This window comes from Mesorhizobium sp. WSM4830, assembly GCF_055811495.1.
Genome location: NZ_JBVVQI010000003.1, coordinates 1 through 56470 on the forward strand (window position 1 = coordinate 1; position 56470 = coordinate 56470).

Here is a 56470-nt window from a genome sequence, read left to right on the forward strand (position 1 = left end):
CGCCTTGGGGTGCAACTGTACGGCACGGGAGTGGTAATTCGGCCTTGATCAGCGCGCCCGGTCAATTCGCCCCGCGGTTAATCTCTCGAGCGTTTCGTTTGCAAGCGCCTCGCCCTCATTCACCGGCAACGGTCCATTAGAGCAAGTTGACCACCCGTCATCTCCATGCATGTCATTCGGCCGGCAATCTTTAGGGGCCGATCCTGCGACAACCGTCCCCATCATTCCGCCATCGCTCGGTCCTGTGGCGTTCGTTATGTCGGCCCATTGGCCGGATCGCCGGAACTCAGCTTTCACCTCTCTGCCCCTTACGCGAGTCGGAGCGAGTGAATTACCGCCGCTCAATCGAAGCATGGCATACGAGATTGCATCTCCGTCAGAGATGCAGTTCATGCCTGGTGTCTCGACGATTGCCCCAACAGTAAAACCGGTGCTGGGATCTCGTAGATTTTGAGTGTGCTCCATCGCACCCTTACCTTGTGGCCGGTGACAGCGGCGATGCATCGGTATTCGGTGCTCGAGTAGATAAATGTGCCCGCATTTTGCCGCTCTCGGGCATGGGTGCTTCTTTCCGTGGTCCCTTTAGGAATGATAATCATTCGCTGCGTCGTCGCGTATAGGCGCTGGCCAAGCTGCTGAGTATCACAAGCGAGTCTGACTCGCCTCGTTCTCGCATCCCGATGGCAATGGTCGCGTGGACGGAGGGCTACATTACTGCAGCGAACACGGGACTGAAGCACTTAGGTCAGCCTCGATACGATCTCGGTAGCATGACCATCAATGAGATTTGGGCGTCTCTCTACGGCTTTTGTAAGGGAAATCCCGACAAACGGGTTATGGAAGGGATGGTAGAGATCATGGACAGGATGAAGCGAGAAGCGCCGTGAGGGAGCGGTTCCTTACCGGATTCCCAAATCGATCGGCACATCCGTTGAATTGGATGCTCAGAACAGCGTCGCAACAGCACGATACTCGTCAGAGTGGGTGAGCGCCTCCGCCCCCCATCCTTCATTAGCAATCGGGCAAGGTGGTGAGCGACGGTGCATGCCGGCACCTGAGGGCGTCACGAAGGGACCGGCGACGCAGTGCCGGCCTGCTTCGTGAAGTCATGGCGGCGCGCGCGAACATGTGCCAGCAAATTCACTTCATTGACGACCCCGGATTGAAAGAGAGACAGCGTGGTCGAGGCCAGAATCTGGCTGTTTATCGAGGTGCTGTACGATTTGGCGTCGGCGGCTACCTGGTCGACAACCCGCTGGCAGATTGCTCGATCCTTAGGTCTAAGGAACTGAGGTTTCGGTGCTCGTGGCATCTCGACGCCTTTAAAGGGGAAGTTGCTGTGTCCCTACGCGCGGATGCGTGGGTCTCCGCGGATGGACCGTAGACGCATTCAAACAGATAATTGCCATTCGTTTGAGTGATGTCGCCAATGGCCGACTTTCATTACGGATTTCTGGTTAACCGCTGCAACTGAAAACAGTCGGGGAACAGTTAGCATTCTCGCTGAAAACAGCGGCGGAACAGCGTCGGCCGACCGCTCTCACTGAGAACAGTCGAGGAACAGTGAGCCGCGCCAACAGGGGCTCACGCCTGGAGACAGAAAGGAAACCAGAGAGGCGGAAAACATTCCTCGAAAGCAGGCAACCCGCCAAAGCAGTTCACGGGCCGTACTGGCCGTTCCCATCGGTACGCAATGACAACAAGTGGGGACAAAAGTGGGGATCGATGGCGGGTGCTGAAAAAATACCATGATGTTTCGGCCGCTTACGACATACCGCTGGTGGAGCTGCGGCAGAAGCGCTCACGGCGAGTGCCGGCGTCATCTTCTCTAGTCGTTCTGCGCGATTGCCAGTGACGTTCCTGGCTCGCCTCCCGCAGGATAAGGGTTGCGGCGCCGACCAGGCCGGCTTGGTCACCGAGCTGCGACTGTACGATCGGCACGTCGCGGTAGGGGCATCACCCGCACTCGCCAGGAGATCGAATCCGTTGGCGAGGCCGCCGCCCATCACGATCAGATCAGGCGAGTAGAGGTGCAACAGGTTGGTGAAGCCGATGCTCACCAGGATTTGGAAGTCTTCGATGCGCCACCTGCCGACCTCAGCACCTCTAAGCGCGAACGTCTGGTGTAATGCCCGATGCGCCCGGTCGTAGGGCATCTCGCTGTTACATCGGGGTGACAAAAGCACCGCCACGGTGGCGTCAACCGGTTACAGAGGGCGAGAAATATCTGCGGCCTTCTGGGAGTGAAGTGTCAGTGTCCCCAGGGGCTGCGTAGGCGTGTCGTCGGTTGGCTGTTAGCCCGGTCACCGGAACGCTCTACGCCTCGCAAGCGGTATAGCGAAATCTCGTGAACGCAGGGTCGAGCTGCATTCTCGTTCTTTATCGGCGACGAGCGGCGACCGGGAGAGATGGATATCATGCACATGGGGCGTCTGGAAGTTGGCAGGACATGGGCACGGGGCGGCCCGCGTGCAGGCTCATGGCTGAGCGGTGCGATGACCACGCAGCGCCACCTCGCAGCGATCCTGGCTTGCGACGTGGTCGGCTATTCGCGCCTGACGCAGCGCAACGAGCGCGGGACCCTCGAGCGGCTGAAGATCTACCGGAAGGACCTCCTCGAACCGCTGGTCTCCGAGCACGGGGGTCGGATCGTCAAGCTCACCGGCGACGGCATGCTGTGTGAGTTCGCGAGCGTCGTTAACGCGGTGACCTCGGCAATGGCGATCCAGCAGGCCGTGGCAAAACACGAAGCGGAGACGCCGAAGGAAGAGCGGATTCGCTTCCGCATCGGCGTCAATCTCGGCGACGTGGTCTGCGAGGAAGACGGCGACCTCTACGGCGACGCGGTCAACATCGCCGCCCGCCTCGAAAGCATCGCCGACCCCGGCACGGTGGTCGTCTCGGGCACCGCCTACGACCACCTTCAGGGCAAGCTCGGCTGCGGCTTCACGCCGCTCGGCAACCTGCGCCTCAAGAACATCGAGCGGCCTGTGCGCGCCTACCGCGTCGAGACCGACGCCAGCGCCTCGGTGGCTGCACCGCCTCCGCTGCCCGAGAAACCCTCGATCGCGGTTCTGCCTTTCACCAACATGAGCGGCGACCCCGACCAGGAATACTTCGCCGACGGACTGGTGGAGGACATCATCACGGGATTGAGCCGGGTGGACTCCTTCTTCGTGATCGCCCGCAACTCGTCCTTCACCTACAAGGGCCGGGCGGTGGACCTGCGCCAGGTCGGGCGCGAGCTGGGCGTCCGCTACGTGCTCGAAGGCAGCATCCGCAGAGCAGGATCGCGGGTGCGCATCAGTGGGCAGTTGGTGGACGCGATCAGCGGACATCATGTCTGGGCCGATCGCTTCGAGGGCGACGTGAGCGACATCTTCGACCTGCAGGACAAGGTGACCGAGAGCGTCGTCGGCGCTGTCGAACCGAGCATCCGGCTGCAGGAGATCAAGCAGGCGCGCATGAAGCCGACCGACTACATCAGCGCCTACGACCTCTACCTTCGCGCGCTGCCGCGCTTCTACAGCATGACGCGCGAAGGCTTTGCCGACGTGCGCCGGCTCACCAACGAGGCGCTCAGCATCGACCCTGGCTTCACCTTGGCGAAGGCACTTGGCTCCTATATCCGCAGCCTTTCCGTGAGCCAGTGCTGGCACGAGCCGGACGATATCCGAGTCGCCGCGCGCATGGCGCGCGAGGTACTGGCGGAAGCGCGCGACGACCCCACAAGCCTACGTTTCGCCGCGCAGGTGATCGCCTACAGCGCGAAGGACTACGAGATGGCGCTGCGCACGATCGAACGATCCCTGCTGCTTAACCCCAATTCGGCGCAGGGCCATACAGGCAGCGGCTGGGTGAACGCACATTCCAGCCGCCCGCTCGTCGCCATCGAACACTTTCACCGGGCAATGCGGCTGAGCCCGGTCGACCCCGAAAACGGCATCGCGCTCTCCGGCATCGGGATGAGCTACCTGATGCTTGAGCGCTACGAGGAAGCGCTTGCATGGGGAGAACGCGCGCTGCACGAGATGCCGAACTACGGCTCCTCGCACCGGGTTGTGATCATGGCACTGGTCAAACTCAATCGCCTGGACGAGGCGCAGGCGGCGGCGCGGCGGCTGATGGAGGCGTTCCCGACCTACACGCTCACCCTGCAGAGACAGATCAACCCGTGGCTGGACGAGGTGTTCGCCGAGCGCTATGTCGAGGCGCTGGGCATCTCCGGTGTGCCGGAGTGATCGTCGCGGTAGCAAAGATGCCCGGCGAAGCGATGTCCCTTGCCACCGCGTCGCTTCTGGAAGGACAGTTCTCTGGCCGGCCCGTCTGAGGATTGACGAGGCTACCGACGGTCGAGACAAATGTGGCCGTTGGGTCAGGTGAGGGACAGACCCTGCGCCAACCTCACACTGGAAGCCGCCAGCCAGCTTTCGGCCCGAAACGTCATTCTTGACGCAATTTGCGAGGATCAGTCCGCGCGGGGCGGGGTTGCGCAAGAAGCATGGTTCAATCGAAAAAGCCCGCATCCTCTTCGCTCAGATACTTCCTGGCTGCTTCGGCGTCGATATCGAGGCCCAGCCCCGGCGCTTCCAGCAGGTCCACCATGCTGTCCTTCACGATCTGCGGCGGCAGGCCGATTACAAGATCCTCCCACCAGGGATCGGAGGCGCTCGGGTATTCGAACGCGATGTAGTTGGCGGGCAGAGTGGCGCAGACATTGATCAGCGCGCCGAGGCCGAGAAGGCCGTTCGCGGTGCCGTGCGGTGCCATCAGGATCGAGTGCATGTAGGCGTGCTCGGCGACCCATTTGAGCTCGGCAATGCCGCCAATATCGGCCGGATCGGGGCCGATGACGCGCACCGCCTGCGTTTCGATCAGCTCCTTGAAATTGTGCCGCAGGTAGATCTGCTCGCCGGTATGAATTGGCGTCGAGGTCGAGGTGGTCAGCTCCCGATAGGCCTGCGGATTGACCCACGGCACATAGTCGCCGGTCAGCATGTCCTCGAGCCACATCAAATTGTACTTCTCGACCGCGCGAGCGAACTTGATCGCATCGGGCAGCATCCAGCCCGGGCCGCAGTCGAGCGCCAGGCTGACCTTGTCGCCCAGCACTTCCTTCATCGCGATCACGCAGTCGAGCATGTGGTTGAAACCGCGCTCGCTGATGGCGCCCTGATCCATGGCACCGTGATAGCCAGCCTTCTTCTGCGTCACGCCGTAATGGAAGTCCTCGATGGTGTCCTTCATGTTGGAGTGGAACGAGATCCCTTGCTTGATCATGAAGAAGTTCTGCGGCTGCTCCATCATCCATTTCACGTCAGCGGCGTAGTCCTCCGGCCGGTCCCCCGTTCGCTTCTGGCGGATCGAGCCGTTATAGACCCGCACCTTGTCGCGCACCTTGCCGCCGAGCAGTTTGTAGGCCGGCACGCCTGCGGCCTTGCCGGCAATGTCCCACAGCGCATGCTCGATAGCGCTTACCGCCGCGCCATAGGGCTTGAAAGAGCCGCGTTGGCGGATCTTCAGCATCACCCGCTCGACGTCGGTCGGGTCCTCGCCGATCAGCGCCTCGCGGAAATGCAGCACCCAAGGCTTGAGATAGGTCTTGGTGAACTCGACTTCGCCAAGTCCATAGAGGCCCTCGTCGGTAACGATGCGGACGATTGGATGTTTGCCGATGACGGCGCAGCGGAGGTCGGTGATCTTCATCTTCGGTTCTTTTCGCCTCAGCTCCAGGTACGGTCCCAGGAATACTCGTTGTCCCAGTGATCCGTGGGCTGCCAGATGCCGGTGACGCCCGGCTGCAGATGCTGCGAGATCACCTCGTCGACGACGTCGTCGATCCCCAGGCCCGGTTTGTCCGGAACAGTGATAAAGCCGTCCTTCACGAGCGGCTTGGGAACGCCGGTGACGATATCGTCCCACCAGTCGACGTCGGCAGAGTGGTATTCGAGCGCCATGAAGTTTTCCGTCGCGGTCGCGACATGTGCCGCGGCCATTGCGGCGATTGGACTTTCGGCCATGTGGATGGCCATTGCGACGCCGTGGTCCTGCGCCATGTCGCCGATCTTCTTGGTCTCGAGTATGCCCCCGCTGGTGAGCAGGTCAGGATGGATAATGGAGAGGCCGCCGCTCTTGAGCAGGGGCTCGAAGCCCTCCTTAAGGTAGATGTCCTCGCCGGTGCAGATCGGCACCGTGGTCGCGGCCTGTAGTTGCCGGTACTGCTCGGTGTACTGCCATGGGATCACATCCTCGAGCCAGGCCGGCACGTATTTTTCAATCCGCCTGGCGAGCCGAATACCGTTCTGCAGCGAGATGTGGCCGACATGGTCAATGGCGAGCGGAATATCCATGCCGATAATTTCGCGAACCTCGGCAATATACTGTTCAAGCAGGTCGAGACCCTTGTCGGAAAAGTGGAGGCCGGTAAACGGGTGGGCAATGTTGTGCAAATCGTACGCGGCGTTGCGGGCGCGTCGCTCTTCAAGGGTCTTGACCGGGCCGCGGCCGGGATGGACGCGGTACCCTTCAAGTGAGCCGGCAGGAGACACGACCGCACCGGGGACATCCGCGATCTGCATCAGCCCCAGATCCATCTTGAGGAAGGTGAAGCCGAGCTCCATGCGCTGCTTGAGACGCTTGCCGGTCTCGGTGCCGCTCGGCACGGTCGCGTCGGTGTCGCAATAGACGCGCACCTTCTCCCGAAACCGGCCGCCGAGCATCTGGTAGATGGGCACACCATAGGCCTTGCCGGCGAGATCCCACAACGCAATCTCGACCGCCGAGACGCCGCCGCCTTGCCGGCCGTGCCCACCGAACTGCTTGATCCGGCGAAACAGGCGGTCGATGTCGCAAGGGTTTTCGCCAAGCAGCCGGCTCTTCAGCATCAGCGCGTAGCTGGCACTGGCGCCGTCGCGCACCTCGCCAAGCCCGACGATACCCTGGTTGGTGTAAATCTTGAGCAGGGTCGAGGTGAACGGCGCGCCGACGATTTCGGCTACCCGCATGTCGGTGATGCGAAGCTGGGATGGCTTGGAGTTCGCGTTCACCCGATTGAGCGCTTCGTCGGCGCCACCTGTCTTTGCCATGACCTATCCTCGTTTCGGCTTGTCGTCCCGCACCCCGCATAGAGTGTTGTTAGCCCAGCTCAATCTCGTGGGCCTGCAGGTAGTCGCGGTCCATCTCAATACCGAGACCAGGCTTCGACGTCAGCTTGAGGCTGCCGTTCGAAATGTCGAGTGGTCTGTCGATCAAGTGATCGTATTTGCCCAGGTTCCACTCCGATGTTTCGAGTTTGTAGAAGTTGGGAACGGTCATCATCACCTGCGCTCCCGCAACCACGTTGATCGGTCCCGCGGCGTCGTGTGGCGAGACCGGGACGTAGTAGGCTTCGCACAGCGAAGAAATCTTCTTGAGTTCGGTAATGCCGCCGGTCCAGGTAACGTCGGGCATGATGTAGTCGGCGAGCCTGTTCTCGAGTACCGGCACGAAATCCCACTTCGTGTGGCCGCGCTCGCCCCACGAGATGGCGGTATTGACCTTCTCACGCACCTGCTTGAGGGCGTTAAGGCTCTCGGGCGGGCAGGGCTCCTCAAACCAGTCGATCTGGCCGGCCTCCTCGAGGCCCCGACAGAGGCGAATGGCGGTGGGGACGTCGAAGCGGCCATGCGCATCGATGAGAATGTCGACATCGGGTCCTGCCGTTTCGCGGATCAGAGCCGTGAGTTCGGCGGCTTCGCGCTCGTCCTTGCGGGTCATGCTGCCATCGAGGTAGCCGTCCCGCTGTTCGCGAGGCAGGCCATCGGCGCTGCGGCCCTGGTGGGGATAAGGATCGAACTTGAGCGCAGTGTGTCCGGACTCGACAATGTCCAGAATTTCGCGAACCACAGCCTCCTTGCTGGTGAATTTGGCCTGGTTGGGGTGGGTGTAGAGCGCGATTTCGTGGCGTACCGGTCCGCCAAGCAGCTCGTAAATCGGCTTGCCGAGGACTTTGCCCCTGATATCCCAGAGTGCTATGTCGATGGCGCTCACGCATTCGACGGCGGCGCCGCGGCTTCCCATGTAGGTGAAGCTGCGGAAGATCTTGTGCCAGAGATGCTCGATACGCGCCGGATCCTCGCCTGTCACGGCGACGCCGATCTGCCGCAGGATCGTGCAGAGAGCGCGGTTGGCGAGCCTTGTCGTGGTGGTGATCTCTCCCCAGCCACTCACTCCCTCGTCGGTCGTCACTTCGACGAACAGGAACTCTCCCCAGTAAGAAGCATCGGACTTGATCAGCCACGGCCGAATGCTCGTGATTTTCATCTCAACTACCTTTGCCTGAAAATGCTCAGTTAGCGATGTTCTGGACTGGACATTCTATCCGGCCCGAGCGGCGTTGCGCGCTCGCATCTGTTCCAGAATATGCCGGCCCGAACCCTCGACATGGCGGGAAACGAGTTCGGCCGCCTTGTCAGCCTCTCCCGCTTTCACCAGCGCGATGAGTTCGCGGTGCTCGCGCATGATCGCGGCACGTCGCGCCAGCGTGAAATTGAAACGACGGCTCACGGCTCGCAGCACTTCGCGATGTTTCCACCAAAGCTCGGCGGCGTGGCGGTTGTAGTGCCGCTGGTACATCACGGTGTGGAAAGCGGTATCCAGCTCACTATGCCTGAATGTGTCGGCGAAGTTGTTCTCTTCGATCAGGCCTTGGAGACGTTCGAGTTCGGCGATGTCCTCGCCGGTGGCCATATTCACAAACCATCGTGTCAGGGCTGGCTCGATCAGAACACCGATCTCGTAGATATCCCGGACAAAATCCTGATCAATGGGTCGGACGCGCGCCCCGCGATTGGCAACAAAGGTGACAAAGCCTTCGCCGCGCAACAGCTGCAGGGCCTCGCGGACGGGATTGGTTGAAGTGCCGTGACGCCGGGCGAGATCGGTGACCACAAGCCGTTCGTTGGCGGCGAGCCGTCCCTCGATGATATCTTCCCTGATCAATTCATAAAGCGAGGCGCCCTCGCTGGAGGCCCCGATGGGATCTGTCCCCACCGGTGGCATCGCTTTGAAATCACTTATTTCGGCCAAGGCCGGCTCCCCAATTTAATACATACCTTGCCCGATATCACACACGGCTTTCTCAAACAATGTACGATTCTGCGCGTTGACAGGCAATCCATGATCTGAAAACGTACCAAGCGATCGAGAGGATACACTGATCTGAAAGAAGCATCATCGCGATCGAAACGAGCAAGGACCGCTTTGCTTCGGCGCAGGGCGGCATGGGAGAACCAGGGAGGATACCTATGACGAGAATTGCGCTCGGCAGTGCCGTCCTGCGCGGCACTGTCGCCACTGCTTTGATGGCATCCCTGACGTCTACATCGGCGCTGGGTGCACCGCCGGTTGACCTGAGCAAGTGGTCGCCGGAATATGTGCGCTCGATTGCGGGCACACAGGATTTTGACACGGCGGCCGATTGCGCCAAGGTCACCCCGCTCGACTACAAGGGGCGACTGACTTTCTGGTATCAGGGCGTGTTCGAGGGCGACCCCGACCTCCTGCGCCAGTACTACAAGGAATTCTTCGAGACCTTCCGCAAGACATATCCGAACATCCAGCTCGAGGAACAAGCCCTCACCTATAACGACCTTCTAGACAAGTTCCGCACCGCGCTCCTGGGCAATGCCGCGCCGATGGCGGTCCGCCTGCAAATCCTGGGTGGTACCGAGTTCGCCTCAAAGGGCTATCTCCAGCCGCTCAAGCCCGAGGATGTGGGGTATTCGACCGAGGATTTCTGGCCCGGCGCCATGAAGGCAGTGACCTGGGAGGGCGTGACCTACGGCATTCCGACCAACAACGAGACGATGGCGTTCATCTGGAACGCCGACATCTTCAAGCGTGCGGGCCTCGATCCGGACAAGCCTCCGGCAACCTGGGAAGACGTCGTCAAATATTCCAAGCAGATCCACGACAAGCTCGGCATTGCCGGCTACGGCCTCGTGGCTCGCAAGAATGCCGGCAATACGCCGTACCGTTTCATGCCACAGCTATGGGCCTATGGCGGCGGCGTCTTCGACGAAGCGACGGCAAACCCGACCTATGAGCAGGTCCAGCTCGATAGTCCGCAGAGCAAGGCGGCGCTGCAAGCCTCCTACGACATGTATGTTCGCGACAAGTCGGTTCCAGTTTCGGCACTCACCAACCAGCAGGCCGATAACCAGCCCCTGTTCGTCGCCGGCCAGCTCGGCATGATGATCTCGCACCCGTCCGATTACAACGTCATGCTCGACCTGCAGAAAAAGGCGACGGGCACCGACAAGGACAAGGCGCAGACGGTCATCGACAACATGCGCTACGGCCTGATCCCGACTGGTCCCGACGGCAAGCGCGCCGTCGTGTTCGGCGGCTCGAACATTCACATCCTGAAGCCCGAATATGTCGAGGGCGGCAAGGTAGACGAACCGGCTGCGAAAGCTATCATCTGCATGTGGACGAGCCCTGAATGGTCGCTGAAGATGGCCTACGCCGGATCAAACCCGGGCAACCTCAACGGCTTCAAGACCAAGTGGATGAAGGAACGTCTGGACAACATCAAGTTCCTCGACGTCACCACCTCGATGCTGCCATACGGCATCCCGTTCCCAGCGCTGCCGCAGGCCCCCGAGATCATGAACATCATCATCCCGGACATGCTGCAGAATGCCCTGACCGGAGCGATGACCGTCGACGAGGCAGCGGACGACGCGGCCAAGAAGGTAAAAGACCTGATGGGCGGACTGTAGCCCAGGCCTGACCTACGGCCTGACCGGCTGCGCCGCTGGCGCAGCCGCCTCGTTCCGAAGAAAAAGGGCACGCCACAAGTGACGATCGTGACCGGCAAGGCCGAGGCTCGCCGAAGATTGCAACCCGGTACATCCGGCACGCTGCGGAAGATCTGGGCGCATCGCGCGGACTACGCGTACGTGCTCCCAGCGATCGCCGTCATGCTCATCGTCATTGCCTATCCGATCTACTACACGGTCGAGCTGTCGTTCTTTAAGACACCGCCCGGTCTACAGCTCCGCGACAAGAGCTTCATCGGCTTCGACAACTACACGACCATCCTCACCAGTCAGGTGTTCTGGAAAGTCACCTGGAACACACTGATCTGGACACTGGGGTCAACTCTCATCTCCTTTGTCCTGGGGTTTGCCACAGCGCTGGCGCTCCACCGCGACTTCATCGGCCGTGGTGTCCTACGCGCTGTCCTGATCATCCCTTGGGTCATCAGCGCAGTCGCCGCCTCCTATATCTGGAAGTGGATCTACCATTCGGACTTCGGGATCATCGGTGCGGTGCTGGTGGGCCTCGGATTGGCCGACCAGCCGCCGAATTTCATCGACAATGTCAACACGGTGCTGCCCTCCCTGATCGTCGTCAATATCTGGCGCGAGTTTCCGTTTGCCATGATCATGATGATGGCCGGCCTGCAGACAGTCCCCGATCAGTTGCTGCGCGCCGCAAAAGTCGACGGTGCCAATGCATGGCAGCGCTTCTGGCACGTCACCTTCCCGCACTTGCGCAACGTCTCGGTTGTGACGATGCTGCTGCTCGCGGTGGCCAACTTCAATTCCTTCATCATCCCCTGGATCATGACCGGCGGTGGGCCGTCGAATGCATCGCATATCTGGATAACCCACATTTATGAGCTCGCCTTCGGACGGCAGCGCTGGGGCGTGGCATCGGCCTATTCGGTGCTCCTGTTCCTCACACTGATGACGCTGGGCTACTTCTACGTCCGTGCGTTAAGCGGCAACGAGCGGAAAGAGGGGAGCGCATGAGCACGATTGCCGAGACGGCACCTCGAGCCCAGACCCGTCGCCGCATGCGCGTCGACGGATGGCGGTGGGCGGGGCGCATCTTCCTCGTATTCATGCTGCTTTATACCGCGTTGCCGATGATCTGGATGCTGATCACCTCGATCAAGTCCGGATTCGCAGCGACGCAATTCCCGCCGCAATGGTGGCCGGACGAACCTACCCTCGCCAGCTACCAGAAACTGCTCGATCCGCAGAACAGCGTCGGCCAGGACTTCCTCCGCTTCTTCTGGAACAGTCTTTTCGTGTCGACCGTCACGACAATCCTTTCCGTGATCGTGGCTGTCCCTGCGGCCTACGCGTTTTCGCGCTTCAGTTTCCCCGGCCGCAATTTCCTGTTCTTTGCCGTGCTGCTGCGCAACATGTTCCCGGCGGTGATCTTCCTCGTGCCACTCTTCATCCTGATGCGCGCGATCGGTCTGATAAACACGCATGGCTCGCTGATACTCACCTATCTCACCTTCGGCCTGCCGCTGGCGATCTGGCTGCTCAAGGGCTTTTACGATAACATCCCGGTGCAGCTCGAGCAGGCTGCGCGCATCGATGGCGCAACACGGTTCCAGGCCTTCATCATGATCGTGATGCCGCTCTCGACGCCGGGGATCATCGCCACCGCAATCTATTCCTTCATCGGCGCGTGGAACGAGTACATCTACGCCTACACCTTCCTCTCCAAGAACGAGCAGTTGACGCTGCCGGTCGGCATCCAGCGCTTCTTCTCGGAAAATACGACGGACTTTCCGGGCCTGATGGCAGCCAGCTTCATGATGAGTGTGCCCGTCGTGGTGCTGTTCCTGGTCCTGCAACGATACTTCGTACGCGCCCTTACAGAAGGCGCGGTCAAGCACTAGGGAGTTGCCGATGGCCCACGTGGTCCTCCAAGATCTCGTCAAGAGCTATGGCAGCTTCAAAGCTGTCAACCACGTCTCGCTGACGGTCAATGACGGCGAGTTCGTTGCGCTCGTCGGCCCTTCAGGCTGCGGCAAGACAACCACGCTCAATCTCGTCGCCGGGCTGACCCCGATCACATCGGGCGACATCATCATCGGCGAGCGCGTGGTCAACGACCTCGACCCCAAGGACCGGGACATCGCAATGGTGTTCCAGAACTATGCGCTCTACCCGCAGAAATCGGTCTACAAGAACCTGGCATTCCCGCTTCAGATGCGCAAACTCCCCAGGGACGAGATCGACAAGAAGGTCAAGGAAGCGGCACGAGTGCTCGACATGACGCACCTGCTCGAGCGCAAGCCGCGCGAACTTTCAGGCGGGCAGCAGCAGCGTGTGGCCCTTGGCCGTGCCCTCGTTCGCGACCCCGCCGTGTTCCTCATGGACGAGCCACTGTCTAACCTCGATGCCAAACTGCGCGTGCAGATGCGGTCGGAAATCAAGCGTTTCCACCAGGACCTAAAGGCGACGATCATCTATGTGACGCACGACCAGCTCGAAGCCGTGACCATGGCTGACAAAATGGCGGTGATGAATGGCGGCTACCTGCAGCAATACGATTCACCGGCGCAGGTCTTTGCCCATCCGGTAAACATGTTCGTCGCCAGCTTCATCGGCAGCCCGGCGATGAGCCTTATTCCGCTGCAGGCCTCGATGGCAAACGGCAACACGGTGTTGACCGGCGCCGAGGGCTGGCGCCTTGAGCTCTCGCCGCTCAATGCCCAGAAGGTCGCGAGAGCAACGACAAAGAAGGTCGTGCTCGGCGCACGTCACTCGACGATCAAGCTCCACAAGAGTGCGGTACCAGGCAGCGTCCCGGCCAAAGCCTATACGGTGGAGCCGACAGGAGACATCACCTTCGTGCAGGCGTTCCTGTCCGGGGCCATCGTCAACGTCAGCGTGCCGCCAAACGTTGCCGTCTCGCCCGACGAGCAGATCTGGCTCGAGTTCGACCAGGAGCGGATGCATCTGTTCGATGGCGAAACTGAAATGGCCCTCAAGGCCAACTGAGATAGGGCGGATGCGCGTGAAACGTGGGCGTGGATGACTGAGAAGCTTAAGATCACCGCGATCAAGCCCTATCCAGTGTGGGTAGGAACGCGCAATCAGATGCTCGTCAAGGTCGAGACCGACCAAGGCATCTTCGGTTGGGGCGAGAGCGGCTTGAGCGGTCGCGAGAGGGCCGTGGCCGGCGCGGTCGAGCACTATCGCGAGTTTCTCATCGGCCGCGACCCGATGCAGATCGGGCGGATCTGGCAGGAGGTTTACCGCAGCCAGTACTTCGAAGGCGGGCGAGTGCTTCAGGCGGCGATTTCCGCCATCGACATCGCTCTTCACGACATCAAGGGCAAGGCGCTGGGCGTGCCGGTCTACGAGCTGCTGGGCGGCAAGCAGCGCGACCGTATTCCCACCTTTGCCTCGACCGGCGACGAGGCCGAGGGCGATGTTGCTATCGAACGGGCCCGCGAACTTCGCGCACATGGGTGGCAGGCGATCCGCTTCTTCCCGTTCGGGCAAAACAGCGAGGACATCTTCGAGCCGCGCGAGTCCATCGGCGCTACCGCAAGTATGCTGAACAAGGCGCGCGAGGTGCTGGGCGACGACGTGGTCCTCGGCCTCGACTATCACCATCGGCTCTCGGTGGCAGAGGCGGCGAGCTTCTGCAACAAGCTCGGCCGCGGTGTGCTTGATTTCCTCGAGGAGCCGATACGGGCCGAGACGCCGGAGGCCTATGAATCGCTGCGCACGATGACCGACATCCCCTTTGCCATCGGCGAGGAATTTGCCAGCAAGTGGCAGTTCCTGCCCTACATCGAGCGCGGCATCCATCAGTTCAACCGGATCGATGTTTGCAATGTCGGCGGGCTCACCGAGGCGATGAAAATCGCTGGCTGGAGCGAGGCGCATTATGTGGACCTGATGCCGCACAATCCGCTTGGTCCAGTGTGCACCGCCGCGACCGTGCATCTCGCCGCCGCGGTACCCAACTTCGCGTGGCTAGAGACCAGGGCGCCCGAAACGAAGCTGGGCTTCGACAATTCCGATTTCATCCCCGTGCAACCACGGCTCGACGGGACCGATTACCCGGTCGGCGATCTGCCGGGGCTCGGCGTCGAGGTCAACGAAGTTGCGGTCCAGGCGCAGAGTTTGCGTTTCTGGGAAGCGCCTCACCTTAAGCGCCGCGACGGTTCTGTTACGAACTGGTAGTTCCATTCAATCGGAGTCCACAATGACGCATACTTCCGACATCGCGCGGCCGCCTAAAGACCTGATCGACGCACTCAGGGAGATCGGCGCCGCAACGGTTGCCGGCACGCTTGGCCACATGGGCTTCCGCAATCCGCACATGGTCGGTCCGGTGGCGCAAAACCACGGGAAGTCGATCGTCGGGCCGGCGCTGACGCTGCAGTTCCTGCCGCAGCGGCCGGACCTGTTCACCGAAGGAGAATATGCCGATCCGGAGACGCAGCTGCACCGGCACGTGCTCTATCACGCGCAGGAGGGCGATGTGGTCGTGGTCGACGCGCGCGGCGACATGAGCTCGGGCGTCTTCGGCGATATGATGTCGACATATTTCAAGGGCAGGGGCGGGGCGGGTATCGTAATCGACGGTTGCATGCGCGATCGGCCCAATGTCGAAAAGCTCGATCTGCCCCTATGGCTGCGCGGCTGGACGCCAAACTATCATGTGCAGACCAGTATCTATCCCAATGCCGTCAACGTTCCGATTGCCTGCGGTGGTGTCACGGTGATCCCCGGCGACATCATCGTCGCTGACGACGACGGCGTGGTGGTGCTTCCCGTCGTGATGGCCCCGAAGGTGATCGAAGAATCACAGAAGCATCACGATTGGGAGGAGTTTTCGCGAGCCAAGCTCATGGAGGGCGGCCCGTTGCAACGCTACTATCCGCTGCATGACGATGCCCGCGGGGAGTACGAGGAGTGGCGCAACGCAAATCGCTTGGAGAACCCGAGTTAGCACATCCATCATCTCGTGGCGGGGCCGGGGAGTCGAGTTTCGTAGTCGGGCGCCCACTGCACTGCACTGAACGATCGAGAGGGTCCGGCTCCCGCCATCTCGTGCGGGCACCAAGCGTTACACTATGCGGACCTCCAATGGCGAACCGGAAGCATCATAAGCGCCTAGAAGCTGACGTAGCACCGGGTGTTCGGCGTCAGAGGAGGCCGAAGAGGTCCACGCAAATCATCGCAGAAAATCGTTGTTGAGGGCTCCACGTCAGGCGGTCGACGCGTTCTCGCGAATACGCGCCGACACTCTCATAGGCATGGCATTCTCCAATGTCATCGCGCTGGCGATCATCTTCGCGACCGCGGCGAGCTTGAACAAAGCCGGCATCACCGACGTTGAGACATCCGCTCAGGCGGCTGAGGCGCTGCGGCCGATCGTCGGCGATTTTGCCTTTGCTATCTTCGCTTTCGGCATCGCCGGGACAGGGTTGCTGGCGGTACCGATCCTGGCCGGCGCGGCGGCTTACGCCATTGGCGAGGCGAGACGATGGCCCGTGGGGTTGTCGCGCAGACCTAAGGAGGCTGTGGCGTTTTACAGCACTCTTGCCGCGGCCACGGGGCTCGGAGCAGCGATCACGTTCAGTCCAGTCGATCCAATCAAGGCCCTGTATTGGACAGCCGTCGTCAACGGTGCCGTCGCCGTTCCGGTCATGACGGTCATGATGATAATGACAGCCCAGCCAAAGGTCATGGGCGACTTCACCGTCAAGGGCTGGCTGCGCTGGCTGGGATGGGCCTCCACGATCGCTATGGCGATGTGCATGGTCGGAATGCTCATGAGCTGGTTCATGTGACAGCCAATCGATCACCTGCCGCAGTTCGTATGGTGGTGCAAACCAGGCCGGAAGCTATCTTCGACACTCAATCAAGGTCTCGACGCCCTAGACTATCGCGCTGCCGAAACCGCAGGCTCGAGGCCGAGCCGTCCCACAACGGCTTCAAGCGGCATCGGTTGCGGGTTGTCGCCGATTGCTGCACGTTACCTCGACACGCGCGTGCTCTTCAGATCGGGGCGGTCGAGGCGCCGAAGGCTCTGATGACCGATGCCGACGTCGGGATTGCGGCAGACCACACGGACCGAGAAACTGGGCTCGAACTCGGTCAACCAGCCGCGACCGCGGCGAGGAGCGTCCGGCGGGCTTGGCGAGGACGCCGAAACGCGGCGGAAGACCAGCGGGTCGGCGCAGTATTGAGGTCGCACACGTTCAGTTCCTCCTTGAAAACATATTCCAGCACCGAGGAACCCGATCCCGGACCCGCGCGGCAGGACGATGCCCAGAATTAATTGGCAGCCTGTTCGATCGAAATCATGGAATGTTCCTGAGAAGACAGCCATGCGAACTCGTTCACGCCGGGTTCTCGAATTGCTTCGAGCGCTCGTCGTAGCCGAACAACTCCGCGTAGCACCCCCAGGAGATGATCGCGCGCATCGCGTCCTCGGCACGTTCTTCGGACATGTGGTCTTCGAGGTGGCGTGAATTGCGCCATGCATCGCCAACTCCCAAAGCCTGGCTCGATCATTCACTCACTTGCCAGGGAGGCGTGCATTTTCTGGCGCGGTACCCAGTTCCGACCGCATCAGGCGCCTTGGTCTCATCCATTCACTACGCGCTTTTTCGGACAGTACCAATCCATGGCCAGGTCGATCGGGTGCATAGGCGTAGCCGTCCCGGATTTCGATGGGCTGCTCCACCAGATGATCGAAGTTCTGAAACGAATATTCCAGCCATTCGACTTCCGGAAGCGCGACCGCCATGTGCACGCCGATCTCCAGAAAGGTGTTGCCGATGCTGACCGGGATGCCGAGCTCGGCGGCCAGCCAACCGATGCGCATAACATCGGTGACTTGACCGTGGACATTCAGGATGTCGGCTGCGTGGGCTTCCAGAAGAAGCCGTTTGCCTTGAAGATCCAGATACTCGCCGCTGTTGATCTGAGTCCATGTTATTGCCTGCCTGAGCATTCTCAATCCTTCGTGGTCGTGACGCAGGATTGGATCCTCGACCCAGAGAAGATCGTGACCGGCATCGCGGATCGCCACCAATTTCACCAGCGCTTCCTTCGAGGTCCACGCCTCATTCGGGTCGATCATGATTTTCGAGCCTGCCGGCACACAGGATTTCAACAGTTCCAGGCGCCGCAGATCGCGATCGAAATCCGGGTGGCCGACCTTGATCTTGAAAGCGGAATAGCCAAGCGACGCCGCGTGGGAAAACAAGGAAACGAAAGCATCATCGTCGAGGTGGAAATCGAGGCCACTGGCGTAGGCTTTCACACGGTTGCGACGACTGCCAAGCAGCACGTGAAGGGGTAGGCCAGCTTCCTTTGCCGCAAGGTCCCAAAGCGCCACCTGGACCGCTTCATGAAAGGGCAGGGAGTACGCCCGCTGATTGCCGCCACGCGGGCGGTTCACACGATGAACCAGCGCGATCGCCTTGTGTCCTTTCAGGGCCGGCCAGACCTCGTGTTCGAAAACGGTCTCAATCTCGATCTGGTCGGGCAGGGGATTGAAGAGCGTCTGGATGAAGCCCAGCCCTACCTCGCCACTTTTCGAAACGAGTTCCAGCGCGGCGACGTTTACATCGTCGGCGCGAACCTGACTGTCCCCGATTACCCGGTCGCGGGCGAACTGAAATCGGGTTATACGAAAATGCGAAAGGCTCATCACCGGGGCTTTCTGATCGTTTAGTGCAAGTTTCTGATCTATCAGTCAGGATGTCTCAGTACCGAATCAACGGAGGAGCCGCAAGTGGCGGGCAAAGCAAAAGCCATCTCTCATACCCCGGTGGCGGCCACCCGTATGAGCGATGTTGCCTACGAACGAATTCTGGAGCGCTTGTTCGACAGGCGCGTTCCGGTCGGGGCATTCGTTTCGCAGAGCGAACTGTCCGCGATCGTTGACGTGCCCGTCGCTCCGCTTCGTGACGCTCTGCGCAAGCTCGAGGCGGAAGGAATTCTCACCATCCATCCACGCTCCGGAATCCAGTTCATAAAGCCTGGCATGGAACTCACGCGCGCCACCTATCAATTCCGCGCCATCATAGAGCGTTCGGCAATTCGCGTCTTTGCCGAACAGGGTGATGAAGCCATCATGAATGCCTTGGAAATGCGGCACTCCCGGCTGGTTCGGCGCATCGAGCGGGAGGGTGTGGGAAAGGAGCAACTGGAGGAGATGGATGCGCTGGAGGGAGAGCTGCATGGCGCAATCATCGGCGCGCTGCGCAATCCCTTGATCGATAGCACATATCGGCGCATGCACAATTATCTACGTCTGTTGCGGCTGGACAGCAAACTCACCTCGCCGATCATGATCCGGACGCTCAAGGAGCACCTCGACATCCTCGAGGCTTGCAGCAGCAGGAATGCCGACGCTGCCGAGGCAAAGCTGCAGTCCCATTTCCAGGCGGCCATGCAGCGGAACCTGGGTCTGGTCTGACACGTCGTCGTTTGCCATTTGCCTCTCCGGCGAGGTTGCACGGCTTGGGAAATGATGTTACCCAACATTCCAACTGATCGATCAGTCCGCTGATCTGATATCTGGGAGGAGGTCGCATGCAGTTGAACAAGAGGCAGTTTCTCGTGGGTTCGGCGGCCCTCGCGATGGCAGGGCGCATTGGTGGTGCCCGTGCCGCAAGTGCCATCAGTTACTGGCACCACTTCACCAGTCAGTCGGAAATGGCCAGCTTGCTCAAGATCATCGGATTGTTTCAGGCGGCGAATGCAGACGTGGCGGTAACCCAGGAGAACATCCCGAACTCGGAATATATGGCCAAGGTATCTTCGGCCGTGCTGGCCGGCGGGCGTCCCGATACCGCCATGGTGATCGCCGAGCGCTTCGCCGATCTTACCGCGATGGAGGGATTGATCGATCTTACCGAGCGCGTGAATGGGTGGGAGGGCAAGGCGAACTTTCCCGACAACCGCTGGACCGGGCTTTCCAGCCAATGGCGCCATTTATGCGGTTCCCGCCTTCGCCTTCGTTGATTGGATGTACTACCGCGCGGACTATTTCGAGGAAGCTGGACTGGCGGGGCCACCCCGAAATTTCGACGAATTCCTGCAAGCATCCCGCAAGCTGACGAATCCTTCGAAGGGCAGGTATGCATTCGGCATGCGCGCCGGCGCCGGCGGTTTCAAATATGTCATCGATGTCATGGAGGCGTTCGGCTCGCCGATCGTCAAGGACGGGCAGCCGGCCATGGACAGGGCCGCGGCGATCGAAGCGATAACGTTCTATTCCGATCTCTTCCTGAAGGAAAAGGTCGTGCCGCCGAGCGCGCCCCACGACAGCTACCGTCAGATCATGGAGGCGTTCCGCACCGGGCAGACTGCCATGGTGTGGCATCATACCGGTTCGCTGAACGAAATCTCGAGCGCGATGAAGCAGGGCGAACAATTCTCGACCGCGCCGATGCCGGCCGGTCCGAAGGCGCATGTCGCTCGCGTCGCATACGCCGGCAACGGCGTCATGAAGGGAGACAATATCGAGGCTGCCTGGCGGTGGGTGAGTTTCTGGGGCCAAACCGACGCTGCCTTGGCCCTGCTCGAGGGGACCGGCTATTTTCCGGCTTCCGCCGCTGCGCTGCAGGATCAGCGGATCACCGGCAATCCGATCTATAGTGCGGCGACGGAGACGCTCAAGTTCGGACGCCTGCCGAACAATTTCTTCGGCGCCGCGGGCTGGTCCGAAAATGTCGTCAATCCCGCTTTCCAGTCGGTGCTGACGGCTCAGTCGACGCCGGAACAGGCAGTGGACCGCATGATCCAGGGCCTGGAGGGGGCGCTCCGCTGATCCCCGGACCTGCAGCCGTGCTCAGAACGCAACGGGACGGTGCTTTCGCATCGCAGATTCATGACAATAGGCTCGAGCAGATATCTGTCTTTGCGGGCTCTCGGCGAACTGTCCGAGACCCGATACTGGATGTATTTGCTGCTCCTTCCCAGCCTCGCCCTTATCCTTCTCGTGATCGCCTATCCAACGCTTTACGGCATGGCCATCAGCTTTCGCGAGATGCGTCTGACGCGTCCCGGGTTGGAAGGCTGGGTGGGCTTCAAACATTATGTAGCGATGTGGTCAGACCCGGTCTTCTGGATCGCATTGAAGAACACAGTCGTGTGGGTCGCGGCCGCGGTCGCGCTGGAACTGTCGCTTGGTCTTCTCGCCGCGACAGCTCTCAACAGGGATTTGCCGGGCACGAAAATCTTCGCCGTGCTCATCCTGCTTCCCTACTTCCTGCCCAACGTCGTGGCGGGCCATATGTGGGCCTTGCTGCTCGATCCGCGGCTCGGAGTGATCAACGATCTTCTTGTCCGGATAGGCGTCCTGCAGTCCTACAGGGCATGGTTTGCTGATCCCAATACTGCACTTGCGGCGACCATTCTCGTCGAGGCCTGGCACGGGTTTCCATTCTTCGCGCTGCTGCTGCTCGCGGGCCTGAAAGGTATTCCCGAGGACCTCTACAGGGCAGCCGCGGTCGACGGCGCAGGCGTAGCGGCGCAGCTCCGGCTGATCACCTTGCCGATGCTCAAGACCGTCATCGCGGCGGCAGTGATCCTGCGCGTCATCGGTCTGGTCAATTCGCCCGATCTGCTCCTCATTCTCACCGGCGGCGGACCCGGAGATGCCACCCAGGTGCTGTCGTTGTATGCCTTTCAGACCGCCTACAAGGAATTTAATTTCGGCTACGCATCCGCCCTGTCGGTGGTGATGTTCGCGACCCTGATGATCTTCGCGGCCGGGTACATCCGTATCTCCAGGATTACCAAAGGACAGGGCGATGATTGAAAGCAAGCGTCACCGGCGGATGATCGCGAACATCGCCACCTACGTCGTGCTCGCAAGCCTGACGGTGTTCTGCATCGGTCCGATGATCTGGATGTTCCTGACATCCCTCAAATATGAGGCCGACATTGTCACTCAGACGATGCAGTACCTCCCGAGCCGCGTCACCTTCGACAATTATGTCGCCATCTGGACGCAGTCAGGTTTCCCACGGCTTATAGGCAACAGCCTCGTCGTCACCTTCCTGACGGTGACGATCTGCGTCGTCACGGGCACGCTTGCCGCCTATGCATTTTCTCGCTTCGCGTTTCGAGGCCGGGATCAGCTCATGCTCGGCTATCTTGTCGTTCGCATGTTCCCGGCAGTCATGATGATCATTCCCCTTTATGTCGTTATGCGCGGTGTGGGGCTCGTGGACAGCCGTTTCGGCCTGGCGCTTGCCTATACGAGTTTCCTGCTGCCGCTGTTCGTGTGGATGCTCAAGGGGTTCTTCGATTCCGCACCTAAGGAACTCGAGAGCGCGGCACGCATCGACGGCTCGACAAGGCTTGGCGCCATGGTCCGCATCGTCATGCCCCTTGCGCGGAACGGCCTGGTCGCAAGTTCGGTGTTCATTGCCATCGCGGCCTGGAACGAGTTCCTGTTCGCCCTGATGCTGACGACCGGACAGGGGTCTCGCACCTGGCCCGTGGGCCTGCAACTGATGGTCGGAGAGTTCCAGCTTCCTTGGGGAGTTCTGGCGGCAGGCGGCATTCTCAGCATCATCCCGGTCATCGTTCTCTTCGCGATCGTCCAGCGAACCATGGTCCAGGGGCTGACCGCAGGCGCCATCAAAGGTTAGGAGTACTCGCATGGCGACGCTTTCCATCAGGGACGTGCGCAAGTCCTATGGCTCCGCACAGGTTCTTCACGGGGTCGACATCGAGCTCGAGGACGGAGGCTTTCTGGTTCTGCTCGGGCCGTCCGGATGCGGCAAGTCGACCTTGCTCAACATGATTGCCGGCCTCGACGACACGTCCGGCGGTGACATCCTGATCGGGGGACGCTCGGTCCTCGACCTTGCACCCAAGGACCGCAATATCGCGATGGTGTTCCAATCCTACGCGCTTTATCCCACCATGTCGGTGGCGAGGAATATCGGCTTCGGATTGGAAATGCGTGGCGTGGGCGCCGACCAACGCAAGCGCGCCGTGGAAGATGCCGCGCGAATGTTGCAAATCTCCCATCTGCTCGACCGACGCCCCGCCAATCTTTCGGGCGGACAGCGGCAGCGCGTTGCGATGGGCCGCGCGATCGTGCGCGACCCGGAGCTGTTCCTCTTCGATGAGCCGCTGTCCAATCTCGATGCCAAGCTCCGCGTGGAAATGCGTACGGAGATCAAGCGCCTGCACGAGCGTCTCGGCACGAGCATCGTCTATGTCACGCATGATCAGATCGAGGCGATGACGCTGGGCACCAAGGTGGCCGTCATGAAAGGCGGCTACATCCAGCAATTGGGCGACCCGCGCACCATCTATGAACGGCCCGCCAATATGTTCGTGGCAAGTTTCATCGGATCTCCGGCAATGAACTTCTTTGCCGGACGACTGGTCCCGGATTCGGAAGGTGTCCGGTTTCAAGCGAGCGGAGTATCGATCGTGTTGCCGACGCGGAACCGGCAGGTGGACTCTGAGCGACCTGTGGTGCTGGGCATACGGCCTGAAGAGCTGAGAACCGTTCCGCAAAATCGAGCTTCGATCATGGGCGAGATCGATGTGGTAGAGCCTACCGGCCCTGAAACCATGGTGACGGTGCAGGTCGGCGAGCACGCGATCATCGCGCGCCTGCCGCCGAGGTTTGCCGGCCGGCGCAAAGAGCCAATATGTCTTGCCGTGGATCCAGCGAGCGTCAACCTGTTCGATCCGGATAGCGGACAGCGCATCGACATTTAGGGCGTGGATACCAGCGGCTGGAGGCAGTTGCGCACGGTCCCGCGATGTCGCCTCGAACTTATCCCGAGCGAATGCGGACCGCTAGCGGTCAAGCGGCGTTGACCGGCATCTCGGCATGGTAGTCAGCAGCCCTTGGCGATCAGTTTTTCCAGGCAACCGGCAGCCTCGGTCCCCGGCACGCCGAGATCTCTGACACTGTCCATGTGGTTACGGTTCGCGAGCACATGCGACGTTACCAGCGATCCCTGCCGCAGCAAGCTTGCTTTGAATCGATCGGCTTGCTGATGGAAGGGTGGTGTCTCGTTGGCTCCGACCAGAACCGTCGCCCTGGTTTGAGGATCATGCCGATAGGCAAGAGGTGTAAACATGGCGACTTCTTCGTCGGTTATTCCAATTTCCTTGGCGAGAAAGGAATCCTGGAGCGGTTTCAAATCGTAAAGCCCGCTCAGCAGAAGGGCTGCCCTCACATTCGAGGGGGTATGCTCGCCCCCGAACAGGAACGTTGCAAGATGGGCTCCGGCCGAATGACCACTGACGGTCAGGGCCGCCGGGTTTCCGCCATGATCGGCGATGTTGGCCAGGACCCACTGCTTGGCGCGGCCCACCTGGTCGACGATCGTCGCCATTCGGACCTTGGGCATCAGCGCATAATCAAGGATGACAGCAATAGCCCCGGCCTGGGTAATCGTCGTCGCCACGTATGAATAGTCGCGCTTGGAGAACATTCTCCAGTAGCCGCCATGGACAAAGATGTGCACCGGAAGCGCCGTTCTTTTGCCCGCGGGAAAGAACAGGTCCATGGTCTCGGTCGGATCCGGTCCGTAGGCCACGTCAGCGGTCATCGCAATGGTGGCGCGGACGGCCTCGCTACGATCAACGAAGTCCTGCACGATTTCGTCAAAATCCGCGACGTGGTCGCGGATGCGAAAGGGATCGCCTTGCATTCTTCTGCTCACATGCTGATGGCGAGGTATTTCGCCTCCATGAATTCCGCAATGCCGTGATGCTGCCCTCCCTCGCGGCCAAGCCCGCTCTGCTTGACGCCGCCGAAGGGGGCTGCCGGATCGGACATCATCCCGCGGTTGAGAGCGATCATCCCGGCCTCGATCCGGGAGGCCACCCGCATGCCGCGCGCCAGATCGCGCGTGTAGATGTAGGCAGCAAGCCCATATTCAGTGTCGTTGGCGCGTGCGATGACCTCGGCCTCGGTTTCGAAGCTAGAGATTGGCGCCACCGGTCCGAATATCTCCTCATGCGCCATGTTTGCATCGCCCGGCACGTCGCGAAGCACTGTCGGAGGGTAGAAGAAACCACGTCCGGACACGACTGAGCCACCGCACAAGACCCGCGCGCCGCGTGCGACCGCGTCGATGACAAGCCGGTCTATCTTCTCGACCGCCTTTTTCGTGATCATGGGCCCGCATTCCGTGTCCGGGTCGGTGCCGACGCCGACCTTGAGCGACGACATCCGCTTCTCGAGGCCCTCGCAGAAGGCTTCGTAGATGCCAGATTGCACGTAGAGGCGGTTTGCGGCCGTGCAGGCCTCGCCGGCGTTGCGCATCTTGGCCACCATTGCGCCATCGAGCGCCGCTTCGAGATCGGCGTCGTCGAACACAATGAACGGTGCGTTGCCGCCGAGTTCCATGGAACACGAGACCACATGCCTGGCAGCCTCTGCCAGCAGAGCGCGACCCACACCCGTTGAACCGGTGAAGGAGAGTTTGCGCACCCGCGGATCGGCCAGCATGGCGGCCGTCAAAGGCCCGGGACTGGAGGTTGTCAGGACGTTGACCACGCCCGGTGGAACGCCTGCGTCCTGATAGAGCGCGGCCAGCGCGTAGGCGGTAAGCGGGGTCTCACTGGCCGGCTTCAGGATCACCGTGCATCCAGCGGCAAGTGCCGGCGCGATCTTGCGCGTCGCCATCGCGGCAGGAAAATTCCACGGCGTGATCAGGACGCAGATGCCGATCGGTTCGTAGTCGACCACAATGCGGTTGCTGCCGGAAGGCGCAGTACCGAACTCACCGGTAATGCGAACGGCCTCCTCGGCATTCCAACGGAAAAATTCCGCGGCGTAAGCGATCTCGCCTCGGGCATCCCGCAGGGCCTTGCCGTTTTCCAGTGCGATGAGAGTAGCCAGTGCCTCCGATCGTTCTGTCATCAACTCAAAGCAGCGTCTGAGGATCTCGGAACGCTTTCGCGGCGACGTTGTCCGCCAGCCATGGGCCGCCTTGGCAGCGGCGGCAACGGCGGCGGCCGCGTCCTCCAAGGTCGCATCGGGTACGGCAGCGATGATGGCTTCCGTCGAAGGATCGATGACCGGAATTGCCCTGCCATCCGCGGATTGCCGCCATTGGCCGTCAATATACAGCCCATGCGAAATTGTGTGGAAGTCGCTGACGCCCTGATCATCCGACAGAACCTGTGAAAACGTGTTCATCTCGATATTCCCGATTGTTTACATGACGCAGCTGGCGAGGTCGCCATCAAAGGCGGCCTGGACCAGGCTTCGCATGGACCTCAAATCGAATGGCCGCGGATTGTTCTTGATGAGGCGCTCGATACCGATCGCTTGTTCCGCCGTCCAATCGAGCTTGTCGGCAGGCAGCCCCAGCTCGGCCAACGAGGGAGTGATCCCGATTGCCCCAAACAGCCGACTGACCTCGCCAATGCTCGCGTCGGCCAACTCTTCGGGCGTCAGGCCTTTTCGATCGAGGGAGAGCGCGTTGGCGATCTCGGCCATCTCGGTTGCTGCGGCTGTTCTGTTGTACTTCATGACGTATGGCAGCATGGTGGCGACACCCAGTCCGTGAGGGGTGTGGGTTATCGCGCCAACCGGGTATTGCACGGCGTGCGCTGCCGCCGTGCCGGCCGTTCCGAACGCGCAGCCGGCGGCAAGTGCACCCATCATGACATCGGCCCGGGCGTCCTCGTCGGAGGGCCGGCGGTATGCCGTTTCAAGGCTTCGGCCAAGCAGCTTGATCGCCAGCAGGGCAAAATGATCGGTCAAGGCGGTTTTGCCGATAAAGACATGTTGTTGCGGAAGGCCGGGATCGGTCCCGCGCCTGACGGCGGTGAAGGCCTCGATTGCATGCGTCAGCGCATCGGCGCCTGCGATCGCCGTCAATCCCGGCGGGCATGTCATCGTCAGTTCAGGATCGCAGACAGCCGCGGCCGCGATCAGATAAGGGCTGGAGATGCCGACTTTCAGCGTGCGATCCGGATCGGAGACCACGGCAACCGGGGTGACTTCAGAGCCGGTGCCGGCGGTTGTCGGCACCGCGATCAATGGCAGCGTCGGGCCGGGCACCTTGAACTCGCCGTAGTAATCCTGGAGCTGACCGCCGTGACTGAAGAGCAACGCGGCGCATTTGGCCATGTCGAGACAACTGCCGCCGCCAATGCCGATCACCATGTCGGGCGCGAACTTCCGCGCTTCCTCGACGCAGACGGCAACGGTATCCCGGGGGACGTCGGGTAGCACACGGTCATGCACCAGTACGTCTATCGAGGCGGCTCGCAGCGCCGCGACGATCTCTCCGAACGGGCCCGTTGCGGCAAAACGTTCATCGGTGCAGACGAGTGCGCGACGTCCGAGTTTGGCCGCGACAACCGGAACTACGTGGCGTTGGCCCTTCCCGAAGAGGATTTCGCGCGGCAGCCTTAGGGCAGCGAAAAGGCTCATGACCTGCATCCTGTGATGATATCTGGATTGGAATGCGAGATGGCGTTCAAGTCGGCCCAAAGGCTGGGTTCGATGTAAAACCCGTCTTGTAGCGCGGTTGCATATCGACGCGCCCAACCATCGCCCGCAACGCTGGCGGTCCGTTCAGCGGGTGAGGAAGCACGGGCTGCCAGGGCGGCACGCTGTTCCAGCAGGGCCACTGCAAGTGCCATTACTTTGTCTCGAAACAGCCTCAATTTATATCCTCTATAAAATCGTATAGGATATAGGATTGCATTGGATGGAGCATCGTGTTAGCAACTCAATGTGTCAAGAGGCAAAACATGCAGGCCATGAACTTAACCAGTCAAGACGAAGCGAACCTCGCCGGCGGGCGTATCCAGCGCTCCAGCAGCCTGGTTGAGGACGTCTACGAAGCGATTTTCGCGCAACTCATGTCGCTGAAGATTGCGCCGGGCTCGCGCATTACGGTCGACAGCCTGGTCAAGGAATTCAACGTATCCCACACGCCGATCCGCGAGGCGCTCGGCCGGCTCGAAGGCGAAGGCCTGGTGCTGAAGACGCATTTGATCGGTTACCGCGCTGCGCCGCAGATTACGAAACGACGGTTCGACGAACTCTACGAACTTCGCCTGCTGCTCGAGCCTCACGGTGCTGCCAAGGCAGCGGTGCTCATGGACGATGTAAAGCTCGCACAGCTTCAGAAATCGGCCGGCGTCATGGCGCGCCGTGAGGGCAAGGACGAGCGCCTGCGGTATTCCAACTTCGCCCGCCAGGATGCCATTTTCCATGACAAGGTCATGGAATTCGCCAACAACGAACTCGTGCGCGAGACACTGGCGCACCAGCATACCCACTTCCACATATTTCGACTGATGTTCCATTCGCGCGTCACCGAGGAGGCGCTTGACGAGCATGAGGCCATTCTGGCCGCGCTCGCAGCGGCCGATCCTGCCGCTGCCGAGCAGGCCATGCGTCGCCATATCGAGCATTCCCGCGACCGTTTGTTGTTGGCGTTCGACTGAGACTGTCCCGATGTCCCCGTATCCGCCGTTGACGGTCATTACGCAGGCCAGTGCCAACGAATACTACTTCCCCGATTCACCCTTCTAGAAACTCAAACCTCCCGGGCGAGTACAGGTCTCGCCCGGCCGTTGTCACAGGAAAGGGAGTACCATGCCAGGCAAAAAGATCCTGATGCTGACCGGTGAATTCACCGAGGAATATGAAATCTTCGTCTACCAGCAGGCGATGGAAGCGGTGGGCCACACTGTTCATGTCGTGTGCCCAGACAAAAGCGCCGGAGACCTGATCAAAACATCGCTGCACGATTTCGAGGGCGATCAGACCTACACCGAAAAGCTCGGCCACTATGCGCTGATCAACAAGACCTTTTCCGACGCTGAGAAGCAACTGGAGCAATACCACGCTGTTTACTGCGCTGGCGGTCGCGGGCCCGAATACATCCGCACCGACAAGCGCGTGCAGGCGATGGTGCGCCACTTCCACGAAACCAAGAAGCCGATTTTCACGATCTGCCACGGCGTGCAGATCCTGATTGCGGTAGACGGCGTCGTGCGTGGCAAGAAGGTCGGCGCGCTGGCGGCGTGCGAGCCGGAGGTGACGCTTGCGGGCGGAACCTATATCGACCTGTCTCCAACGGAGGCATATGTGGATGGGACGATGGTTTCGGCAAAAGGCTGGACGGCGCTTGCAGCGTTCATCCGCGAATGCCTGAAGGTGTTGGGAACGGAAATCCGCCACGCTTAGACCTTCTTCCGACGCATCTCAAAGGGGTGCGTCGGCTCCCTTCTGGAAGGGGAACTTGTCACCGCCAGTTCGGCCCGGATCATAAAACGCCTGCATCACGCTGAGTTTGCCTCCCAGGGACAGAGGTCTTTCGTTATGCATTGATGCTCGTTTCATCAAACCCCGTAAGCGAACGCATCAGTGTTTCCCTCGCTGAGGCCAGATGCGCCCGGCAGGCCACCTCAATCCGAGTGGAGTTGCGGCTCTCAAGCGCATCGATATAGGCAATGTGTTCGTGGATTGCGGCAAGGTTGCGCTGCTTTTCGTCCTGCTTGTTCCACTGATAATGGTAGTGAAAAATGAACGTGATGATGTCGTAGAAACCATTGATGAAGCGGTTCGGTGACGCCTCGTTTATGAGCCGGTGAAACTGGTTGTCCAGGCCGGAGAAGTCGTGAAAACGGCCTTCAATTCGCTCCAGCAGGTCGGCATGCGCCATCCTGAGCGCGGCGAGTTTCGACCATAGCGGAGAACTGTCCGGCTGCAGTGAAAACAGCTGTGCCGAACGCAATTCGAACATCACCCGGATCTCGAAGAGCTCAAGTGCAAAGTCTTCGGTAAAGCCCTTGAAAAGCCAGCCTGTATTCGGCCTTTTCTCGATCAGTCCGAACCGGCTGAAGCGGATCAGGAATTCGCGAATTCCATTGGTCGCAACGCCGAATTGACGCGCAAGCTCGAGCTCATTGATGCTGGTTCCAGGCCTGGTGTCACCCCGCAGCATCCACTCCATGAACTGTTGCTCGACATGCTTGGCGCGAGGCGTGGTTTCGGCGTCCGGATAGTAGTCGTTGTCGCTGACCGGGCGGCCCGTCGACCTGAGGCCGTTACGCTCGGTGACAAGTTCGCGGTGAACCAGTTCCCGCAAAACCTTTCTGACGGTTGTGCGGCTGACGCACATTCGTCGTCTAAGCTCATTTTCGGAAGGAAGTTCACCGGCCAGTTGCCCGTCGCGCAGCATATTTGCAGCTCGATTGAAGGCCTTCTTGTAGACGGTGTCGGTTCTCATCGGATTTTCCCTGGAACAATACCTTGTCCTTTTTAGCATGGACTTTATCCATAAAAAACAACTTGACCCGACCTGGCTGATTGTTTTTTATCGATAAGAAGAGGGCCTGAACACGAATTGAGTTTTTGACGACGCGGCTCGCGCGAGCCGCGGCGGGGAGGGGAATTTGCCTGAAACGGGAAACACCGGCACGACTGTCGGCGAGGCCGCGTTGCCAGCATCCAGGAAGTCAGAAGCCGTCCCCGGCCTTGCGCTTGGCCTGATGCTGCTGAGCGCTGGTCCGGTGGTCATCCTGGTGCTGCTGATCGCCGTCCTCAGCTTTCTGTCACCCTATTTCCTGACGGGACGCAATCTCAGCAACATCCTCGCCCAGACGGGCGTCATCTCGGTTGTCGCGATGGGCCAGCATCTGGTCATCCTGACGCGCGGCATCGATCTCTCCGTCGGCTCGAACCTTGCACTGGCTTCCGTCGTCGGCGCGCTGAGCTTTCATGCCGGCGCCCCCGCCATCGTCGTGATCGCCGTGATGGTTGGCTGCGGTGCCGCGGTCGGCGCCATCAATGGACTCTTCTACGTCTTCGGCCGGCTGCCGCATCCTTTCATCATCACGCTGGCGACGTTGAGCATCGCCAAAGGGCTGGCGCTGCAACTGGCCGACGGGCGCGCCATTCCTGGCATGCCGGATTCGATCGATGCGCTTGGCCGCGACGCCGTCTGGGGTCTGCCTGGATCGGTGTTCGTCGTTGCCGGCGTTGCCGCGGTTCTTTTCGTCATGGCTAAAACCATGGTCTGGGGGCGCTGGATTTATGCCGTTGGCGGCCGGCCCGACGCTGCATTGCGCATGGGTATTCCCGTGTCCTGGGTCCTGGTTTCCGTCTATGTCATCTCAGGGCTGTGCGCCGGCATCGGTTCTGTCATCCTTGCCGGCCGCACCGACGCCGGTTCGCCGCTGTTCGGCAATCTGCTGGAACTGGATACGATCGCGGCGGTGATCATTGGCGGCGCCAGTTTTCTTGGCGGTCGCGGCCACCTCGGCCATGCCTTGATCGGCGCCATCATGATCGGCGTTATCCGCAACGCGCTCAACCTGCTCAACGTCAACGTCTTTTTCCAGCTCATCGTCATCGGCGTGGTTATCGTCATAGCGGTCGAGTCCGACGTGCTGCGCAATTACCTCGAAGGGCGTGTGCGTGTCCTGCAAGCCGGAAGACAGTCATGAGCGCCGTTGCGGCCAACGCCGATCATGCGGTCAGCACGGACAATCCCGTGCTGGCGGTACGCGGTGCTACCAAGCGTTTCGGTTCGGTTCTTGCGCTGGACGATGTCAGCATCGAGGTGCGGCGAGGCGAGATCGTCGGCCTCCTCGGCGACAATGGCGCGGGTAAATCGACGCTGACCAAATGCATCAGCGGGGTGCACCAACTCGATGCCGGCGCGATCCTTTTGGACGGTGCGCCAACGCAGATACGCTCCCCTGCGGATGCGCGCTTCGCCGGCATCGAGACCGTCTATCAGGATCTGGCGCTGTTCGACAATCTGACGCCGGGACAGAACTTCTTTGCCGGTCGCGAGCTGGCTGGCCCGCAATGGCTTCCGCGCGGCCTGCGATTTCTGCAGCAGCGCCGGATGGACGCCGAGACGCGCGATTTGTTGGCAAACCTGAAGGTTACGTTGCCGCGGCTGGATGCCGTCGTCGCCATGATGTCTGGCGGCCAAAGGCAAGCGATAGCCGTAGCCCGCTCGACCGTGTTCGCCCGCAAGGTTGTCATTCTGGATGAGCCGACCGCCGCCCTCGGCCTGCGTGAATCACGCCAGGTGCTCAATCTGGTCGCTGCGCTCCGCGACCAGGGCAATGCCGTCATCCTGATCACTCACAACATGGAACACGTCGTCGAGCTCGCCGATCGCGCGGTGGTGCTTCGCCAGGGCCGCAGGGTCGGCGAACTGGTGCCGACCAAGGGCAACAAACAGGAACTGGTTTCCATGATCGTTGGAGCCTGACCCGTTCGAAATTTGGGGACCTTTCCGGTCCGCAAATGCCTGAAGCGTCTCCCGCCGGGAGGCGTCTCAATCCAAGGGAGGAATACAATGCCAATGAACCGAAAACTGTTCGCAGGGCTGGCGATCGCCGTTGCGTTTTCCGTGCCGGCTTCGGCCGCAGACAAGATCAAGGTCGGCCTGATTACGAAATTCCCGGTGCCGTTCTACTCGACCATGGAGGACGCCGCCAAGAAATACGCGGCCGCTCATCCGGAGATCGAACTGGTCACAGGCCAAGGCCAGGCGGCTACCGACATTGAAGGCCAGATCGCTCTGATCGAATCTATGATCACGCAAGGCGTCAAAGGGCTTGCAATCACTCCGGTCGACCCGACGGTCGCGCCGGCGCTCGACAAGGCGGTGGCCGCCGGCATCAAAGTGGTTCTCGTCGACAACAGCATCCCCAACTGGAAAGGCCAGACGGCATTGGTATCGACCAACAATCTCAATGGCGGCAGGATCGCCGGAGAATACCTGAAGACGGTGCTCAAGAGCGGTGACAAGATCGGTATTCTGCAAGGCGTTCCCGGGGTGCCGGCTCTGGATGACCGGGTCACGGGCATGATGGAGGGACTGGGTGACGTCAAGGTCGAGGTCGTCGGCAAAGGTGCAACCAACTGCACGCTGGAACTTGGCACGTCAGTGACCGAAGACATCCTGACCGCCAATCCTGATCTCAAGGCAATCTACGCGGCCTGCGGACCGCCGATCCCTGGAGCTGTCAAGTCGATCAGCAATGCAGGCATTGCCAACGACAACCTCATAGTGGTCGGCTTTGACGCCTGCTGCGGTGAGATCGAAGCGATCAAGTCGGGGGCGGAGGACGCCAGCGTAGCTCAATTTCCCGCAAAAATGGGCGAGCTTGGCATCGACACTGTCGTCAAGGCCATCCGTGGGGAACCCGTCGAGGCTAATGTGGATACCGGCGCCGGACTGGTGACGCTGCAGAACGTCAAGGACTTCGAGTGATCCACCAGCGGTCCGACGGATTGCACCCGCCGGACCACTTCCTGTTGCCGGACTCCAGCTTAGCAAGGGGTAAATTACAGTCATGGACCCCACCATCAAAGTCGTGCGATGCGCCGAGCCCGGCAGACTGGTGTTTGAGGAGCAGCAGGCACCAGGCGCTCCGCCCGAAGGCTGGGCACTGGTCAATGTCGCCTTTGTCGGGATATGCGGAACCGACTACCACATCTTCGAGGGCAGGCATCCTTATCTCGCCTATCCGCGCGTCATGGGCCATGAGGTTTCGGGAACAATCGCGGCAATCGACGCGCCCGTGGACCTGTGGGTTGGAGAGCAAATCCTCGTCAATCCCTATCTTGCCTGCGGACATTGTGCCGCCTGCCGCCAGAGCAAGCCCAACTGCTGCATGTCGATTGAGGTGCTTGGCGTGCACCGTGACGGTGCCATGAGTGAGCAGATTCTCGTGCCGGCGCGGAACTTGATACCAGCGGCCGGCCTGTCACCGGTCGAGGCTGCCACGGTCGAGTTTCTGGCCATCGGTGCCCACGCTGTCCGCAGATCCATGGCGGGGCCGGGCATTCGCACCTTGGTTATCGGCGCCGGGCCGATCGGCCTCGGCACCGCGCTTTTTGCGCGCATCGCGCAACAGAACGTGACCGTCATGGACATCGATAGCGAGCGGCTGACCTTTGCCGCGAGGCAACTGGGTTTCCTGGTGATCGACGGATCGAAGGGATCGATCGCCGAAACGATAGCGGAGCGAACTGCGGGAGCAGCTTTCGACGTCGTCTTCGACGCCACGGGGAACAGCCGTTCGATGCAGTCTGCCTTTGCCTATGTTGCCCATGGCGGCGTCATGGTGATGGTCAGCGTCGTGCCGGACGACATAACTTTCTCAGATCCAGAGTTCCACAAACGGGAAATGATGCTGATCGGCAGTCGCAACGCGACGCGTAGCGATTTCCAGCACGTCATTACCTCGATCCGCGCTGGAAAAATACCAATCGACCAGCTCGTCACCCACCGCACCACCCTGCGCGACAGCCCACGCGACATCGCAATCTGGGCGCAGCAGAAGTCCGGTCTGATCAAGGCCGTTATCGACGTCGCGGGGTCTGGCTGACTTCGGCAACACTATCAAGACATGTCATCGCAGCCCTGGTGCTGCATTGTAGGAGGGGGAGTTGCTCGGTGACGCAAGGCTAAGCGTCGCGCTTGACACGGTATTCGGCGTGGTTTTCCTCAGAGAACAATTGCCCCTGCCGAACTGGCTTGGCGTTTCACTGATTACAGCGGGCGCAGTTCTCGTAGCATACAAAGGGTGAAGCCGTGGAGCGACGATCCTTCCGGCGCAAACGTGCTCCACGCAAAGTCCGCCGGGTATTCGCACCGCTTGAGTATCCGACCTCGCTATTCTATCTGATGCGTGATGTTTGATGCGCACCAAGAAGGGCAACATGAGAACCACACTGGCGATCGATGACGATGTCCTGGTCGCGGCCAAGGCCATCGCCCGGCAGCAGGATCGCAGCCTCGGCGAGGTCATCACCGATCTCGCCCGGCGCTCGCTGCGACGGCCTCAAGCCGGCGGCGAGCGCAACGGGATTCCTCTTCTGTCGCCTCGGCCCGATGCACCTCCTGTCACGCTTGAGACGGTCAACGCCCTGCGAGACGAACTGCCGTGACGTTCCTGCTCGACGTCAACGTGCTGGTCGCGCGGATCGATCCTGGCCACGTCGCCCATGACGACGCGCATGGCTGGTTCGAAGAGACCGGTAACTCCGCATGGGCTACATGTCCCATCACCGAAAACGGCGTCCTGCGCATCGTCAGCAACCAAAGATATCCCAATTCTCCCGGCTCGCCCGCCATCGTTGCGCAAATCATTGCGAAGTTGCGGACCCTGCACGGGCACAGCTTCTGGCCCGACGATGTGAGCCTGGTTGGCTCTGGCGACATCGATCCAGCGAGAATCCTGACCTCGGCACAGGTCACGGAAACGTATCTTCTCGCGCTCGCCAAGGCGCGCGGCGGCCCACTTGCAAGCTTTGACCGCAAGCTGTCGGCGGCGGCCGTGAAGGGCGGGAAGTCTGCACTGCATCTGATTCCCACAAGGTAGAGGCTCTTCGGTGCGTTCTACCTTCGATCTTCTCGGGTTTTTTCGGCAAGAAAATCGCGGCGGTCCAAGGGCAGCTCGGAGAGAGGGTCGAACGCTTCGGCACGTCGAACGACATAGGCAGGTGGTCGAGCGAAGAGGTCAGTTTCCATTCGCGCGCGGCCCGAGAATTCGAACCCCCTGGCCGCGCGCGGCAAGTGCGAGCTTGCGATCGAGGGTGGCCAGCGGCAACTCGGTTTCGATTGCCAGGGCAAGTTAGGCCGGCGTCATAGGCGCTGAGCCCGTGCGACGCCCTAGCGTCAGCACCGCGCCGTCCGACCCGCCGCCCGCGTCCTCCAGCGGCAATCGGCGCAGCCGTGCTATGGCGGTGGCAGCTTCGCCCGCCGCGATGCGGCCACGGCGCTCGGCCATCAGTACGACGTTACGCGCCTCGTGCCAGAATAGGGGAGGGACAGGCGCCCTTGTTCCCGGCAATTGTCGCATCAGGGCGCCGCCGCCTCGCTGTCTTCGTGAGGAGGCAGCCGCCATGGAAAGGTCGACAACGAAAAGCATCAGACGATGATCGCCATCAAGCGCGGCGCCCTTCATCGCGCCAGGCCCGAATTTCGTCGTGCGTCACGGGCTTGGCGCGGGCCCGGGCAGCGCCGATCTCTTCGATCACGGCCTCGACATCGTTGCGCCGTTGAATCCGCGACAGTTTGGCGATGGGATAGTTGCCGCGCGAAATAATCACCTCCTCGCCGGCTTCGACCCTTGAAAGCAGTTCCGAGAGATGCGTCTTGGCCTCGCCAACTTTCACCTTGATGGTCATTCCCTGTCCTTGCACGCGTCGAGGCCAACGTGGCGAGCCGTGTTCTTGCCGCTGAGCTGAGTGTGGATTACCCACAAGCGCTCTTGTACGAGACAATGGGCGCAATCCTGACGGTTGGTCAAGTCACTGCCGACCCCTCGCACGCCGCAAGGCGGGCCGTCTCTCGATAAGGCGAAATCGTTCTGGAGGAACGGGCGTCCGATCGTGCGCAGTGTCCGATTTTGCTGACGGAAGCTTGCGCAACTTGTCGCGGTCAGCGCACTCATCTTCTCCCTTGGGCGTTCGCGCTTGGACGCGCAGCGCCGACACTCCTCGCCGTCTCTGTTGCCATAAGACGACGACCTGATCACGCGATCCTGTCACCCCTCTCTCGGTAAGGGAAAGATTCCCCAGGCCCGCGGCCCATCAGGACGGTTCGACCTTGCCCCAATTGCCCTTTCAGCTGAAACGATTGGGGCGGAACGTTGCAAGCATGGGATGCGGATTGCCTGAGGCGATTTCTCTGGCGAGCAATTCGCCGCCGATCAATCCAAGCGTGGCGCCGCTATGGCTGAAGGCGACGTGAAGCCCGGCGACGGTCTCGACGGTGCCAAGCACAGGCTCGCCGTCGCCGGGGATGGGCTTCGGGCCAACTGCATAGGCAGCGAGCTGGAGCCGCGGATGACCCTCGAGCACTGCACTAGCCTCGTCGAGCAGTCCTTTGACGGTCTTCTCGTGCACGGCGTAGGTTCCGTCAGAGTTGACCACGACTTCTTCCTCCGACCACGCCGAATCCAAAACAAGCGCGCCATCTGGCGTCGGGCGCACCGCCACGCGCGGCGTATTCAGCACGGCACGGAGCTCGGTCTTGATCGGCTTGGTCCTCAAGAGAAGTGAAATTGGTGTAGCGTCGGGGATATGTACTCCGACCTCCGCAAGCATGACAGGCGTCGCTGGCCCAGCGCAAAGAAGCACTGCATCCGCCTTTAATGGCACACCGTCGGCAGTGACGACGCCACGCGCACGACCACCTGTGGCATCTATCCGCACGCGTCCAGCGTCCTGAACAAGCTTGCCGCTGCAGGAGCGGAACTCATTGAGCAGCAGACTGATCAAAGAGGGCAGGTCAACCCATCCTTCACCAGGATTGAAGATGGCGCCCTGCCGGGTGATTGCGCTGGCGTTGACACCGGGCGTTACTGCGCCGACTTCGGCAGGGCCGAGCAGAAGCGCGTCATAACCAATATCCTGCTCCAGCTGGCAGATGGACGCGATCTGGTTCGCCTCATCATCCGCATCCCAGGTGAGGCCGCCGTCAAAGCGAAGCCACGACGCCGTTTCCGGCCTTGTGGCGGCCAGGGTCCGATAACGGTCGATGCCTGCAAGCCTCAAGCGGTGGTAAGCAGTGTCCGCACGTCGCGCTGAGTTCAGCCAGGAAAGTGAACGGCCGGATGCACCGTTGGCCGGTGCGCCGTCGTTGACAACCGTTACATCAAAGCCAAGACGAGCGAGGTGCAGCGCGGAAGAGATGCCGAAGATGCCCGCGCCGATAACAACGACATGGCGCGGCTTTGGGGATGCAATCATGGAAAAATCCTTCTTCGCAGAAGACGGGCTGGGGGTTGTTGGATGGCTGCAGAGTGCTGCGGAACTAGTAATCCGTGAGCTTCTTCATGTAGCGCCGGCCCTCAAGCATTGGCCGGCCGCGCAGACCGGCCAGCTCGTAGGCAAAACGCCATAGAGTGTCGAAGAAGACCACGGGCACGAGATAAGGTTTGATGTGTTCGGACATACCGCTGAGGTCGAGTTCCGTTCCATCGAGCACCAGGATGTTTTCCCGGCTGCCGTACTTGAAAAGGAAATCGCGGGCGCGTTCGGAAAGGCTCCGCGTTTCGTCCAAACCCAGCAAGACCACGAAGCAAGCGTCCCGATCCACCACCTCAAAAGGACCGTGGAAAAACTCGTTAGCGTGTATGGCTTGCGAGTCGTACCACTGCATCTCCATCAATACGCAGATGGCGTACGAATAGGCCGCGCCATAGCTTGCACCGCTGGCCAGTGTGTAGATCGTATTGCACGGCGCGAAACGGGGTACGAAGGTCTTAAACCGGTCGGCATAGGTGCGGTGCGCACGTTCGATCGCCGGCTGAAGATGACTCAGACTCCTCAGCAGATCGGCGGTTAGCCCGGCATTTTCCCGAGCATCGATCAAGCCGGCGAGCAATATGTAGAGCACGCCGTAATTGCTGCGGGCTGCATCAATCGGTTCGCCCGTCGTGTAGGAGGCCTGGTACGCCACAGGGTGGTCGACGGCGCGCGCGAGGGGCGATACCTGGTCAAGTGTCATGCCGATTGTCGTTGCGCCTCGAATTCTTGCGTGATTGGCCGCTCGGACGGTCTCCTTGGTGGTTCCGGTCTGCGAGCAAAGAACAACGAGTGTGTCAGGTCCCAACCGTCGCGGATCTCGGCATACGAACTCATCCGCGTTGTAGATGTCGCAGGCGAATGTGCCGCTGCGACGATCGATGAAGTATTTGCCTGCCATCATGATCGAGAGCGAGCCGCCGCACGCCACGAGGAATAGATGCGCAAAGTGCTTCCCCGCCATAGCGGCCAGGGCTCGTTCAACGTCGGCGGGGAGGGCGAAAATCATGAGGTTCTCTTCTCGGTGACAGAGCTTGGGCCGGCGCACAATTGACAAATGGCAGGTCATTGTGCGAACGTTCTCACGTCCTTTAAACTGAAAGTCCTGCGATGGTCAAGATTGCCGCGATGGGCGACAACGTGGTCGATTGCTATCTCGCTCGCGGCGAGATGTATCCTGGCGGAAATTGCCTCAATCTATCGGTGTATGTGAGCCGCTTCGGCGGGCAATCTGCCTATGTTGGATCAATCGGCAAAGACCGGGCCGGGGACTTGATCGACGCCGTACTCAAGTCCGAGCGCGTGGACGTCACCCGATTGCGACGCCTCGAGGGGGCGACCGCTTACTGCCTCATAGGTCACCGCAACGCCGATCGGATTTTCCTGGATTTCGATCTCGGGGTGTCGATGTTCACGCCGACGCAAGAAGATCTGGATTTTCTCTCAGGCTTTCAGGCCGTCCACATCGGCCAGTCCAGCGGGTTAGACCCGTGGGTTGCCGCGGTGTCGGGTAAGTCACTGTTGTCTTACGATTTTTCCACGCGGCGCGAACGGGAACATCGACGCGAGATCGGGCCTTATTGCTATCTGGCTTCCGTTTCGGGTGACGGCCTCGACGACAAGGAATTGACTGCAATCGCAGCCGAACTGCTTGCATATGGTTCAAAGTGGGTCCTGGTGACTCGCGGTCGAGCTGGCGCCGCACTCTACCGAGACTCGACCTCCTACAGCACCCCGGCGCGACTGGTCGAAACCGTCGACACGCTGGGCGCGGGCGACACCTTCATCGCCAGAACGTTAGTCGGCTTGCTCAGGGAAGAGGCGCCTGAAGCCACTCTCGATCGTGCGGCGGAGGCAGCAGCCGCTACGTGCCAGTACTACGGGGCGATTGGCCACGCGACAGCGATCGACATAGGGACAATGACGCCAGAGATCCTCCGCGGAGCGGGGCACGTTCGAGGCGGGAAAGCCATCTAGCTGCGTAATTCCACGGAACAATTGACGCGAGAAATAGACAATGCTAGGGAAAGTGATAACGTTCTCATTCATCCACGCAGCGCCGCCCAGAGCGTTTGACGGATGAGACGTCGAGTGGGACCGCAGGCCGACTTCGGCCAATCGTAAGAGGAGAAGACATGCAAACGATTTCGAACAGGCGCCAACTGGTGAAATCCGGTCTGGCGCTGACGATCGCGCTGGTGACAGGACTTGGCACGCTGGCCGCACCAACGCAGGCAAAAGCGGCCAACAACCCCTACAACCTCATCGACCCGACGGTGATCAGCGTCGGAACCATGGGCGATGCGAAACCCTATGTCTTCACCGACGCCAACGGCAACTTCACCGGCTTCGACGCTGAACTCTTCCGCGACGTGGCGCGCCGGCTCGGGTTCAAGGAGGAGCAGGTCGTTTTCACCGGCCAGGAATTCTCGGCGCTGCTGCCGTCTGTCGCCAACGGCCGCTTCGACGTCGCTGTCGCCGCTATTGGCACGACCGCGGAGCGCAAGAAGACCGTCGATTTTGGCGACGGCTATCTCGCCGGCTACCTGTCGATCATTTCGGCTGATCCGGCTCTGACGAGCAATGAGAGCACCGCCGGAAAGCGCATCGGCGTGATCCAGGGAACGCTCCAGGAAATCTATGCCGAGAAGAACCTGAAGGGCGACATCGTCAAATTCCCCGACAACAACACTGCGGTGGCGGCGCTGAACAACGGGACGATCGATGGCCATTTCACCGACTATGAGTCGGCCAAGCAGTATGTGGAGCGCTACAAGAACCTTAAGATAACAATGAATGTGCCGTCCTTCGACGCGCCTGCCGGGTTCGTGGTCAAAAAAGGCAACGACGCTTTCCGAGAAGCGCTCAACAAGGCCCTGCGCGAGGCCATGGACGATGGCACCTGGAAACGGCTTCACGAGAAATGGTTCCCGGGTACCCCGATGCCGGATCAATATCTGCCAAAGAAGTAAATTCGCGCGTATTCGTTATCGTTTCCGGCCGGGCCCGTGAGCAACGGTGCCCGGCCGAGTTATAGATGGACTTGATATGAGCTGGTTCGACAACTTCGCCCGCAGCTTTCTTGATTTCCAGGCGATGGCAGAAGTTCTGCCGAACATGGTGATGGTCGGCCTCAAGAACACCCTGATCCTGGCCCTTGCCTCGACGTTTTTCGGGACGCTGATCGGTATCGTACTCGCCGTGATGGGGATTTCCGAGAACCAGCCGCTGAAAATCCTTGCGCGGGTCTATACCGATATCTTTCGCGGGCTCCCGGCCATTGTCACGATTCTGATCATTGGCCAGGGCTTCGCGCGGTTGGGCCGAGAGCTGTTCGGTCCATCGCCTTATCCGCTGGGCATTCTGGCACTCAGCCTGATTGCGGGCGCCTATATCGGGGAGATTTTCCGCGCCGGCATTCAAAGCGTCGAGCGTGGTCAGATCGACGCGACCCGCACTCTTGGTATGACGTATGGCCAAGGCATGCGCCTGGTGGTGATTCCGCAAGGCATCCGCCGCGTCCTGCCTGCACTGGTCAACCAGTTCATCGGCAACGTCAAAGACTCCAGCCTGGTCTATTTCCTTGGCCTGCTCGCTTCCGAACGCGAACTGTTCCGCGTCGGCCAGGACCAGGCCGTGCTGACCGGCAATCTGTCACCGCTGTTGCTGGCCGGCGTGTTCTATCTCGTGATCACGGTCCCGCTAACCCACCTCGTCAACTATATCGACACGCGCATGCGCGTCGGCAAACGTATCACCGCCGTGCACAGCGGCCTCAAGGAAGTCGCCGAGCTTGCCGAAGCGATCGTGCCGGGCGCAGCGACGTTGCCTGCAGCAGCGCCCACACGCTTCAAGGGCGGCGGCATCGAGGTGAAGAATATCGACATGGCTTACGGCGTCGTCCAGGTGCTTCATGACGTCAGTCTGAAGGTGCAGCCCGGGACGGTCACCTGCCTCATCGGTCCGTCCGGCTCGGGCAAGTCGACCTTGCTGCGTTGCCTCAATCGCCTCGTAGAGTGTCGAGCCGGTGACATTCTGCTCGACGGCGAAAGCATCTACAAACACACCCCTGACCAACTCCGGCGGCGCGTCGGCATGGTTTTCCAGCAGTTCAATCTGTTCCCCGACCGCAGCGCGCTCGCCAACATCACCCTGGCTCTGCGCAAGGTGAAACGCATGTCGCGCGAGGAGGCTGAGGGCGCGGCCTTGGCGAGGCTGCATGAAGTCGGACTGCTGGAGCGCAAGGATCACCGGCCAGCCAATCTCTCGGGCGGGCAACAGCAGCGGGTGGCCATCGCGCGTGCGCTCGCCCTCGAGCCCGAAATCATGCTGTTCGACGAAGTCACCAGCGCGCTCGATCCTGAATTGGTCAAGGGTGTCCTCAATTTGATGGCCGATCTCGGTCGCGGCGGGATGACGATGGTGGTCGTCACACACGAGATGAACTTTGCCCGCAAAGTCGCGAACCAGGTCGTGTTCATGGACGAGGGGCGGATCATCGAGGCAGGACGGCCTGAGGACCTTTTCGACAATCCGCAGAGTCCACGTCTTCGGCGCTTTCTGTCAGAGGTACTGTGATTGCAATGGTGTGCGCAACCGCGGGGGTTGCAGTGTTCGGCCTTGCGGGGCGGGCTTAACTGCCGCTAGGTCGCCGTCACAACGCGCGCCTTGGCGGCGGAGTTTGCCGAGTGACTGAAAGATTGTCGAAAAACGCAACCATCATAGAGGTCGCTCGCCGCGCCGGGGTGAGTTCCGCCACGGCGGGGCGTGTACTTGGTGACTATGGCTACAGCAGCCCCGAGGTCCAGGAGAAGGTGCGTGCCGCTGCAGCTGAGCTGGGCTATCGCCCCAATCGCCTGGCCAAAGGTCTGATCACCGGTAAGACGCAGACTATCGGAGTTGTGGTTGGCGACATCGAAAGCCCGTTCTACGCGAGCGTGCTGCGCGGAATAGGGGATATGGCGCGCCGTGGCGGCTTCGGGGTTATCGTTACGAATAGTGACGAAAATGCCGAACTCGAGCGAGAGGCGGTGCAGCTGCTGCTGGAAAAGCAGGTCGACGGTTTGATTGTCTCATCGACTTTCGGGGACGAAGCGGATCATCTTCGTGAGGCAGTCGCAGCCCGCTGTCCCGTCGTGCAGTTCGACCGCATGGTTGCGGGCCTGGAAACCGATTCAGTCGTGGTCGACAATGTTTCCGTAACGCGTAGCAGCATCGCGGCGATGATCGGCGCCGGACACAGCCGCATTGGAATTCTGGCGGAGCTCGGGCCGGGCCAACGGGATGATGTTGGCTCGTTTGTGGCAAACGCCGATCTCTCCAGCGCTGATATTCGCTATCATCATCCAAGCTGGCAAAGGCTATTAGGTTACCTCGAAGCCCATCGCGCCGCGGGCATTACGCCGGATCCGCAGTTGATCCGCCGCGTGGCGATCTATTCCAGCGAGGCGGCCCGCAAGGAGGCACTCGATCTGCTGACAATGCGCAATGCGCCGTCCGCCCTGTTTACCGCCGATGGCGTGATGTCGACAGGCGTTCTGGAGGCGACATCGGCACTGAAGCTTGCGATCCCAGGAGACCTTTCGCTGCTTTGCTTCGACGATCTCGACTGGATGCAATTCGTGGCCCAGGGTATCACAGCCATCGCACAGCCGGCGCATTTGATCGGAGCGGCGGCGGCGGAGCTTCTCTTGAGAAGGCTAGGGGAGGGCACGTTGCCTTTCGAGCACCGTGTGCTGGCGGCCCGGTTGGTGGAGCGTAACTCAATTGCGGTCCATCGCAACCGCCAGGCCGTCTGATCTTCGGCCGCGACGGTCCGGCTGGAGCTGAATTGCAGCGCCTCTACGCCGGGGTCGATGCCATGCAGGGAGATTGTACTGTCTTGTCGCCTTCGCGTACCTATAGTAGCACCGGCCGGTGCGGATCGGCTCGGCTGAATGACAGCCCAGGCGGACTGCTGGCCACGACTACTACTGCTTACGATGCCCCGGCGTGAGCTGCGCAAGAGAACGGGTGAGAACATCCGGGTTCCCGTTGCGGATCTCGATGTCATTCTTGGGCCGGATAGCGCCGCGCACAAGTCTGGCGCCGAGATAGCGGAACGGCTCTGGAGGCAATGCCAGCCGCCGGCCGATCCCGACGAGACCGCTGGCGCTCCACCGATCCTTGCGCTCGAGCACCAGACTGGCCAGGAGGCGGCGACGCGGCCGCCGATCGCGTCTGTGCAATGCCGGTTCCGTTGAAGCCCATGCCATAAAAGATGTTGGGATGACCCCGCAGATGATCGAAGACGGGAACATGCTCGAGCACGAGCTAAGGCAATCTTAGCTATGCCTCAGATTCCTGTCGGATCCGCCAACAATTCGCAAAAGTTCGGGGTTCCAGTAGGGCGACCGCCAGAAGGGAGCGGGAATCTCGCCTACGAAGTTGGCGCATTTCGCTCCGTGCCGAGCAAAGGCGGCGCCCTCTCCACTATGGCGCGCAAGTACATCGTCGTCTGGAAAAAAGGCGACGACGGGACGTGGGCCTGCATCGGGACATCTGGAATTTAGGTGCGGCCCAATTGGAATCTCGCGCGGCAGCGTTCAAGCCGTTTCCTTGAACGGCAGAGCATCGCGCGCCAAACTTCGCCGCTGCAAGGAGCGTACCGATGGGTCACCAAGAACGGGTGCTGCCGCTAACTGCGCGGTTTGGCCTTCGGTTCTGGCGAGCTTTCCGACGGGTTTGCAGTCAATTTTTTCGCAGATGGCCGATCTTTTACCCACAGAGACTTTTTTCTTGCCAGCATATCGTCGCGATCGCCTTCAGCGGTAGCTCGGCTATGCATCGCAGCAATGGCATAGTCGGCCCTATTCGTTCGATAGTCTTCCTTCTGCACCTTCATCGTTTGCTCCCAATTTACTGCCCCTCTTTGGTCAGGACCAACCGGGCAATTAACTGCCGGTGCATCACGCGAGTCAATCGATTAAAGATGCACTCCGCGGTCGCGCCTACATGTCGTTATGCTTGCGCGAGAAGGCTGGAGCCGCGGGCCGGTTAGGCTGGAGATTCTCAAGCTCCGAAGGAATTGCATCTAAAAATCCAAGCGTTCGAGGCGGCTATTTCGCCGTGAGGAAGACCGCTAAATTAATTGCGCCAGCGCTGCTTGAATTCATCGACAAACCATCGTTCCACGTCATCGCGCACTGGAGTGCTATTCCGGAATTTCAGGTGACCAGGAGACTTCTGCTCAAGCCACGAAAAGACGTCGGAAAAATTTGGATTCTCAGGCGCATGAGGAAGTCCGCGCAGCTCGGCCCATTTCGTACAGAAATAGCGAACGGCCTGTTCTGCCTCATCCATGGTCATGAGGGATGATTACACGCGATCCCACGAACGCAAGTACCTTGCTACACGGCTTCTAATTATCGGCAACGACTGTGAAGTAGGCCACGACAGCTAATCCCCCAGAGACTGGGAGCCAATCGAGAGCAGCATGGAGACCGGCCTTGTAGGCGCTCGGACGGCGACCTCTCGACGCCGGCTCGCGTCTCCCGCCGCGGGCAACATCGCCGTCGAGGCCTTCCAGGGCGAGAGCCAGTTGGTCGGGTTCGGGGCCCTCTCTCGCTTTCACCCTGCAGATGCCATGTTTCTGCAGCTTGATCTGGCTTTAGCAGCCTTCCGCCCTTAGGGATCGCACCATTCGCATCACGACGGGATCGTACGCGATTTTTTCGGATCTGCTGTAGTTCATTGTAAAGAGCGCCGCACGGTCATTGCAGATCGCAATGACGCGTACATAGCGGATTTCCCCGTCCCTGAGGCCGGAATAACTGGCCCACGTCGGCTTAACGCGCCGATAGGTCACTTTCCAGCCCGCCTGTTCGTCCTCGACAATTCGATGCTCTATCTCGGCGCGGAAACTGGCCTTTCCGAGCCTTGCCCCCCAAACAGCAAGAAAGGCCTCGTCTTTGCCCTGAAAAGCTGCCCCCTGATCGGAACGCTGAGTTAGAACAAAGCCAGGGGGCACATCGAATACAAAGCCAAACTGCTTGATGCCGAAGGGCTGCCACTCTTGCGCACAAAGAAGCGTGGTGGAAAATAACAACGAGACGAAGCTAAGCAGCAACCGGAACATGGCGTTTAATTAGGGTCGAGTAATATACCGTCTATACCCTGCCGGCTTCAGGTCGCACTTTTTTGCCAGGCGACCCAGGGCAAGCTGTCGCAGTCGTAGACACCGGCGGTGTTCACCCTTCCCAAAGTCTTTCGCAGTCTTTCGCGGATATGGGCTGGGCAGTTAAGCCTGTCAATCGGCGCCGACCTTTGACCGCTGATCGGTGTCCAATATTTTGCACGCCGAAACACACACTACCTGAGATACTCGCCATCGAATCCGGCCACCATTTCGACCAGCTTCTTCCGGTTGATCACTTCTACATGGCCTGACTTGAAAGAGACGAGATCGGATGGCCTGACTTGAAAGAGACGAGATCGGCCTTACGGAGCTCCCTTAACGTTCGGTTGACGTGAACCGCGGTCATTCCGAGGATGTCGGCTAGTTCATGCTGGGCAAGGAGACACGCATATCTTCCACGGGCCGACAGCCCAACCATGGAGAGCCTCTCCTCCAACTCGAGCAGGGAATGGGCGGTGCGCCTCATCGCGTTCCGCCGCCCGTATTTATGAGATGTTCGGCAAGGATGGCGTTCAGGCGCGCCAGGGAGCAGGCGATCTTCGTCCCGATTTGGCCTTCCGACAGGATGGCCTCGGCCAGTTCTTTACTGGAAATTTCAAAAACAGCGAGTTCGGTTATGGACGCCAGCCACGCAAGACGGGGTCCGTCCAAGCCACGGAAACCGAAAGGCGGGTTGGCCCACTGTCCTCGTCTGTTCGAATGAGGTAAACTGCCGTTAACCTAGAGTGTTCAGGGGCGGTCAAGTCTCCGGGTAAGGCCGGCTAACAGGCTCCGAAACGCCAAACACTTTGCGACGCAGTAGTACGGCTTGGTTGTGCAACGCAAGGCTGATCCGATTTCGTCCCGCGGTGCGGTATGTGACAATCAGAGATCAAGAAAAACGTCGCCTTGGGGGCGGCTGCAGCACGCCAGGACGTAGCCTGCCGATTTGTCTTCCGATGTCAGCCCACCCAAGTCATCCATGACAACTTCGCCGGACAGCTTGGCGATCCGGCACGTCCCGCAAATTCCTTGCTGGCAAGCGGTGGGGACGTAAACGCCACATTGGCGCGCAGCTTCCAGCAGGGTCTCTCCGGTCGCGCAGTGATGCATAGTGCCTGAGCGGGCGAAGCGGACCGAAGACGAAACCTTTGAATCCGATACCGAGGGCGAAACGTTGCCGCCTCCGAAGCTCTCCTCATGATACTGCGAAGGGGCGAGGCCGATCGCGCCGAGGCAGCCGCGCGCTGCCTTCATGTAGGATTCCGGCCCACAGGCAAAAACCGTGCGGCTGTGGAGATCGGGAACCAAGGTCAGGAGCATCTCACTGTTAATTCGCCCGGTTGGACCTGTCCATACCTGGTCTTTCTGACTGCAAATGCAAGTCACTTGAACATTGGGAAAGCGAGCGGCAAGTGCGTCCAGTTCGAGCCGAAAGATTATGTCGTCCGGCGTTCTCGCACTGTGAATGAAGCGGATATCCTGGTCGGCTGCGCGGTCGGTAAATGCGCGCAGCATCGACATGACGGGAGTTATCCCGCTGCCACCCGAAAGGAAAAGGGACTTTCCGTGCGGCAGATCGTCGAGATTGAACGAGCCGAGCGGCCCTTCGATCTCGATCCCATCACCCGGCTTCAAATTGTCATGGAGCCAATTCGAAACGAGCCCGCCCGGCGTCCGTTTCACGGTGATCTGCAGGTCGAGCGGCCGCGTCGGTGGTGACGAAACAGAGTAGGAGCGCGTCACCGCGGCCCCCTCGATGCTCAGGTGCACCACAACATATTGGCCAGCGCTGAAGCAGAACATCCGATCTGAAGCGGCTGTGAGAACGAATGTTTTCACATCGTGCGTTTCGTCGATCACGCGCCGGCAGAGCACAAGTTGCGGGGTGGTCTGTGCCCACTGCCGGTGAAGCCTTGTTGAGGCGAAGCCGAGGGTTCCTAAGGCCGCGTGTGCGTTCATCATTCAACTCGGGTTTGAAGTCGAGCCAAGATGTCACTTAAAAACGCGCTGAACAGCCGCGCAATCCTACCTTTATGATCGGCAATTTCGATTAAACTTCCAGTGACATTACGGCGACCTGGAGAGCTCGGATGCCTTTGCGAATAATGGGTTCGTGTTTGCGGCGAGCAAGTATCGCGGTGTGGACTGGCTGGTGCAGCGTCGGCGCTCCCTCGACGAGGAACGATGGGAGCTCGGCAGTGAACCTGCGCGCATCGTCGCTGCGCATGTAGCAGGTGCCGCCCGTTCGCCGCAGCATGATCTCTGCCAGAGTTTCCGATCCCGTTGAAAGCCGGCAGATCGCCAACTGGGCCAGCAGCTCTGCGTGCGTCTTTTCGAGCACGGCGGTGTAGCCCGGACGAATGTAGGTTTCAGGGTCGACGTCGGACAGCGTTCTGGCAGCCGTCGAAACCATCACATATTCCTCGACCATCAGATGTTCGTAGGCGATCTCAGGCAGGTAACGAGGCGCATAAAGCACGGCGATATCCAGATTTCCCATGCTTAGATCGCTGACCATCTGGTTCGAATAATCCGACTCGACATGGATCGAGGATTTGGGAAGCGCCTGGCACAGTGTCTCGACCCATCCCGGCAGGACCGAACGAGTCATGCCCACTTGTGCGGCGATGCGCAACGTGCCCTCGAAACGATTGAACGCTCGCACGTCGTGGCGAGCTTGCGACCACGTCGACAGCAGGGATCTGGCGTAGGCTTCGAACCGCCGCCCTGCGGCTGTCGGCTCAGCACCGGCACGCCCGCGCTGAAAGAGCTCCGACCCGATCGCACTCTCCAGATTCTTGATGCGGGTGCTGATCGTCGACTGGGTCAATCCCAACCGATCGGCCGTGCGATTGAAGTTTCGCGACTCGATGATGTCGAGAAAGGTTTCGATGTGATCTAGCTGCACGGGACACCCCGATCGAAAAAGTCGATCATATTGCGCAGGATCATAAGCTTGATCAAACAATACTCAAGGCGGAAGCTGCACGCGGTGAAATCGGCCGGCAGATCGACCAGGCTGAAGCTACGGAGCTGATCAACGTGTTCATAGTCGACTGCGATTGTCACAATTACTGGTCAAGCGCGACCGTATTGGAGCCTTACCTTTCCGGCCTATGGAAGGACATGTTCGTCGAAGGCGAGAAGACAGGTCCCGTTGGCGCCTTCCCGCATGGCCATCGTCCCTGGTTTCATCCGCAGGACTTCTCCCGCAAGGACGTCCGTCCGAAAACAGAAGCCGACAACTATCTCATCATGAAGGAGAAGCACCTCGACAAGTACAAGGTCGATGTGGCGATCCTGACCGGCGACGAGCCGATCGAGGCTTCCACCCTCGCTAATCCCTATTATGCCAGCGCCCTAGTCAGCGCCTACAATGACTACCAGATCGACCAGTGGCTTCCGAAGGACGATCGCTTCATGGGCTCGATCATCATCGCGCCACAGGATCCGAAGCTCGCGGCCGCCGAGATACGTCGCCTGGGCAGTCATCCCCGCATGGTTCAGGTTCTTGCCTCGCAAGGCTCCGTCAAGCCCTATGGCGATCCGCTTTACCATCCGATCTATGAGGCTTGCGCCGAGGTGGGGCTACCCTTTGCCATTCATCTGGGCGGCCATGGCGGCGTGAATTCGACCGCGATTGCTCCGGCCCCGACGACATTCTTCTGGGAGACCCATGCCATCCTGCACATGTCGGCGATTTCGCATGTCGCAAGCATGATTGCGCATGGCGTCTTCGAAAAATGGCCGGACCTCTACTTCGTCGTCATCGAGTGCGGCGTCGCCTGGGTGCCGTCGGTACTGTGGCGCCTTGACGCCGATTACAAAGCCCTACGCAAAGAGACGCCATGGCTGAAGATGCTGCCGTCGGAATACTGCCGGCGCAACATCCGCTTTTCCACGCAGCCGCTGGAGCAGCCCGCAAATATCCAGCATCTCTGGTCCACTCTCGAGGCGATGGACGGCGAAAATACGCTGATGTTTGCCTCTGACTATCCGCATTGGGATTACGACGATGCCAACACGCTGCAAATCCCTCCTGCCTGGAAGAGCAAGATCATGGGGTTGAATGCGCTGGAGGTCTACAAGCGCATCCCCCGCGCGCAAGCGGCGAATGCCGCCTGAGGAGGCAGACGATGCCCGAGAAAACATACATCTGCAGAGTCGACGAGATCGAAACCGGATCTCCCTTCATCGCCAAGATCCGCAGCCTTTCGGTCGGGGTTTTTCGCATCGGAGATTCGTTCCACGCGCTGCTGAATGTTTGTCCGCACCGTGGCGCTCCGCTTTGCGAGGGGCCGCAATGCGGAACAACTGCACCGGTCGAAGAGGCGCAATTCATCTATCACCGCGAAAACGAGATCGTGCGCTGCGCCTGGCATGGCTGGGAATTCGACATCAAATCAGGCGCGGCCCTGGTCGATCCGTCCGTTCGCGCGCGCACATTTCCAGTCACCGTCGAGGCGGGCAGCATCTATGTGACGGCCTGATCGAGGTGCGGATTTGAGCAGTCAGAAGAAAGGATAATCGCGGCTGACGAGCAGATTTCTTCACAGGGTGCGTGACGAACAATAACGCGGAAAATCCGCAATGGGAGAGTCAAATGTCAGAATCTGAATACAAGCTTGGTATCGCTCAAACCCTGATTGGCCGCGGCAAGATTTCCCGTCGCGACTTCATTCATCTTGGGCTAGCCGCTGGGCTGACTGTCACCGCTGCAGACAAGCTCTTCGTCAGTACGGCCCGGGCCGAACCGCTGCAGGGCGGCTTCGCCAAGCTCGGCATGGCACATGGCGCAACGACGGATTCGATCGATCCGGCCGGTTACCTGGACACCTTCACACAGACAGCGTTCTCGGGCTCGATGTCCAACAGCCTTACCGAGGTCGATGCGAAAGGCAACGTCCAACCGGACCTTGCCGAGAGCTTTGAATCGTCTGATGGCGCCAAAACCTGGGTCTTCAAGCTGCGCAAGGGCGCAACCTTCCACAACGGCAAGAATGTGACGGCGGACGACGTCGTGACTTCGCTGCGCTATCATATGGGCGACGAAACTAAGTCGGCGGCGAAGCCGCTGCTTGAGCCCGTCGCCAGCATCAAGGCGGATGGCTCCGAAACGGTTGTCTTCACGCTGAAAAGCGGCAACGCCGATTTCCCCTACATCATGAGTGACTACCATCTGGTCATCATGCCGGCCAAGGACGGCAAGGCGGATTGGGGATCGGGCGTTCGCACCGGCGCTTTCGTGCTTGAGAATTTCCAGCCCGGCGTTTCGGCCAAACTCAAGCGCAATCCGAACTACTTCAAGAACGGCAAACCCTATCTCGACGAGGTGGAGTTCATCGCCATCACCGATCTCGCCGCTCGCATGGCCGCGTTATCGACAGGGGAGGTGGACTATATTGGCCGCGCCGACCTCAAGACTCTCGGCATGTTGAAACGCAACCCCAAGGTGGAGATCGTCGAGGTCACCGGCTATGGCCACTATACCTTGCCGATGAATGTCACGATGGCGCCGTTCGATAATCCGGACGTCCGAATGGCTTTGAAATGGGCGATCAACCGTCAGGAGATCGTCGACAAGATCTTTCTCGGCCACGCCACTGTGGCCAACGACAACCCGATCGCGCCGGCGATCAAATTCGCCACGAACCCGCAGCCGCAACACAGTTTCGATCCGGAGAAGGCCAAGCATTATCTGAAAAAGGCTGGAATGGAGAAACTGAAGGTGGACCTCTCGGTCGCCGATGCCGCTTTTGCAGGCGCGGTGGATGCGGCTGCGCTGATCCGCGAGACGGCAGCCCAGTGCGGCATCGACGTGAACGTGGTGCGCGAGGCCGAGGACGCCTATTGGGACAATGTCTGGCTCAAGAAACCCTGGTGCGCTTCCTATTGGAGCGGTCGGGCGACGGCGGACTGGATGTTCACGCAAGCCTTCGCCGCGGAATCCAGCTGGAACGAGTCGTTCTGGAAGAATCCCCGCTTCAACGAGTTGCTTGTCCAGGCGCGCGCCGAGACGGACGAGGCCAAGCGGGCGGCAATGTATGCCGAGATGCAGCAACTGACGCATGATGATGGCGGCAGCATCGTGCTGGTCTTCAATAATTTCGTCAGCGCCAAATCCAATAAGCTCGCACATGGCGAAGTGGCGCCGAACTGGGAGAACGATGGATTGAAGATGGCCGAACGCTGGTGGATCGCCACTGCGTGAGAGTGCGGGCCGGACCCGCGATGGTCACTGGGCTCCGGCTTGCAGCCGCGTGCCCTGCCGGCAGGGCAGCGACGGCAACAGGAAACGCGTCCAAATGAACCCCGTCGCAAGAACGGTCCTGCAGCGCCTTGGCCTCGGCCTCGTCACACTGTTCATCGTCTCCATCATTATCTTCTCTGCGATTGCAATGCTGCCGGGCGACTTCGCCAAGGCGATGCTCGGACAATCCGCAACACCCGAAACGGTCGCCGCCTTCCAGCGAGAAATTGGCATCGACCGTCCGCCTGTCGAGCGCTACTTCGTCTGGGTCGGGCAGATGCTCCACGGTGATTTCGGCTCTTCCTTCGCGAGCCGCACCGGATATCGGCGCACCGTCGCCGAGATCATCGCGCCGCGCCTCTATAATACGATGTTCCTCGCATCGATGACTGCGCTGATCGCAGTTCCGCTGGCCCTGGGACTGGGCATCCTCGCTGCGCTCTACCGCAATGGCTGGTTCGACCGGCTGGTGAACGCAGTGACGCTGACAACCATTTCGTTCCCGGAGTTTTTCGTCGCCTATATGCTTGCCTACCTGGTCATCTCGCGCGACACATTCATCGGATCCGAGTTCGCACAATCCCTGCCGCACTGGCTCGCAGTGTCACTGAACTGGATACTCAACGCAGTTCCCAAATTCCCGACATTGTCCAACGTGAACGACCAGACGCCGTTCTGGGACCACGTCTGGAAAGTAGCCTTGCCGGCGACCACGCTTACGCTGGTCATCGTGGCACACATGATGCGCATGACACGAGCGGCGATCATCAACATGCTCGCAAGCCCCTATATCGACATGGCGCGTCTCAAGGGAATGTCGCCCATGGCGATCGTGCTCAGGCATGCCTTGCCCAACGCATGGGCTCCGATCGTCACGGTGGTGGCGTTCAATCTTGCTTATCTCGTCGTCGGAGTGGTCGTGGTCGAAGTGGTGTTCGTCTATCCCGGCATCGGTCAGCTGATGGTCGACGCGGTCAAATCAAGGGATGTTCCGGTTGTCCAGGCTTGCGCCCTGATTTTCGCGGCGACCTATATCCTCCTCAATCTGACAGCCGACATCATTTCCATCGCCACCAATCCCAGGCTCTTGCATCCACGATGACCAGCTACGAGCCCATCGCTCAGGTTCACAGGCTGAGGCGCTCGCGCGCCACCCGGGTCAAAACGGCACTGAAGAAGGCACCGTTCAGTGCCTGGTTCGGCATGCTCGTGATCATCGGCTATGTCATCGTTGCGGTCTTCGCGCACTGGATCGCCCCATACGGCGAAACGCAGGTCTTCAGCGAAGCCTTCGCACCGTGGAGCCAAGAGTTCAAATTGGGAACCGACCAGCTCGGCCGCGATATGCTCACGCGCTTGATTTACGGTGCGCGCAACACCATCGGTATCGCCATCGCGACCACACTGCTGTCCTTCGCGGTTGGCGTCTCGCTCGGCCTTCTCGCTGCATTGTATAGGGGATGGCTCGACCAGATACTATCGCGTGCGGTGGACGTGTTGATGTCGATCCCAAGCCTGATCTTCGCCCTGGTGCTGCTCTCGATCTTTGGCTCGTCGATCACCAGCCTGATAATCATCATTGCGCTGCTCGATTCTACCCGTGTCTTTCGGCTCGCACGCGCCGTCGGGCTTAATGTGGCAGTGATGGAATATGTGGAAGTGGCGCGATTGCGCGGCGAAGGCCCGAAATGGATCATCGCCAAGGAAATCCTTCCCAACGTGATGCCGCCGCTGGTCGCGGAGTTCGGCCTGCGATTTTGCTTCGTATTTCTCACAATCGCGGCACTGTCCTTCCTGGGCGTCGGTATTCAGCCGCCGACCGCCGATTGGGGATCGATGGTGCGTGAGAATGCGACCCTGATCACCTACGGCGATGTCACGCCGCTGCTGCCGGCCGGCGCGATTGCCCTCCTCACGGTCTCCGTGAATTTCGTCGTGGACTGGTTCCTGCACGCAACAAGCGGGTTGCGCGATGAAAGGTAGCGATCCGGCCTCGCGCGAAAAAGGCAAGGATCTGCTTCAGATCCGCAATCTGCATGTGGAGGGTTTCTCGGACGAGCGATGGCATCCCATCGTCCGCGGGGTCGATCTGGCGCTGAAGCGGGGGGAGGTTCTTGGCTTGATCGGCGAGTCAGGCGCCGGCAAATCCACCATTGGCCTCGCCGCGATGGGTTACGCCAAGCCGGGCTGCCGTATTACTCAGGGCTCGATCCTGTTCGACGGGATCGATCTTCTGGCACTAAGCGAAACAGGGCGGCGTCGCCTCAGAGGCTCCCGTATCGCCTATGTTGCGCAAAGCGCCGCAGCCTCTTTCAATCCGGCCCACCGACTCCTCGATCAGACTGTCGAAACTGTGGTGGCGCATGGGATTGCCAGTCGAGAGAAAGCGAACCGCAGTGCGGTCGATCTTTATCGTCGTCTTCAGCTTCCAGATCCGGAGACCATCGGCTTTCGCTATCCACATCAGGTATCCGGCGGACAGTTGCAACGGGCAATGACCGCGATGGCGATGGCTTGCCGCCCGGACCTCATCGTTTTCGATGAGCCAACGACGGCGCTCGATGTGACGACACAGGTCGAAGTTCTCGCCTCCATTCGCAACATCGTGGAGGAATTCAACACCGCTGCAATCTATGTGACGCATGATCTGGCGGTGGTGGCGCAAATGGCGGACCGAATCATGGTTTTGCGCCATGGACAAACCGTGGAGGAGGCAGAAACGCGCCAGATGCTCGCCTCGCCCAGGCAGGAATATACCAAAACGCTCTGGGCCGTACGCAAGCTCGCCAAGCCCGAAGTTCCGGCCGATGAATATCTGCTTACGATAGACAACGTCACGGCGGCCTACGGCCGGGCGGTTAAGGTGCTCCAGGATGTCTCCATCAAAGTTCCACGTGGAAGAACAGTGGCTGTGGTCGGCGAATCCGGTTCCGGGAAATCGACGCTCGCTCGGGTTGTTACCGGCCTGCTGCCCCCGCTTTCGGGGTCGATTTCCTTTGCCGGCCAGGCCCTTTCCAAGACCCTGAAGACGCGCACAAAAGAGATCCTGCGCCGCATACAGATGATTTATCAAATGCCCGACAACGCGCTAAATCCGCGCCAGACGGTCGAAGAAGTCATAGCTCGGCCGCTTGAATTCTATCTTGGCCTCAAGGGTGCGCAGCGGGATCGGCGGATCGGCGAACTCATGCACATGGTCGAGATGAGCGACACTTATCTTGACCGTCTGCCGGCCGAACTGTCGGGGGGCCAGAAGCAGCGCGTTTGCATCGCCCGAGCGTTGGCCGCCGATCCGGAACTCATCATCTGCGACGAAATCACGTCCGCGCTCGACCAGATTGTGCAGGAAGAAATCCTGAAGCTCTTAATGCGGCTTCAGCGCGAGCTCGGCATGAGCTACATTTTCATCACCCATGACATTGCCACCGTGCGAGCGATCGCCGACGAAATTGTGGTCATGCACCAGGGTAAAGTCGTTGAGCAGGGATTGAAGAGCGAAATTCTCACGCCCCCGCATGCCCCGTATACCGAGCGGCTTTTGTCCTCCGTGCCCGAAATGGATCCGGACTGGCTGACAAGGCTGCTTGCCAGCCGGAGGATGTGATCGTCGGCCAGAGTGTTCTTCCATATCGCCACGGTTTACAGTCTCGCAGTAGGCGCTCGGCGAAACCGCGCTCGATCGCAAACGGACAGCGCGCATCGCCCCGTCCATACGAGGATAGGCGCCCTTTGCCGTCCCTCGGTTTTCTGAGAGCATGATGGAGTACGCGCAATCCGGGAGCCGATATTCTATGCCAACAGAAATCGATGCTAGTGAAGCGCGCCGGTGGTTTGCCGAAGACCTGCGTGTCGCATCACCCGTCTTGCACAACCCTGCGGTCATCGAGGCCTTCGCAAAGGTTCCGCGCGAACAGTATCTTGGCGACGGGCCATGGCGTATCCATTCGAGATTGCAAATCGGGGCGGTCCATACCAGCCCTTCAGCCGCACTTCATGAGATTTATCACGACGTTCTGGTCTTGCTTGACGAAAAACGCGGACTAAACAGCGGCTTGCCGTCGCTTTGGGCATTGGTTTTCGACCATCTGAACATCGCTCCCGGCCAGACTGTCCTTCAGGTGGGCGTCGGTGTCGGCTATTTCACCGCCATCCTCGCTGAACTGACGGGTTCAGAAGGACGCGTGATTGGCTATGAGATCGACGAAGAACTAGCTCGGCGCGCGCAAAGCAACCTTGCTCATTATGCCCATGTCGAAGTGGTGTCCGGTGATGCAACGCAGGCGGTTGATCTGCCAGACCTCGATGTCGTGATCGCTTTTGCCGGAGTGACGCACGTGCCGGAACGGTGGCTTTCAAATTTGTCCGATGCTGGCCGGATGGCATTGCCGTTCACAGGTGAAGACCGACGAGGTTTCATGATGCTTCTGGAAAGGGCTGGCGATACGTTTCCCGTGCGATCACTGGTGCCATGCGGGTTT

Annotated in this window: 56 protein-coding genes and 1 pseudogene (1 of these 57 cut by a window edge); 34 read left to right on the forward strand and 23 right to left on the reverse strand. The window is 60.2% G+C overall.

What is annotated here, in order from left to right:
- Positions 1 to 2495: 2495 nt before the first annotated feature.
- On the forward strand, positions 2496 to 4241 hold the full coding sequence (locus tag AC0L2Y_RS04845; protein ID WP_473554212.1) for an adenylate/guanylate cyclase domain-containing protein: 1746 nt from the start codon (positions 2496 to 2498) through the stop codon (positions 4239 to 4241).
- 265 nt (positions 4242 to 4506) lie between these two features.
- Here AC0L2Y_RS04845 and AC0L2Y_RS04850 read toward each other — a convergent pair whose 3' ends face one another.
- From AC0L2Y_RS04850 to AC0L2Y_RS04865, 4 genes are read right to left on the reverse strand one after another with little or no spacing between them, the layout of a single operon-like run.
- A complete protein-coding gene (locus AC0L2Y_RS04850; protein ID WP_473554215.1) occupies positions 4507 to 5706 on the reverse strand; it encodes a mandelate racemase/muconate lactonizing enzyme family protein in 1200 nt (399 codons plus the stop codon).
- 17 nt (positions 5707 to 5723) lie between these two features.
- The gene (locus tag AC0L2Y_RS04855) at positions 5724 to 7085 is read right to left on the reverse strand and encodes a mandelate racemase/muconate lactonizing enzyme family protein (protein WP_473554216.1); all 1362 of its coding nucleotides are present in this window, start codon (positions 7083 to 7085) and stop codon (positions 5724 to 5726) included.
- 49 nt (positions 7086 to 7134) lie between these two features.
- Positions 7135 to 8301, reverse strand: coding sequence for a mandelate racemase/muconate lactonizing enzyme family protein (locus tag AC0L2Y_RS04860; RefSeq protein WP_473554219.1), 1167 nt, complete (start codon positions 8299 to 8301; stop codon positions 7135 to 7137).
- Positions 8302 to 8355: 54 nt separating this feature from the next.
- A complete protein-coding gene (locus AC0L2Y_RS04865) occupies positions 8356 to 9066 on the reverse strand; it encodes a GntR family transcriptional regulator (protein WP_023679253.1) in 711 nt (236 codons plus the stop codon).
- A 218-nt stretch (positions 9067 to 9284) separates the two neighbouring features.
- Between AC0L2Y_RS04865 and AC0L2Y_RS04870 the strand changes: the two genes are divergently transcribed.
- The 7 genes from AC0L2Y_RS04870 to AC0L2Y_RS04900 all read left to right on the forward strand — a co-directional run bounded on the left by AC0L2Y_RS04870 (position 9285) and on the right by AC0L2Y_RS04900 (position 16609).
- Entirely contained in the window at positions 9285 to 10763 is a 1479-nt protein-coding gene (locus tag AC0L2Y_RS04870) for an ABC transporter substrate-binding protein (RefSeq protein WP_473554222.1), read from the forward strand.
- Positions 10764 to 10841: 78 nt separating this feature from the next.
- Positions 10842 to 11801, forward strand: coding sequence for a carbohydrate ABC transporter permease (locus AC0L2Y_RS04875; protein WP_473554224.1), 960 nt, complete (start codon positions 10842 to 10844; stop codon positions 11799 to 11801).
- Positions 11798 to 12688, forward strand: a complete 891-nt coding sequence (locus tag AC0L2Y_RS04880; RefSeq protein WP_023679256.1) for a carbohydrate ABC transporter permease — start codon at positions 11798 to 11800, stop codon at positions 12686 to 12688. The genes AC0L2Y_RS04875 and AC0L2Y_RS04880 overlap by 4 nt, the downstream gene beginning before the upstream one ends.
- A gap of 10 nt (positions 12689 to 12698) precedes the next feature.
- On the forward strand, positions 12699 to 13796 hold the full coding sequence (locus AC0L2Y_RS04885; protein ID WP_352493002.1) for an ABC transporter ATP-binding protein: 1098 nt from the start codon (positions 12699 to 12701) through the stop codon (positions 13794 to 13796).
- Between the two features lie 33 nt (positions 13797 to 13829).
- Positions 13830 to 14993: a mandelate racemase/muconate lactonizing enzyme family protein gene (locus tag AC0L2Y_RS04890; RefSeq protein WP_473554226.1), complete on the forward strand. Its 1164-nt coding sequence runs from the start codon at positions 13830 to 13832 to the stop codon at positions 14991 to 14993.
- 22 nt (positions 14994 to 15015) lie between these two features.
- On the forward strand, positions 15016 to 15765 hold the full coding sequence (locus AC0L2Y_RS04895) for a ribonuclease activity regulator RraA (RefSeq protein ID WP_473554228.1): 750 nt from the start codon (positions 15016 to 15018) through the stop codon (positions 15763 to 15765).
- A 244-nt stretch (positions 15766 to 16009) separates the two neighbouring features.
- Complete coding sequence (locus AC0L2Y_RS04900; RefSeq protein WP_473554231.1) at positions 16010 to 16609, forward strand: divalent metal cation transporter; 600 nt, start codon at positions 16010 to 16012, stop codon at positions 16607 to 16609.
- A gap of 185 nt (positions 16610 to 16794) precedes the next feature.
- On the opposite strand, the gene AC0L2Y_RS04905 is transcribed toward AC0L2Y_RS04900, so the two are convergent.
- The 3 genes from AC0L2Y_RS04905 to AC0L2Y_RS04915 are packed head-to-tail and all read right to left on the reverse strand — an operon-like array spanning position 16795 to position 18480.
- Positions 16795 to 17151, reverse strand: coding sequence for a hypothetical protein (locus AC0L2Y_RS04905; protein WP_473554233.1), 357 nt, complete (start codon positions 17149 to 17151; stop codon positions 16795 to 16797).
- Positions 17152 to 17161: 10 nt separating this feature from the next.
- Positions 17162 to 17320: an AAA-associated domain-containing protein gene (locus tag AC0L2Y_RS04910; protein WP_473554236.1), complete on the reverse strand. Its 159-nt coding sequence runs from the start codon at positions 17318 to 17320 to the stop codon at positions 17162 to 17164.
- 20 nt (positions 17321 to 17340) lie between these two features.
- Positions 17341 to 18480 (reverse strand): mandelate racemase/muconate lactonizing enzyme family protein, encoded by a 1140-nt coding sequence (locus AC0L2Y_RS04915; RefSeq protein ID WP_473554239.1) that lies wholly within the window; start codon positions 18478 to 18480, stop codon positions 17341 to 17343.
- 135 nt (positions 18481 to 18615) lie between these two features.
- Here AC0L2Y_RS04915 and AC0L2Y_RS04920 point away from each other — a divergent pair, with 135 nt between their 5' ends.
- The 6 genes from AC0L2Y_RS04920 (at position 18616) to AC0L2Y_RS04945 (ending at position 23528) form a co-directional block, all read left to right on the forward strand.
- A complete protein-coding gene (locus AC0L2Y_RS04920; RefSeq protein WP_473554799.1) occupies positions 18616 to 19251 on the forward strand; it encodes a GntR family transcriptional regulator in 636 nt (211 codons plus the stop codon).
- Positions 19252 to 19367: 116 nt separating this feature from the next.
- The gene (locus AC0L2Y_RS04925; protein WP_473554241.1) at positions 19368 to 19799 is read left to right on the forward strand and encodes a hypothetical protein; all 432 of its coding nucleotides are present in this window, start codon (positions 19368 to 19370) and stop codon (positions 19797 to 19799) included.
- Positions 19702 to 20607, forward strand: coding sequence for an extracellular solute-binding protein (locus AC0L2Y_RS04930; RefSeq protein WP_473554242.1), 906 nt, complete (start codon positions 19702 to 19704; stop codon positions 20605 to 20607). The genes AC0L2Y_RS04925 and AC0L2Y_RS04930 overlap by 98 nt, the downstream gene beginning before the upstream one ends.
- A gap of 90 nt (positions 20608 to 20697) precedes the next feature.
- Positions 20698 to 21600, forward strand: coding sequence for a carbohydrate ABC transporter permease (locus AC0L2Y_RS04935; RefSeq protein ID WP_473554245.1), 903 nt, complete (start codon positions 20698 to 20700; stop codon positions 21598 to 21600).
- Positions 21593 to 22438 (forward strand): carbohydrate ABC transporter permease, encoded by an 846-nt coding sequence (locus AC0L2Y_RS04940; RefSeq protein ID WP_352567136.1) that lies wholly within the window; start codon positions 21593 to 21595, stop codon positions 22436 to 22438. Before AC0L2Y_RS04935 ends, AC0L2Y_RS04940 begins: the two co-directional genes overlap by 8 nt.
- A gap of 10 nt (positions 22439 to 22448) precedes the next feature.
- Positions 22449 to 23528: an ABC transporter ATP-binding protein gene (locus tag AC0L2Y_RS04945; protein WP_352493014.1), complete on the forward strand. Its 1080-nt coding sequence runs from the start codon at positions 22449 to 22451 to the stop codon at positions 23526 to 23528.
- Positions 23529 to 23650: 122 nt separating this feature from the next.
- On the opposite strand, the gene AC0L2Y_RS04950 is transcribed toward AC0L2Y_RS04945, so the two are convergent.
- From AC0L2Y_RS04950 to AC0L2Y_RS04960, 3 genes are read right to left on the reverse strand one after another with little or no spacing between them, the layout of a single operon-like run.
- Entirely contained in the window at positions 23651 to 24472 is an 822-nt protein-coding gene (locus AC0L2Y_RS04950; protein ID WP_473554248.1) for an alpha/beta hydrolase, read from the reverse strand.
- A gap of 8 nt (positions 24473 to 24480) precedes the next feature.
- A complete protein-coding gene (locus AC0L2Y_RS04955) occupies positions 24481 to 25968 on the reverse strand; it encodes an NAD-dependent succinate-semialdehyde dehydrogenase (RefSeq protein WP_473554251.1) in 1488 nt (495 codons plus the stop codon).
- A gap of 18 nt (positions 25969 to 25986) precedes the next feature.
- A complete protein-coding gene (locus AC0L2Y_RS04960; RefSeq protein WP_473554252.1) occupies positions 25987 to 27213 on the reverse strand; it encodes an iron-containing alcohol dehydrogenase in 1227 nt (408 codons plus the stop codon).
- A gap of 323 nt (positions 27214 to 27536) precedes the next feature.
- Between AC0L2Y_RS04960 and AC0L2Y_RS04965 the strand changes: the two genes are divergently transcribed.
- On the forward strand, positions 27537 to 28238 hold the full coding sequence (locus tag AC0L2Y_RS04965) for a GntR family transcriptional regulator (protein ID WP_473554254.1): 702 nt from the start codon (positions 27537 to 27539) through the stop codon (positions 28236 to 28238).
- Between the two features lie 151 nt (positions 28239 to 28389).
- Positions 28390 to 28983: a DJ-1/PfpI family protein gene (locus AC0L2Y_RS04970; RefSeq protein WP_352493019.1), complete on the forward strand. Its 594-nt coding sequence runs from the start codon at positions 28390 to 28392 to the stop codon at positions 28981 to 28983.
- A 133-nt stretch (positions 28984 to 29116) separates the two neighbouring features.
- Here AC0L2Y_RS04970 and AC0L2Y_RS04975 read toward each other — a convergent pair whose 3' ends face one another.
- Positions 29117 to 30028, reverse strand: a complete 912-nt coding sequence (locus tag AC0L2Y_RS04975; protein WP_473554255.1) for a GntR family transcriptional regulator — start codon at positions 30026 to 30028, stop codon at positions 29117 to 29119.
- A gap of 166 nt (positions 30029 to 30194) precedes the next feature.
- Here AC0L2Y_RS04975 and AC0L2Y_RS04980 point away from each other — a divergent pair, with 166 nt between their 5' ends.
- The 7 genes and pseudogenes from AC0L2Y_RS04980 (at position 30195) to AC0L2Y_RS05010 (ending at position 35153) form a co-directional block, all read left to right on the forward strand.
- Positions 30195 to 31247: an ABC transporter permease gene (locus tag AC0L2Y_RS04980; RefSeq protein ID WP_473554256.1), complete on the forward strand. Its 1053-nt coding sequence runs from the start codon at positions 30195 to 30197 to the stop codon at positions 31245 to 31247.
- On the forward strand, positions 31244 to 32029 hold the full coding sequence (locus AC0L2Y_RS04985) for an ATP-binding cassette domain-containing protein (protein WP_473554259.1): 786 nt from the start codon (positions 31244 to 31246) through the stop codon (positions 32027 to 32029). Before AC0L2Y_RS04980 ends, AC0L2Y_RS04985 begins: the two co-directional genes overlap by 4 nt.
- Before the next feature lie 93 nt (positions 32030 to 32122).
- Positions 32123 to 33037, forward strand: coding sequence for a sugar ABC transporter substrate-binding protein (locus AC0L2Y_RS04990; RefSeq protein ID WP_473554261.1), 915 nt, complete (start codon positions 32123 to 32125; stop codon positions 33035 to 33037).
- Between the two features lie 94 nt (positions 33038 to 33131).
- Positions 33132 to 34157, forward strand: a complete 1026-nt coding sequence (locus AC0L2Y_RS04995; RefSeq protein WP_473554802.1) for a zinc-binding alcohol dehydrogenase family protein — start codon at positions 33132 to 33134, stop codon at positions 34155 to 34157.
- Positions 34158 to 34233: 76 nt separating this feature from the next.
- Positions 34234 to 34359, forward strand: a pseudogene (locus tag AC0L2Y_RS05000) (EamA family transporter); the annotation flags it as partial.
- A 132-nt stretch (positions 34360 to 34491) separates the two neighbouring features.
- Complete coding sequence (locus tag AC0L2Y_RS05005) at positions 34492 to 34719, forward strand: hypothetical protein (RefSeq protein WP_023679266.1); 228 nt, start codon at positions 34492 to 34494, stop codon at positions 34717 to 34719.
- Positions 34716 to 35153, forward strand: a complete 438-nt coding sequence (locus AC0L2Y_RS05010; protein ID WP_473554263.1) for a TA system VapC family ribonuclease toxin — start codon at positions 34716 to 34718, stop codon at positions 35151 to 35153. Before AC0L2Y_RS05005 ends, AC0L2Y_RS05010 begins: the two co-directional genes overlap by 4 nt.
- Before the next feature lie 252 nt (positions 35154 to 35405).
- On the opposite strand, the gene AC0L2Y_RS05015 is transcribed toward AC0L2Y_RS05010, so the two are convergent.
- The 4 genes from AC0L2Y_RS05015 to AC0L2Y_RS05030 all read right to left on the reverse strand — a co-directional run bounded on the left by AC0L2Y_RS05015 (position 35406) and on the right by AC0L2Y_RS05030 (position 38593).
- Complete coding sequence (locus tag AC0L2Y_RS05015) at positions 35406 to 35702, reverse strand: PIN domain-containing protein (protein ID WP_473554265.1); 297 nt, start codon at positions 35700 to 35702, stop codon at positions 35406 to 35408.
- A gap of 16 nt (positions 35703 to 35718) precedes the next feature.
- Complete coding sequence (locus AC0L2Y_RS05020; protein ID WP_473554266.1) at positions 35719 to 35961, reverse strand: type II toxin-antitoxin system Phd/YefM family antitoxin; 243 nt, start codon at positions 35959 to 35961, stop codon at positions 35719 to 35721.
- Positions 35962 to 36399: 438 nt separating this feature from the next.
- The gene (locus AC0L2Y_RS05025) at positions 36400 to 37527 is read right to left on the reverse strand and encodes an NAD(P)/FAD-dependent oxidoreductase (RefSeq protein WP_473554269.1); all 1128 of its coding nucleotides are present in this window, start codon (positions 37525 to 37527) and stop codon (positions 36400 to 36402) included.
- A gap of 64 nt (positions 37528 to 37591) precedes the next feature.
- A complete protein-coding gene (locus AC0L2Y_RS05030; protein ID WP_473554271.1) occupies positions 37592 to 38593 on the reverse strand; it encodes an SIS domain-containing protein in 1002 nt (333 codons plus the stop codon).
- Between the two features lie 101 nt (positions 38594 to 38694).
- On the opposite strand from AC0L2Y_RS05030, the gene AC0L2Y_RS05035 reads away from it, so the two are divergent.
- The 4 genes from AC0L2Y_RS05035 (at position 38695) to AC0L2Y_RS05050 (ending at position 43382) form a co-directional block, all read left to right on the forward strand.
- The gene (locus AC0L2Y_RS05035; RefSeq protein WP_473554274.1) at positions 38695 to 39561 is read left to right on the forward strand and encodes a PfkB family carbohydrate kinase; all 867 of its coding nucleotides are present in this window, start codon (positions 38695 to 38697) and stop codon (positions 39559 to 39561) included.
- Between the two features lie 158 nt (positions 39562 to 39719).
- Complete coding sequence (locus AC0L2Y_RS05040; RefSeq protein WP_473554275.1) at positions 39720 to 40556, forward strand: ABC transporter substrate-binding protein; 837 nt, start codon at positions 39720 to 39722, stop codon at positions 40554 to 40556.
- Positions 40557 to 40632: 76 nt separating this feature from the next.
- Positions 40633 to 42162, forward strand: coding sequence for an amino acid ABC transporter permease/ATP-binding protein (locus AC0L2Y_RS05045; protein WP_473554277.1), 1530 nt, complete (start codon positions 40633 to 40635; stop codon positions 42160 to 42162).
- 110 nt (positions 42163 to 42272) lie between these two features.
- Positions 42273 to 43382 carry a LacI family DNA-binding transcriptional regulator gene (locus AC0L2Y_RS05050; protein ID WP_473554280.1) on the forward strand — a complete coding sequence of 370 codons (1110 nt, stop codon included), beginning with the start codon at positions 42273 to 42275 and terminating at the stop codon, positions 43380 to 43382.
- 171 nt (positions 43383 to 43553) lie between these two features.
- Here the strand turns inward: AC0L2Y_RS05050 and AC0L2Y_RS05055 are convergent, their stop codons facing one another.
- The 8 genes from AC0L2Y_RS05055 to AC0L2Y_RS05090 form a co-directional block, all read right to left on the reverse strand.
- Positions 43554 to 43811: a hypothetical protein gene (locus AC0L2Y_RS05055; RefSeq protein WP_473554282.1), complete on the reverse strand. Its 258-nt coding sequence runs from the start codon at positions 43809 to 43811 to the stop codon at positions 43554 to 43556.
- A gap of 449 nt (positions 43812 to 44260) precedes the next feature.
- Complete coding sequence (locus tag AC0L2Y_RS05060) at positions 44261 to 44467, reverse strand: hypothetical protein (RefSeq protein ID WP_473554285.1); 207 nt, start codon at positions 44465 to 44467, stop codon at positions 44261 to 44263.
- A 242-nt stretch (positions 44468 to 44709) separates the two neighbouring features.
- Complete coding sequence (locus AC0L2Y_RS05065; protein ID WP_473554287.1) at positions 44710 to 44931, reverse strand: hypothetical protein; 222 nt, start codon at positions 44929 to 44931, stop codon at positions 44710 to 44712.
- 301 nt (positions 44932 to 45232) lie between these two features.
- Positions 45233 to 45700, reverse strand: a complete 468-nt coding sequence (locus AC0L2Y_RS05070) for a hypothetical protein (protein ID WP_473554289.1) — start codon at positions 45698 to 45700, stop codon at positions 45233 to 45235.
- Between the two features lie 298 nt (positions 45701 to 45998).
- Positions 45999 to 46226: a helix-turn-helix domain-containing protein gene (locus tag AC0L2Y_RS05075; RefSeq protein ID WP_473554292.1), complete on the reverse strand. Its 228-nt coding sequence runs from the start codon at positions 46224 to 46226 to the stop codon at positions 45999 to 46001.
- The gene (locus tag AC0L2Y_RS05080) at positions 46223 to 46411 is read right to left on the reverse strand and encodes a hypothetical protein (protein ID WP_473554294.1); all 189 of its coding nucleotides are present in this window, start codon (positions 46409 to 46411) and stop codon (positions 46223 to 46225) included. The genes AC0L2Y_RS05075 and AC0L2Y_RS05080 overlap by 4 nt, the downstream gene beginning before the upstream one ends.
- Positions 46412 to 46624: 213 nt before the next feature.
- On the reverse strand, positions 46625 to 47701 hold the full coding sequence (locus AC0L2Y_RS05085; RefSeq protein ID WP_473554295.1) for an FAD-binding oxidoreductase: 1077 nt from the start codon (positions 47699 to 47701) through the stop codon (positions 46625 to 46627).
- A 91-nt stretch (positions 47702 to 47792) separates the two neighbouring features.
- Entirely contained in the window at positions 47793 to 48710 is a 918-nt protein-coding gene (locus AC0L2Y_RS05090; protein ID WP_473554298.1) for a LysR family transcriptional regulator, read from the reverse strand.
- A 74-nt stretch (positions 48711 to 48784) separates the two neighbouring features.
- Here AC0L2Y_RS05090 and AC0L2Y_RS05095 point away from each other — a divergent pair, with 74 nt between their 5' ends.
- The 7 genes from AC0L2Y_RS05095 to AC0L2Y_RS05125 all read left to right on the forward strand — a co-directional run.
- On the forward strand, positions 48785 to 49867 hold the full coding sequence (locus AC0L2Y_RS05095) for an amidohydrolase family protein (protein ID WP_473554300.1): 1083 nt from the start codon (positions 48785 to 48787) through the stop codon (positions 49865 to 49867).
- A gap of 11 nt (positions 49868 to 49878) precedes the next feature.
- Positions 49879 to 50232, forward strand: coding sequence for a Rieske (2Fe-2S) protein (locus AC0L2Y_RS05100; protein WP_292653661.1), 354 nt, complete (start codon positions 49879 to 49881; stop codon positions 50230 to 50232).
- Between the two features lie 113 nt (positions 50233 to 50345).
- Complete coding sequence (locus AC0L2Y_RS05105; RefSeq protein WP_473554303.1) at positions 50346 to 51953, forward strand: ABC transporter substrate-binding protein; 1608 nt, start codon at positions 50346 to 50348, stop codon at positions 51951 to 51953.
- A gap of 94 nt (positions 51954 to 52047) precedes the next feature.
- Positions 52048 to 53094, forward strand: a complete 1047-nt coding sequence (locus AC0L2Y_RS05110) for an ABC transporter permease (protein WP_473554305.1) — start codon at positions 52048 to 52050, stop codon at positions 53092 to 53094.
- Complete coding sequence (locus AC0L2Y_RS05115) at positions 53091 to 53975, forward strand: ABC transporter permease (protein WP_473554306.1); 885 nt, start codon at positions 53091 to 53093, stop codon at positions 53973 to 53975. The genes AC0L2Y_RS05110 and AC0L2Y_RS05115 overlap by 4 nt, the downstream gene beginning before the upstream one ends.
- Positions 53965 to 55596 carry an ABC transporter ATP-binding protein gene (locus AC0L2Y_RS05120; RefSeq protein WP_473554309.1) on the forward strand — a complete coding sequence of 544 codons (1632 nt, stop codon included), beginning with the start codon at positions 53965 to 53967 and terminating at the stop codon, positions 55594 to 55596. Before AC0L2Y_RS05115 ends, AC0L2Y_RS05120 begins: the two co-directional genes overlap by 11 nt.
- Positions 55597 to 55783: 187 nt before the next feature.
- On the forward strand, positions 55784 to 56470 hold the 5' portion of the coding sequence (locus AC0L2Y_RS05125) for a protein-L-isoaspartate O-methyltransferase family protein (RefSeq protein ID WP_473554310.1). 171 nt of this gene lie beyond the right edge of the window; 687 of the gene's 858 nt are visible here — the first part of the coding sequence; its start codon is at positions 55784 to 55786; its stop codon lies beyond the right edge, outside the window.

Excerpts from the sequence above, each read along its gene's own strand:
- AC0L2Y_RS04845 (WP_473554212.1), top strand. The coding sequence starts at position 2,496 with ATGACCACGCAGCGCCACCTCGCAGCGATCCTGGCTTGCGACGTGGTC.
- AC0L2Y_RS04850 (WP_473554215.1), bottom strand. The coding sequence starts at position 5,706 with ATGAAGATCACCGACCTCCGCTGCGCCGTCATCGGCAAACATCCAATC.
- AC0L2Y_RS04855 (WP_473554216.1), bottom strand. The coding sequence starts at position 7,085 with ATGGCAAAGACAGGTGGCGCCGACGAAGCGCTCAATCGGGTGAACGCG.
- AC0L2Y_RS04860 (WP_473554219.1), bottom strand. The coding sequence starts at position 8,301 with ATGAAAATCACGAGCATTCGGCCGTGGCTGATCAAGTCCGATGCTTCT.
- AC0L2Y_RS04870 (WP_473554222.1), top strand. The coding sequence starts at position 9,285 with ATGACGAGAATTGCGCTCGGCAGTGCCGTCCTGCGCGGCACTGTCGCC.
- AC0L2Y_RS04880 (WP_023679256.1), top strand. The coding sequence starts at position 11,798 with ATGAGCACGATTGCCGAGACGGCACCTCGAGCCCAGACCCGTCGCCGC.
- AC0L2Y_RS04885 (WP_352493002.1), top strand. The coding sequence starts at position 12,699 with ATGGCCCACGTGGTCCTCCAAGATCTCGTCAAGAGCTATGGCAGCTTC.
- AC0L2Y_RS04890 (WP_473554226.1), top strand. The coding sequence starts at position 13,830 with ATGACTGAGAAGCTTAAGATCACCGCGATCAAGCCCTATCCAGTGTGG.
- AC0L2Y_RS04895 (WP_473554228.1), top strand. The coding sequence starts at position 15,016 with ATGACGCATACTTCCGACATCGCGCGGCCGCCTAAAGACCTGATCGAC.
- AC0L2Y_RS04905 (WP_473554233.1), bottom strand. The coding sequence starts at position 17,151 with ATGGCTGTCTTCTCAGGAACATTCCATGATTTCGATCGAACAGGCTGC.
- AC0L2Y_RS04915 (WP_473554239.1), bottom strand. The coding sequence starts at position 18,480 with ATGAGCCTTTCGCATTTTCGTATAACCCGATTTCAGTTCGCCCGCGAC.
- AC0L2Y_RS04920 (WP_473554799.1), top strand. The coding sequence starts at position 18,616 with ATGAGCGATGTTGCCTACGAACGAATTCTGGAGCGCTTGTTCGACAGG.
- AC0L2Y_RS04925 (WP_473554241.1), top strand. The coding sequence starts at position 19,368 with ATGCAGTTGAACAAGAGGCAGTTTCTCGTGGGTTCGGCGGCCCTCGCG.
- AC0L2Y_RS04930 (WP_473554242.1), top strand. The coding sequence starts at position 19,702 with ATGGGTGGGAGGGCAAGGCGAACTTTCCCGACAACCGCTGGACCGGGC.
- AC0L2Y_RS04940 (WP_352567136.1), top strand. The coding sequence starts at position 21,593 with ATGATTGAAAGCAAGCGTCACCGGCGGATGATCGCGAACATCGCCACC.
- AC0L2Y_RS04945 (WP_352493014.1), top strand. The coding sequence starts at position 22,449 with ATGGCGACGCTTTCCATCAGGGACGTGCGCAAGTCCTATGGCTCCGCA.
- AC0L2Y_RS04950 (WP_473554248.1), bottom strand. The coding sequence starts at position 24,472 with ATGCAAGGCGATCCCTTTCGCATCCGCGACCACGTCGCGGATTTTGAC.
- AC0L2Y_RS04955 (WP_473554251.1), bottom strand. The coding sequence starts at position 25,968 with ATGAACACGTTTTCACAGGTTCTGTCGGATGATCAGGGCGTCAGCGAC.
- AC0L2Y_RS04960 (WP_473554252.1), bottom strand. The coding sequence starts at position 27,213 with ATGAGCCTTTTCGCTGCCCTAAGGCTGCCGCGCGAAATCCTCTTCGGG.
- AC0L2Y_RS04965 (WP_473554254.1), top strand. The coding sequence starts at position 27,537 with ATGCAGGCCATGAACTTAACCAGTCAAGACGAAGCGAACCTCGCCGGC.
- AC0L2Y_RS04970 (WP_352493019.1), top strand. The coding sequence starts at position 28,390 with ATGCCAGGCAAAAAGATCCTGATGCTGACCGGTGAATTCACCGAGGAA.
- AC0L2Y_RS04975 (WP_473554255.1), bottom strand. The coding sequence starts at position 30,028 with ATGAGAACCGACACCGTCTACAAGAAGGCCTTCAATCGAGCTGCAAAT.
- AC0L2Y_RS04985 (WP_473554259.1), top strand. The coding sequence starts at position 31,244 with ATGAGCGCCGTTGCGGCCAACGCCGATCATGCGGTCAGCACGGACAAT.
- AC0L2Y_RS04990 (WP_473554261.1), top strand. The coding sequence starts at position 32,123 with ATGAACCGAAAACTGTTCGCAGGGCTGGCGATCGCCGTTGCGTTTTCC.
- AC0L2Y_RS05005 (WP_023679266.1), top strand. The coding sequence starts at position 34,492 with ATGAGAACCACACTGGCGATCGATGACGATGTCCTGGTCGCGGCCAAG.
- AC0L2Y_RS05015 (WP_473554265.1), bottom strand. The coding sequence starts at position 35,702 with ATGCTTTTCGTTGTCGACCTTTCCATGGCGGCTGCCTCCTCACGAAGA.
- AC0L2Y_RS05020 (WP_473554266.1), bottom strand. The coding sequence starts at position 35,961 with ATGACCATCAAGGTGAAAGTTGGCGAGGCCAAGACGCATCTCTCGGAA.
- AC0L2Y_RS05025 (WP_473554269.1), bottom strand. The coding sequence starts at position 37,527 with ATGATTGCATCCCCAAAGCCGCGCCATGTCGTTGTTATCGGCGCGGGC.
- AC0L2Y_RS05030 (WP_473554271.1), bottom strand. The coding sequence starts at position 38,593 with ATGATTTTCGCCCTCCCCGCCGACGTTGAACGAGCCCTGGCCGCTATG.
- AC0L2Y_RS05035 (WP_473554274.1), top strand. The coding sequence starts at position 38,695 with ATGGTCAAGATTGCCGCGATGGGCGACAACGTGGTCGATTGCTATCTC.
- AC0L2Y_RS05040 (WP_473554275.1), top strand. The coding sequence starts at position 39,720 with ATGCAAACGATTTCGAACAGGCGCCAACTGGTGAAATCCGGTCTGGCG.
- AC0L2Y_RS05045 (WP_473554277.1), top strand. The coding sequence starts at position 40,633 with ATGAGCTGGTTCGACAACTTCGCCCGCAGCTTTCTTGATTTCCAGGCG.
- AC0L2Y_RS05060 (WP_473554285.1), bottom strand. The coding sequence starts at position 44,467 with ATGAAGGTGCAGAAGGAAGACTATCGAACGAATAGGGCCGACTATGCC.
- AC0L2Y_RS05065 (WP_473554287.1), bottom strand. The coding sequence starts at position 44,931 with ATGACCATGGATGAGGCAGAACAGGCCGTTCGCTATTTCTGTACGAAA.
- AC0L2Y_RS05070 (WP_473554289.1), bottom strand. The coding sequence starts at position 45,700 with ATGTTCCGGTTGCTGCTTAGCTTCGTCTCGTTGTTATTTTCCACCACG.
- AC0L2Y_RS05075 (WP_473554292.1), bottom strand. The coding sequence starts at position 46,226 with ATGAGGCGCACCGCCCATTCCCTGCTCGAGTTGGAGGAGAGGCTCTCC.
- AC0L2Y_RS05085 (WP_473554295.1), bottom strand. The coding sequence starts at position 47,701 with ATGAACGCACACGCGGCCTTAGGAACCCTCGGCTTCGCCTCAACAAGG.
- AC0L2Y_RS05100 (WP_292653661.1), top strand. The coding sequence starts at position 49,879 with ATGCCCGAGAAAACATACATCTGCAGAGTCGACGAGATCGAAACCGGA.
- AC0L2Y_RS05105 (WP_473554303.1), top strand. The coding sequence starts at position 50,346 with ATGTCAGAATCTGAATACAAGCTTGGTATCGCTCAAACCCTGATTGGC.
- AC0L2Y_RS05110 (WP_473554305.1), top strand. The coding sequence starts at position 52,048 with ATGAACCCCGTCGCAAGAACGGTCCTGCAGCGCCTTGGCCTCGGCCTC.
- AC0L2Y_RS05115 (WP_473554306.1), top strand. The coding sequence starts at position 53,091 with ATGACCAGCTACGAGCCCATCGCTCAGGTTCACAGGCTGAGGCGCTCG.
- AC0L2Y_RS05120 (WP_473554309.1), top strand. The coding sequence starts at position 53,965 with ATGAAAGGTAGCGATCCGGCCTCGCGCGAAAAAGGCAAGGATCTGCTT.